The following is a 56213-nucleotide window of genomic DNA, read 5'->3' on the forward strand; positions in this document are numbered from 1 at the left end:
CTCCGACGCCGAGACCGCTCGCAGCATCGCCCAGCACATCTCGTTCGCGAACCCCTCGTACCTGTCCCGTGAGGACGTCCCGGCCGCCGAGGTCGAGAAGGAGCGCGAGATCGTCACCGAGATCTCCCGCAACGAGGGCAAGCCCGAGGCTGCTCTGCCGAAGATCGTCGAGGGTCGCGTCACCGCTTACTTCAAGCAGGTCGCGCTTCTCGAGCAGGACTACGCGAAGGACAACAAGCTGTCCGTGGCCCAGGTCGCGAAGGATGCCGGTATCACCGTCACCGACTTCGCCCGCTTCAAGGTCGGCGCGTAACAACCTCAAGGGGGTTCGGATCTGTGATCCGAACCCCCTTCTTCATGCCCAGAAGGCACTATCTTGAATCGGGACGAGAGGAACTCATCCATGACCGAAGGAAGCGGACGCCGGCGCGTCCTCCTGAAGCTCTCCGGCGAGGCGTTCGGCGGCGGCCAGCTCGGCGTCAATCCCGACATCGTCGGCCAGATCGCCCGTGACATCGCCGCGGCCGTCGATCGCGTCGAAGTGGCCATCGTCGTGGGTGGGGGCAATTTCTTCCGCGGTGCTGAGCTGAGCCAGCGGGGAATGGACCGCGGTCGCGCCGATTACATGGGCATGCTGGGCACGGTCATGAACGCCCTCGCCCTGCAGGACTTCCTCGAGCAGGCCGGCGCCGCCACCCGCGTGCAGTCGGCTATCTCGATGACCCAGGTCGCGGAGCCCTACATCCCGCTGCGCGCCGAGCGCCACATGGAGAAGGGGCGCGTCGTGATCTTCGGCGCCGGCGCAGGCCTGCCCTACTTCTCGACCGACACCGTCGCCGCGCAGCGCGCGCTCGAGATCGGCGCCGACGAGGTTCTCGTCGCCAAGAACGGTGTCGACGCCATCTACACCGCCGACCCGAACAAGGATGCCAGCGCCGAGCGCATCGAGCAGGTCACCTACCGCGACGCTCTGCAGCGGAACCTCAAGGTGGTGGACTCCACCGCGTTCAGCCTGTGCATGGACAACAACATGGACATGCGCGTCTTCGGCATGGAGCCCGCCGGCAACGTCACGAAGGCGCTGCTGGGCGAGCCGATCGGCACCCTCGTCACCCCCTGAGCGCGCTGTCGCTCACTGTCCGGCCAGCCACCGCCGGATAGACTCGTTCGAAACCCACGACTAAAGGAGTACCCGTGATCGCGGACGTCCTCGAAGACACCACCGCACGCATGAACCGTGCGGTCGACGCAGCCAAGGACGACTTCGCCACCGTCCGCACCGGACGCGCGAACCCCCAGCTGTTCCAGAAGCTCATGGTGGACTACTACGGCTCGCCCACACCCATCGCGCAGCTCGCCTCGATGGCGAATCCCGAGGCCCGCACGCTCATCGTCACCCCTTACGACAAGAGCGCGCTGAAGGCGATCGAGCAGGCCATCCGCGACATGCCGAACCTCGGCGCGAACCCGACGAACGACGGCAACATCGTGCGCGTGACCATGCCGGAGCTGACTGAGGAGCGCCGCAAGGAGTACGTCAAGCTCGTGCGCTCCAAGGGCGAGGACGCCAAGGTCCAGGTGCGTGGCATCCGTCGCAAGGCGAAGGACCAGCTCGACGCTCTCAAGAACGAGGTCGGCGAGGACGAGATCGCCCGCGGCGAGAAGGAGCTCGATGCTCTGACGCGTCAGTACGTCGACGCGATCGACGACGCGCTCAAGCGCAAAGAGGCAGAGCTGCTCGAGGTCTGACACGCATGGCCGGTGACCGCGATTCCGACGATCAGCCGCTGACGCGGCGCGAGGCCCAGCGGGGTGATCTGCCTTCCGCAGCAGACACCCCGTCGACCGCGCCCGCTGACGTGGAGGACGTCGACACACCTGTGCGAGGGCTGCCGCTGTCGGACGAGGCGTTCCCCTCGTTCGATGCGGAGCGCATCCCGCCCCGGCCTCCGATGCCTTCGCTCGGCACGGATTCGCACGCCATCCGCGAGCAGTGGCGTGCCGCACGCGGCGAATTCGAATCGCACGTCTCGCAGGCTCGTGAGCAGTTCGATCAGGCGAACGAGCGCATCAAGCAGCGCACCGGACGCGATCTGATCGTCGCGATCCTGATCGGCGTCGGCTTCGGCGCCGTGCTGATCGCGTCGCTGCTGTTCATCAAGTGGCTCTTCATCCCGATCGCCGTCGCCGCGGGTCTTCTCGGCACCTACGAGCTCTCTCGTGCTCTGCGCACGGCGGGACGTCGAGTCGACATCGTCCCTCAGCTGATCGCCGGAGCAGCTGTGCTGTTGACGGGGCCTTTCGCGGCGCTGTGGCTGAGTTGGGTCATGCTGATAGCGGCGGTCGCGTTCGTGAGCGTGTGGCGCATGATGGCCCAGATGATCGCAGCCGACGGCCGCACCTACGGCGATGTGCTCTCGGACGTCATCGTGGGCGCCTTCGTGCAGGTGTATGTGCCCTTCCTCACCTCCGTCGCTCTCATGCTGCTGAGCCGCGACGACGGCGAGTGGTGGGTCCTGGGCTTCGTGGCCGTCGCCGTCGCGGCTGACACCTGCGCCTATGCGTCCGGGCTGGCTTTCGGCAAGCACCCCATGGCCCCGCGCATCAGCCCCAAGAAGACCTGGGAGGGGTTCGCCGGTGCCGTCCTCGGCTCGCTTGCGGTCGGAGTCCTGCTCGCGCTCTTCCTGCTGCAGCTGCCGTGGTGGTGCGGTCTCGTCTTCGGCGCCGCGATCGTCGCCTGCGCGACGCTCGGCGACCTCGGGGAGTCGATGCTCAAGCGCGATCTCGGGATCAAGGACATGAGCTCGTGGCTGCCCGGTCACGGTGGTCTGCTCGACCGGCTCGACAGCATCCTGCCCTCGACGATCCCTGCGATCGCCCTCTACCACCTCTTCACCCCTCTGATCGGATCCTGATGACTGACGCAGACCTCGAGGCGATCACCACGCCACAGGACGACGTGGCGCCGGCCTTCCCGCTCACCAGTGGACGCCAACGCGGCTACCACCGCGCGGCTGTCGACAGCTTCCTCGATGCGGCACGTGCCGCATTCGAGCAGTCGAGGGCTGACTTCGGAGCCGACGACGTGCGTGCAGCCTCGTTCCCCCTGGTGAAAGAGGGATACGCGATCGCTGATGTGGACGCCGCGCTGTCGCGGGTGGAGGATGCCTTCGCTCAGCGGGAGCGCGAAGAGGCGATCCGCCGCGTCGGCGTGGATGCGTGGGTCGCACAGGCTCGCGATGACGCCCAGCAGGTGCTCGATCATCTCAGCAGGCCGCACAGGCAGCGCTTCGCGCGCACGGGCATCCTCACCTTCGGCTATCGCATAGACGAGGTCGATCACGTCGCCGATCGGATCTCGGCGTTCTTGCGCGACGGCGCCGCGCTCGACGTCGAGCAGGTGCGCGGCGCGGCTTTCCGCATGCAGCGGGGCGGCTATCGGGAAGAGCAGGTCGATGCCCTTCTCGACGTGACCGTCGAGGTCATCCTCGCCGTGCGTTGAGGCTTTCTCGGTGAGTTCTCATGGATGTATCGGCGACGTGTGCGTAGACTGAGGGCCATCGTGACTCCCGATAACGAATTGATCTCGAACCCGAAGCGCCCGAACGCTGCTGGTTCGATGAAGAAGAATCAGACGCGTCGCCGCGCCAGCGCCCTGCTGGCTGGCCTCGCGGTGGTCGGCATATCAGCGGCCATGATGGCGCCGACGGGCGTGGCAGTCGCCGATCCCGAGCCCACCGACGCTCCGCTGACCGCATACTCTCTCGCGACCGCTGAGACGCAGAGCATCACCGTCTCGTCCGTCGAAGGAGCCGATATCGCTCCTGCCGCACGCAGCGGCTTCGACGTGTACGTGAAGCCCAAGCCGAAGCCGAAGCCGAAGCCCGCGCCGAAGCCCGCTGCCGAGACCGCGTCGTCGAACCGCAGCAGCGGCCCCTCGATGCCTCGCTACAGCGGAGGCGGTTCGAAAGAGGACTGGATGACCGCGGCAGGCATCGCGCGGGGTGACTGGGCCTACGTCGACTACATCGTGTCTCGCGAGAGCGGGTGGAACCCGAACGCCACCAACGCGTCGTCGGGTGCGTGCGGCCTTGTTCAGGCCCTGCCCTGCAGCAAGGTCCCCGGCAACGGCTACGATCCGGTCGACAACCTCCGCTGGGGCAACGGCTACGCCGTCGGCCGCTACGGCAGCTGGGCCGCCGCCTACGGCTTCTGGTCGCGCAACCACTGGTGGTGAGTCGGCGACGTGCCACGCTCACATCGTCGACGACCTGAGCACAGCAGCTCGGACGACTCCTTCGAGCGCCTCCTCGCGGGCTGGAAGCGCACCGAGACGCGGCGCGGCCGGGAATGGATCGTGCAGCCCGTCTCAGCGAGCCAGGCCGTCAAGGACTATCGATGCCCTGGTTGCGCGGTGATGATCGCGCCAGGCACGGCCCATGTCGTGGTGTGGAGCGGCGACGGCGTGATGGGTGACAGTGCGGATCTTGCCGCCCGTCGCCACTGGCACAATCACTGCTGGAGAATCGCCTGAAGCTCGCCCGCCGCTGAACGCGGAAGCGTCAGCGTTCGTTCATGCGGGGGATCAGCACCTGCCGGTAGATGATCAGCACGCTCGCAGCCACCGGAATGGCGATCAGTGCGCCCAGCAGGCCCAGCAGCGAGCCTCCGGCGAGCGCCGCGATGACGACGACCGCGCCGGGGACCGACACGGCGCGGCTCATGATCCGCGGTGCGATGAAGTACGCCTCGACCTGCATGTAGATCAGGTAGTAGATCGCCGCGGCCAGCGCTGTCGCCGGAGAGCCGACGCCGGGGAGCAGGCAGGCGAGCACGATGATCGTCGAGCCGGTGAGGGTCCCGACCAGCGGGATGAGCGAGAAGAAGAACGCCACCACGGCCAGCACCGCGGTGAAGGGTGCGTTGATGATCGAGAGGTAGACCATGCTCAGGATGCCGTTGATCACACCGAGTGAGACCTGACCCATCACGTAGTGTCCGACGGAGTCTGTGATCTGGTCGGCGATGTCGATGAAGCGCTCGCGCTTGGAGGCGGGTACCAGCTGGTACACGGCGCGCTTCAGCGACGGAGTCGACGCGGTCATGTAGATCGTGAGGATCAGCACGATGAAAGCGCCGAAACCGCCGGCGAGAACAGCGCCGCCGACGACGAGGACGCCCTGCCCGATGGATTCGGTCCATCCGGCGACCGTGTTCTGCCACTCGTCTTTCGCCATCCATTCGTTGATGTAGGCGAAGACGTCATCGACGGCGAGGTTGGGGAACGTCTCGGTCATCCAGCCTCTGAAGCTGCTGATGGTTCCGGGGCCGTCCTGCACCAGCGGGCTGATCTGGTCGACCAGCTGCGAGACCTGATCGACCAGCACGGGCACGACGATGAGCACGACGGCGGCGAAGACGCTCAGCACGGCGAGGATCGTCACCAGCACAGCAGCCCAACGGGGGAGGCCGCGACGCTCGAGGAACGTGACGAGGGGATCGAGGCCCAGGCTCAGGAAGAGTGCGGTGCCGATGTACAGGATGATCGTCGACAGCGTCTGCACGCCGTTGATCAGCAGGATGCCGAGGCCCACGCCGAGCGTCGCCACCAGAGCGGTGCGGAAGGGACTGTGAATCTTCATGGCTCTCCAGGTCGACCTGCGAAAGATCCTAATCGCCCGGCGGTCGCTCGCCCCGGCGACTGGCCGCAGGGCATGCTCGGGCATCTCGAGCTGCTCGTTCGTGGGCAATGCCCAGGTGGTTTCGCTAGTCTGAAATGTCGAGCGGACCGGCGGCGAATGCCCGGTCACGTAAGGAGTTGATTCGTGCGTTTCGTATGGGCCGTCGTGGCCTTCGTGCTGGCCACGGTTCTCATCGGAGCCGGAATCGCCCAGCGCACCATCTTCATGGGGCCGTCTGAGCAGAGTATGGAGCTGTCGGTGGACGAGCCGCAGCCCTACGTCCTCGTCGATGCGGAGGTGCTGGGAGCCCACCCCGGACTGCAGACCCTCCTGGTGCGTGGTGAGGGCGAGATGTTCGTCGCCTATGGCCGCACCGATGATGTGAAGGCGTGGCTCTCCGACACCAGCTACACCGACGTTGCGCTCGGGAAGGGCGACAAGCCGAAGAGCAGCACGGTGGCTGCACAGCAGCCACCGGCTGCCGGCGGCGAGACGTCGGGTCGCAATCCGGCGGGGTCCGACCTGTGGCTCGATTCGTTCACCGATGAAGAGCTTCTCGTGACCAAGATGCAGCTCACCCCAGGGCACAGCGTGCTGATCGCCCGCGACGGCGTGGAGCCGGCGCCCGACGACATCCTGGTGAAGTGGGGCCTCGACACTCGCACGCCGCTCGCCGGCCCGCTGATGGTCGCCGGAGGCGCGCTGCTGCTCGCCGGCCTCGTGCTCTACATCCTCGCCATCCGGCATCAGCGTCGTGGTCGCGGTCCGCTTCGGAAGGGCCCCGCGCCGCTTCCGGAGACCGAGCCGATCGAGATGCCTGCCGCCCCGAAGCGCAAGGCGATCGAGGCGGGCCACGGCGCGAGCGACGCGCCCGGGCCCGACGCTCCTGACTCCGTCACCGGTGAGCAGCCCGCGACAGATCGGCAGGATCCGGAAGCGGGGCGCACGCAGCGCTCTGCGCTCCGCCGCCGTGCATGGCTGGGTCTTCCCGCACTGGCCCTAACCGCGGTGCTCGCGACCGGGTGCTCACCGGAATCGTGGCCCGACCTCGGCGCTGAGACCCCGACCCCGACGCCCACGCCGACCGTCGTGACTCCGGAGGATCAGAAGCCGCCTGTGGTCACAGAGAAGCAGGGGCATCGGATCATCGCCCAGATCGAGGAGACCGTGGCGAAGGCCGACACCGACCTCGACATCGACCTGGCCGAGACGCGCCTCGCCGGCGCAGCGCTCGAAGGCCGCCGCACAGAGTACGTGCTCCGCGGCAAGATCACGGATCGCGACACCAACCTCACCGCGCCCCGCGAGAAGGTCACGATCCTGCTGCCGGAGGCCGCCGACGGGTGGCCGCGCTCTGTTCTGGCGCTGACCGTCTCGGAGAAGGACGACACGGTGCCTCCGGTCCTGCTCACGATGACCCAGGACGATCCGTGGTCGAACTACCGCATCTCGGAGATGGCCGACATGCCGGCCTCTTCCGAATTCCCCGACGTCGCGCCCGAATGGCTCGGCACCACGCGCGTTCCTCAGGACTCGCCGTTCCTCGCGCTCCCTCCCGAGCAGGTCGCCACGGCATTCTCGGACTTCGTCGACAGCGGAGACAAGAGCGAGTACGCAGGACGCTTCGATGAGACCGCAGTGAAGCTCGCGCAGAGCATCCGCGACAGTCGTGCCGCCGTGGTCAAGGGGCTGAAGGACAAGAAGGCGGACAAGACCTCGAAGGTGGCGTTCGACATGAAGCCCACCGACGAGACGCCTCTGTCGCTCGCCACGCTCGGCAGCGGCGCGGTGGTGTCGGTGAGCGTCGACGACATCGAGACCATCACGCCGACCACCAAGGAAGCGGTGATCCGAGTCGGCGACAACCCCGAGGCCAGCGCTCTGACCGGCGTCAAGGAATCGGCGAAGGGCTTCACGACCACGTACTCGATCCAGCTGTTCTTCTCGGTCCCTGCGCAGGGGTCGAATGAGCAGATCCGTCTTCTGGCCTACCACCAGGACCTCCTCAGCGTGAAGGTGATCAAGTGACCGAAATCTCCGCGGCCGCTCTGCGCGGCGCCGTCGATCTCTCCTCCCTGCGCAATCGGCCGACCCCGCCGTCGCATTCTCAGAGCGCGCCGGCGGCGCAGGGCGAGGGTGCGCAGGAAGCGGCCGATGTGGTGGTCGACGTCACAGACCAGTCTTTCGGCGAGATCCTCGAACTCTCCCGTTCGGTGCCCGTCGTCGTCGACCTCTGGGCCGAATGGTGCGGGCCGTGCAAGCAGCTCAGCCCCATCATCGAGAAGGTGACTCGAGAGCAGCGCGGACGGGTGGTTCTCGCGAAGGTCGACGTCGATGCGAACCCCCAGATCGCTCAGGCGTTCCGCGCGCAATCGATTCCGATGGTCGTCGCGCTCATCGGGGGGCAGCCCGTTCCGATGTTCACGGGCGCGGTGCCGGAGGAGCAGGTGCGGGAGGTCTTCTCACGTCTGCTCGAGGTGGCGGCGCAGAACGGCGTGACCGGGTCTGTGCCGTTCGGGGACTCCGACGATGCCGCATCGGACGAGCCCGAGCAGGCGCCGCTCCCTCCCTTGCACGCCGAGGCGTTCGAGGCCATCGAGGTCGGCGACTACGCCCGCGCGATCACGGCATACGAGCGAGCTCTCGCGGAGAATCCGCGAGACGATGACGCGAAGGCCGGCCTCGGCCAGGTCAGGCTCCTGCACCGGGTCCAGGGTCTCGACCTGCAACAGGTCCGCGCGGCGGCTGCCGCGGCGCCAGGCGATGTCGATGCGCAGTTCCAGGTGGCTGATCTCGATCTCGCCGGAGGCCACGTCGACGACGCCTTCGGCCGTCTGCTCGACCTCTTCGCCACCGCTGATCCCGACGCGCGCACACGCATTCGCGAGCGCCTTGTCGAGCTGTTCGAGCTCATCGGCCCGGCGGATCCGCGCGTGGCGTCGGCTCGCACCCGGCTCACCTCACTGCTGTTCTGAGTCGCTTCGACCAACAGAGCGCCCGGCCCCACTGAGGGGTCGGGCGCTCTCGTTCACCAGCGACTGGGAGTCGGCAGGTGGGGGTCGGACTGATAGCGGAACCACAGCGTCGACAGCGCGGGAAGAGTGACCGTCGCGATCGCAGGCGCGTCGTCGGCGTCCCTGTGGGCGCTGATCATGCCGAGATTGCCGGTGTCGTGCCCGCCGAAGGCCGCGGCGTCCGTGTTCAGAATCTCCTGCCAGGTTCCCTCGACGGGAAGAGCCAGTCGGTAGCCGGTGCGGGTGACACCCGCGAAGTTGGAGATCACAACGAGGCGGCCGCCGTGGGCATCGCGTCGCTCGAACGCGATCACACTCGGGTCCCAGCTCGGCGCTCCCAGCCGAGAGAAGGATGTCCCGTCGTTGTCACGCTCCCATAGCGGAGCCTGCGACCGATACACGGCGTTCAGCGAGCCGACCAGGTCCTGCAGCTGGGCGTGCGAGGGCTGATCGAGCAGCCACCAGTCGAGCTCACGGTCGACCGACCACTCGCCGATCTGGCCGAACTCCTGACCCATGAACAGCAGCTTCTTGCCCGGGTGCCCCCACATGAAGCCGAGATAGGCCCTGAGGTTGGCGAGCTTGTGCGCGTGGTCACCCGGCATCCGCGAGATGAGGCTCCCCTTGCCGTGCACGACCTCGTCGTGGCTGATCGGCAGCAGGTAGTTCTCGCCGAACGCGTACACGAACGAGAACGTCATCTCGCCCTCGTGGTGCGAGCGGTGCAGCGGGTCTCGCTTCATGTACTCGAGCGAGTCGTTCATCCACCCCATGTTCCACTTGAATCCGAATCCGAGCCCGGCGTGGTCGGTCGGCGCGGTGACACCGGGGAAGGCGGTCGACTCCTCGGCGATCATGACGATGCCCTTGTGGTGCCGGTACGCCGTGGCGTTGACCTCCTGCAGGAACCTGATCGCCTCCAGATTCTCGCGCCCGCCATGGATGTTCGGCTCCCACTCGCCGGCCTTGCGCGAGTAGTCGAGGTACAGCATCGACGCGACGGCGTCGACGCGCAGACCGTCGACATGGAACTCGCTCAGCCAGAACAGCGCGTTCGCGACGAGGAAATTGCGAACCTCGCTGCGGCCGTAGTCGAACACGAGAGTGCCCCAGTCCTGGTGCTCGCCGCGTCGCGGATCTGCATGTTCGTACAGCGGGGTGCCGTCGAAGCGGGCCAGCGCGAATTCGTCCTTCGGGAAGTGGCCGGGCACCCAGTCCATGATCACGCCGATGCCGGCCTGGTGCAGTCGGTCGATGAGGTAGCGCAGATCATCGGGGGAGCCGAAGCGGCTGGTCGCGGCGTAATAGCCGGTGACCTGGTACCCCCACGACCCGCCGAACGGGTGCTCGGCGAGAGGCATGAACTCCACGTGCGTGAACCCCGTGGACTGCACGTGCTCGATCAGGGGGTCGGCGGCGTCGCGGTACGTCAAGCCGCCGCGCCACGAGCCGAGATGCACTTCGTACACCGACATGGGCTGGGCGACGGCATGGGTCGCGGCACGCCTGGTCAGCCAGGCCGCATCATTCCAGCGATAGGCGCTCAGAGTGACGACCGATGCGGTGGCGGGCGGCAGCTCGGCCTCCTGCGCCATCGGATCGGCCTTTAGGCGCCAGTGGCCGTCGGCTCCGCGGATCTCGTACTTGTACCGTGCGCCCACCTGCACGTCGGGGACGAACAGCTCCCACACGCCGCTTCCGCCCATCGAGCGCATGCTGTGGCCCTCGCCGTTCCACGCGTTGAAATCGCCTACGACGCGCACGGCCGACGCGTTCGGCGCCCATACCGCGAAATCGACTCCCTGCTCACCGTCGAGCGCACGGGGATGCGATCCGAGAACATCCCACAGTCGCTCGTGGCGCCCCTCGGCGATCAGATGGATGTCGAGTTCGCCGACGGCGCTCAGGTGGCGATAGGGGTCGCCCTCCAGACGCTCCTCACCGCCGTCGTAGGTCGTCGCGATGCGATAGACGACGGGCGGCCCGCTGTGACTGCCCTCCCAGATCCCATGAGCGACGTGTTCGAGGTCGAGTCTCGTGCCGTCATCGAAGACCGCCTGCACGGTCGACGCGAGGGGCCGGCGGGCACGAATCGTGGTGCTGGTGCGTCCGACCGAATCCGTGCGCGGATGCGCGCCGAGAACCGCATGCGGATCATGATGGGTGGACTCCGCCACCGCGACCCATTCGGCCGAAGCTGTGACGTCCTCGAGATAGCTCATGATCGCTCCTTCACCTTCAGGATGTGCACCGGCTCGGCGAACGCGTCGAGTCGTACGTAGTTGTGGTCGGACCAGGTCCAGACCGCTCCTGTGAGCAGATCCTCCACCTCGAACGTCTCACCGGGTTCGACGCCCCAGATCGTGGTGTCGAGGTGCACGGTCGTCTCCCGCACGGAATGCGGGTCGACGTTCGCGACGACGATGACGGTGTCGGGGCGTCCGGTGCCGGTGAAGGCTGCATCGAGATGCTTCGAGTACACGAGAATCGCGTCGTCATCGCTCCAGTGAGCGGAGAAGTTGCGCAGCTGGCCCAGCGCAGGATGCTCGCGCCGAATCTGATTCAGCCGCCGAAGCAGCGGCGCGAGCGATTCGCCGCGCTGCTCGGCGCCGTCCCAGTCCCGGAACTTGAACTCGTACTTCTCGTTGTCGATGTTCTCTTCCGAGCCCGGTCTGGCGACGTTCTCGATCAGCTCGTAACCGGCGTACACGCCCCAGATCGGCGCCGCAGTGGCTGCGATGCAGGCACGGATGCGGTAGGCGGCGCGCCCGCCGTACTGGAGATACTCCGTGAGGATGTCGTGCGTGTTCACGAACAGGTTCGGCCGCATGTAGTCGCTCGTCTCGTGCGAGATCGAGGTCAGGAACTCCTCGAGTTCGGCCTTCGTATTGCGCCACGTGAAGTACGAGTAGCTCTGCTGGAAGCCGACGGCCGCGAGCGCTCGCATGACGGCGGGGCGGGTGAAGGCCTCGGCGAGGAAGATGACATCGGGGTCCTGTCGGTTCACCTCCGCGATCAGCCACTCCCAGAACTGCAGCGGCTTGGTGTGCGGGTTGTCGACGCGGAAGATCTTCACCCCCAGCTTCACCCAGTGCGTGACGATCCGGAGCATCTCGGCGTAGCTGCCCGAGGGATCATTGTCGAAATTGATCGGGTAGATGTCCTGATACTTCTTCGGCGGATTCTCTGCGTAGGCGATCGTGCCGTCGGGGAGCGTGGTGAACCACTCGGGGTGCTCTGCGACCCAGGGGTGGTCGGGCGACGCCTGCAGCGCGAGGTCCAGGGCGACCTCGAGACCCTCTTTCGCCGCAGCGCGGGTGAAGGCGCGCAGGTCCTTCTCGGTGCCGAGCTCGGGGTGGATCGCGTCGTGTCCGCCGTCGGGGGAGCCGATCGCGTACGGTGAGCCGGGGTCACCAGGCTCGGTCGTCAGGGTGTTGTTGCGGCCCTTGCGGTTGGTGGCGCCGATCGGATGGATGGGCACCAGATAGATGACGTCGAAGCCCATCCCCGCGACGCCCGGCAGTCGCTTGGCCGCCGTGCGGAACGTGCCGCTCTTGACCGATCCGTCCTTGAGCCGCACCGCACCCTCGGAGCGGGGGAAGAACTCGTACCAGGCGCCGACGCCCGCGCGAGTGCGCTCGACGCGGAGGGGCAGCCAGTCGGTGACCGATCCCAGCGAAGCCTGCGGCCGGGCGCTGAAGGCGGCGCCGAGCGCTGCGTCGGTCGCGACCGACCGAAGGACCGCGGCGTCGGACGACTTCTGAGCCTTCCGCAGGCTCGTGGCGGCGGTCTTCAGCATCCGGATCTCTGCCGCAGGCCGATCCGCATCCTTCGACGCCGCTGCCAGCAGCTGCACTCCCAGTGCGCACATGACCGGAACATCGACGCCCGCCACGGCCTTCACATCGGCCGCGTGCGCCCAGGTGGCGAAGTCGTCGGAGAAGGCCTCGAAACGGTAGCGCCAGTCGCCCGCACCGTCGATGGCCACGGTGGTGCGCCACCTGTCCGTGCCGTCGGCGAGCGCGGTGAGCCGGTGCAGCGTCTCCTCACCGTCCGGGGAGACGAGACGCAGGTGCACGCCGATGAGGTCGTGGCCCTCTCGGAACGAGACGACGTCGAACGGCACCGCCTCTCCCACGAACGCCTTCGCGGGATAGCCCTGGGGCACGTGCGGAGTGGGCGAGAACAGCGGAATCCGCCCGGCCCTCAGGCTGACGCCCACGTTCGTCTCAGCGGCAGGGCGCAGAGGGATCTGTGCGGGGCTTCTCAGGCCCGCAGATTCATGTGCTGTCTGTGCTGCCACACCTTGAATGTACCGCTCTCGCGGGTGCGCGTCACTCCACCCGGAAGAGCTGCATCGAGGTGCCCGTGATCGGCAGAACCTCTCCGGGAGCGTACCGCCGCTGCTCTGCGCGGGGCGCGTCGTCAGCGCTCGACCACAGTGAGACGAACTCCGTCGCACCATCGAGCTCGTCGGGCAGACGGACATCGATCGGGGCTTCGGTGCCGTGCACGATCAGCAGGATGCGGTTGCTCTCTCCGTCATGCGGGTCGCTGGTCGCGACGTACTGCAAGGTGCGGTTGCGGGGGTCGTTCCACTGCTCGACCTCCATGGTCTCGCCGTTCTGGTCGAACCACTCCATCTCCGACGCCTCGGGCACGTGCTCGCCGAGCACCGCGTAGCGCGCGGGCCGCAGAGCGCGGTTCTCGGCACGCAGCCGGGTGAGCAGCGTCACGTGCGCCAGCAGGTCCTTCTGCCACGGCTCGTGGGACCAGTTCAGCCACGTCAGCGGAGAGTCGTGGCAATAGGCGTTGTTGTTGCCCTTCTGAGTGCGTCCGAACTCGTCACCGGCGGTGATCATCGGGATGCCGGCCGACAGCAGCAGCGTTCCCATCAGGTTGCGCATGGCCTTGCGGCGTGCGGCGACGATCGCGGCGTTGTCTGTCTCGCCTTCGACGCCATGGTTGAACGATCGATTCACATCGGCGCCGTCGCGGTTCTGCTCGCCGTTGGCCTCATTGTGCTTGACGTCGTAGGTGACCAGGTCGTGCAGCGTGAAGCCGTCGTGGGCGGTGACGAAGTTCACGCTCGCCAGAGGACCGCGCTCCGGCGAATACGTGTTGGCGGATCCCGCAAGACGGCTCGCGAATCCACCGACGCCCACGGGCGCCGAGGCTCGGCGGGCGTAGTCGATGTCGCTGAGCCAGAAGTTGCGCGCACGGTCGCGGTAGCGATCGTTCCACTCGCTCCATCCCGCAGGGAAGTTGCCTGTCTGCCAGCCGCCGAGACCCACGTCCCACGGCTCGGCGATGATCTTCACGTCCTTCAGGGCCGGGTCCTCGCCGATGGCGCGCAGCAGCGGGTGCTCGATGTCGTACTCGTGCCCGCCGTTGCGGGCCAGCGCGGTGGCGAGGTCGAACCGGAAGCCGTCGATCTGCATCTCGGTCGCCCAGTAGCGGAGCGAATCGAGCACGAGGCGGGCCGGCGCATCGGAGGAGGTGTTGAGCGTGTTGCCGCATCCGGTCGTGTCGACGTACGCGCCGTCTTCGAGCTGGCGGTAGTACAGCGCATTGTCTATTCCGCGGAAGCTCGAGCGAGGGCCGCCGATGCCCTCTTCGCTCGTGTGGTTGTACACCACGTCGAGGATCACCTCGATTCCCGCCTGGTGCAGCAGCTTGACCATGCCCTTGAACTCGGCGAGCACGGCTTCAGGACCGGCACGGCGCGCCGCCTCGGTCGCGTAGGCGGTGTGCGGGGTGAAGAAGTTCAGGGTGTTGTATCCCCAGTAGTTGGTGAGACCGCGCTCGAGCAGCCGCGGCTCGGGAACGAAGGCGTGCACGGGCAGCAGCTCGACCGTGGTGATGCCGAGTCGCTTCAGGTAGTCGGTCATCGCAGGGTGGGCGAGCCCGGCATAGGTGCCGTGCAGCGCCGCGGGAACATCGGGATGACGCTTGGTGAGCCCCTTGATGTGCCCTTCGTAGATGACCGTCTCGTCCATCGGCACGGCCGGCTTCCGCACGTCGCCCCAGTCGAACCCGTCGGCGATGACGACGGAGCGCCACTCCTCGTATCCGTCGCCCTGGGCGAGTCCTCGGGAGTAGGGGTCGAGGAGCAGCCTCTCGGGGTTGAAGATGTTCCCCGGACCGTGCGGGCCGTCGACCCGCAGGGCGTAGCGCGTGCCAGGCTGCAGCAGCTCGGTCGTCACCTGCCAGATGCCGCCGGTCTGCCGTTCCAGCGGGATGGTCGCCGTCTCCCAGTCGAGGTCGTCCTCGTCGAATACGACGAGCTCCATCGACGAGGCGTTCTGCGACCAGACGCGCAGGGTTCCCACGCCGTCGTGCAGGCGCACGCCGAGGTCGTTGAGGGTGTCGCCGCCGAGAGGCGGCGGGGGCAGAGCGGGCATGGGCAACAGCCTAAACGCGTCGGCGGATCGGCAGTGAATCCGCGTTCCACTGAGCCTGGTTCTCAGTCCCGCCACGCACCGCGGTGGGAGGATGGGATGCATGCGGCACTACCTCGACCACGCGGCCACGACGGCGCTGCGCACGTGCGCGCGCGATGCCTGGCTGTCGGCGACGGAGATCGTGGGCAACGCCTCGTCGACACATGGTGCAGGGCAGGACGCGCGCCGGATGCTCGAGGAGTCGCGCGAGAGGGTCGCCGCCGTGCTGGGCTGCGACCCGATCGAGGTGGTGTTCACCTCCGGCGGCACCGAGTCGATCAACATGGCCCTGCGCGGCATGTGGGCCGCGCGTCGAGAGGGTGCGCACGCGATCGTGCTGCCGGATGCCGAGCACCACGCCACGATCGACACCGTGGCAGCCCTGGCGGAAGAGGGCGCTGAGGTGCGCCCGGTTCCCGTCGACGGGCTCGGCCGCATCGACGTGACCGCTTTCGCGGCGGCTCTGCACGAGGCTGCACTGGCGACCGCCCTCGTCGCGAACAACGAGGTGGGGACGATCAACAGCGTCGGCGCGCTCACCGCCCACAGCGCGAGGGCCGGTGTGCCGCTGCACCTCGATGCCGTCGCGGCGTGCGGCCACCTGCCGTTGTCGTTCCGAGAACTGCGCGGCGACGCGCCGGCCGGTGCCGGACTGGTGGCGATGAGCATCGCCGGCCACAAGGTCGGCGCTCCCGTCGGCACAGGCGCCCTGGTCGCGGCACGCAGCGCTCGAATGGCGCCGCTGCTGCGCGGCGGGATGCAGCAGAGAGGACTTCGTGCCGGCACGCAGGACGTCGCGGGGGCTGCGGCCCTCGCCGCTGCGCTCGAGGAGGCGGAAGGGCAACGAGAGGGCGAGGGCATCCGCCTCGCAGCACTGCGGGATCGGCTCATCTCCGGCATCCGCGATGCCGTCCCGTCCGCTCAGCTGCTCGGCGATCCGATCGACCGGCTGCCCGGCAACGCGCATCTGCTCTTCCCCGGTGCGGTGGGGGAGAGCCTGCTCTTCCTGCTCGACATGGCAGGCGTTTCGGCCTCGACAGGGTCGGCGTGTCAGGCGGGCGTCGCCGAGCCGTCGCACGTCGTGATCGCGATGGGACGCAGCGAGCACGACGCCCGCAGCGTTCTGCGCTTGACGCTCGGCCCGTCGTCGAACCGTGCAGATGTCGACGCGGTGATCGCCGCGATCCCGGATGCCGTGCAGCGGGCTTCACGCTGACGGGGCCCGCTCAGGTGCTCGCTCGTAGACTGGAGACCATGCGAGTTCTGGCGGCGATGAGCGGTGGCGTCGATTCCGCGGTGGCGGCGGCGCGCGCCGTCGACGCGGGTCACGACGTCGTCGGCGTGCATCTCGCGCTGTCGAGGGCGGGCGGCACTCTGCGCACCGGCAGCAGGGGATGCTGCACGATCGAAGACGCGCTGGACGCGAGGCGCGTGGCAGACCTGCTCGGCATCCCCTTCTACGTCTGGGACTTCTCCGAGCGCTTCCGCGACGACGTCATCGACGACTTCATCTCGGAGTACAAGGCCGGGCGCACGCCCAACCCCTGCCTGCGCTGCAATGAGAAGATCAAGTTCGCCGCACTTCTCGAGCGTGCCATCGAGCTCGGCTTCGACGCCGTCTGCACCGGCCATTACGCCACGCTCGTCGACGGCTCCGGCGGTCTCGAGCTGCACAGGGCGTCGGACTCCGCCAAGGACCAGTCGTACGTGCTCGGCGTCCTGAACGCCGAGCAGCTCGCCCACACGTACTTCCCCCTCGGTGACACGCCCTCGAAGGCGCTCGTCCGCGCAGAGGCCGCTGAGCGGGGCATCACCGTCGCTCAGAAGCCCGACAGCCATGACATCTGCTTCATCCCCGACGGCGACACACGAGGCTGGCTGGCGGAGAAGGTCGGCACCGCGACCGGTGACATCGTCGACCGCAACGGCCAGGTCGTGGGATCGCACGAGGGGGCCCATGCGTTCACCGTCGGACAGCGACGAGGTCTGCGGCTCGGTGTGCCCGCGGCCGACGGAAAGCCGCGCTTCGTGCTCGAAGTCCGCCCGGTGTCGAACACGGTCGTCGTAGGCCCCAAGGAGGCGCTCGCGATAGCGGAGATCGCAGGGGAGCGGTTCTCGTGGGCGGGAGCGGCTCCCGAGGCACCCGAGTTCGCGTGCGAGGTGCAGATCCGCGCCCACGCCGAGCCCGTTCCCGCTCGCGCCTCCGTGACGGAGGACGGCGTGCGGGTCGTGCCCGAGGTGCCGCTGGACGGGGTCGCGCCGGGACAGAGCGCCGTGATCTACGTCGGCACGCGCGTGCTCGGTCAGTTCACCATCGACACCACCGTGTCGGCGGTGCCCGTCGACGTCTGATTCCTCCGGGAGCGCGGCCGTCAAGCCCCATGGGCTGTCGGTACCCACTCGTAGACTTGCGGGGTGCCTGAGAACATCTCGCTGACCGACGCCCGCATCGAAGCCGAAGAGCTCACCACTCGCATCCTCGAGGCGAAGGACGCGTACTACGGACGCGACACGTCTCTGGTCGACGACGCGACGTACGACGGCTGGATGCGCCGCCTGGAGGAGCTCGAGCGGCTTCATCCCGAGCTGCAGGGGCAGGACTCGCCCACGCAGATGGTCGGCGCGGCCGAGGCGACCGGGCTCGCGACCATCGAGCACGCGGAGCGCATGCTGAGTCTCGACAATGTGTTCTCGATCGACGAGCTCCGCGAGTGGGCGTCGAAGACGAGAGCGTCAGCCGGGCGCGACGTCGCGTGGCTCACCGAGCTCAAGATCGACGGCCTCGCGATCAATCTGCGGTACGAGAAGGGAGTGCTGACCTCCGCAGCGACCCGCGGCGACGGCCGGGTGGGCGAGATCGTCACCGAGAACGCCCTGCGGCTCGCCGACATCCCCGAGCGTCTCGTCGGCGAAGGGCATCCCGAGATCGTCGAGGTGCGCGGCGAGGTGTTCATCCCGGTCGCGGCGTTCGAGCGGCTCAACGCTGCACAGGCCGCGTTCCGAGACAGAGTGCTCGCTGAGGCTCGCGAGCGCTGGGAGACGCGCGCCGGTGCGAAGAAGCCTTTCGACGAAGAGAAGGCGCGCACCGCAGCGGCCCGACGATTCCCCGCATTCGCCAACCCGCGCAACGCTGCCAGCGGTGGCCTTCGCCAGCAGGTCGACAAGAAGAGCGGGCTCGAGCTCGAAGCCGGATTGCTGCGCATCGAATCGCTGTCGCTGTACGTGCACGGCATCGGCGCCTGGGCGAACCCCCCGGTGGCCGCCCAGAGCGAGGTGTACGAGCTGCTGTCGCAGTGGGGCCTTCCCACCAGCCCGCACACCAAGGTCTGCGGCAGCATCGACGAGGTCGAGAAGTTCGTCGCCTACTTCGGCGAGCATCGCCACTCGATCGAGCATGAGCTCGACGGCATCGTGGTCAAGGTCGACGAGCTGGCCCTGCACGACGAGCTCGGCACCACGAGCCGCGCCCCGCGGTGGGCCATCGCCTACAAGTACCCGCCCGAGGAGGTGCAGACGCGCCTGCTCGACATCGTCGTCTCGGTCGGGCGCACGGGGCGGGCGACGCCGTTCGCCGTGATGGAGCCCGCCCATGTCGCGGGCTCGGTCGTGCGCCAGGCGACCCTGCACAACAAGGACGTGGTGAAGGCCAAGGGCGTGCTGATCGGAGACACCGTCGTGCTGCGCAAGGCAGGCGACGTGATCCCCGAGGTGCTGGGCCCCGTGGTCGAGAAGCGCGATGGCACCGAGCGCGAGTTCGTGATGCCCGAGGCGTGCCCCGAGTGCGGCACGACGTTGCGGCCGATGAAAGAGGGCGACATCGATCTGCGCTGCCCCAACGCGCGCTCGTGCCCCGCACAGGTGCGCGGTCGTGTCGAGCACGTGGGCTCCCGTGGCGCGCTCGACATAGAGGCGCTCGGCGAGGTCACCGCCGCGGCGCTCACACAGCCGAGCAGCCCCGCCGTTCCGCCGCTCGAGACCGAGGCCGGGCTGTTCGATCTCACCCTCGAGCAGATCGTCCCCATCGAGGTAGTCGTCCGCGACTCCGAGACGGGACTGCCGAAGGAAGACGACGACGGCATCGTCAAGACCCGCGCACCGTTCCGCCGCAATCCCACCGCGGCCGAGAAGAAGCAGGGGCTCGAGGGACCGCAGCCGTCATCGCAGGCGATCAAGCTGCTGGCCGAGCTGGAGAAGGCGAAGACGAAAGAGCTCTGGCGACTGCTGGTCTCGCTGAACGTCCGTCATGTCGGGCCGGTCGCCGCCCGCGCGCTGGCGCAGTGGTTCGGCTCGCTCGACGCCATTCGCGCGGCGAGTCGCGACGAGCTCGCCGCAGTCGAGGGCGTCGGCGGCATCATCGCCGACTCGCTGCTCAGCTGGTTCGAGATCGACTGGCATCACGACATCGTGCAGCAGTGGACGGATGCCGGCGTGCAGTGGGCCACCCCAGGGCACCCCGGGCCCGGCGCCGCCGCAGCCGAAGGCGGTGTGCTCGATGGTCTCACCGTGGTCGCGACCGGAAGCCTCGACGGCTACACCCGCGAGGGGGCGCAGGAGGCGATCATCAAAGCCGGCGGCAAGGCCGCGTCATCGGTGTCGAAGAAGACCGACTTCGTCGCCGCGGGCCCTGGCGCCGGATCCAAGTTGGCGAAGGCCGAGGATCTCGGGATCCGGATCCTGGATGCCGAGCAGTTCCACATCCTCGTCACGCAGGGCCCCGGCGCGCTAGACGGGTGACTCGCCACACGAAGACGGCCTGCCTCATCGCTCGAGGCAGGCCGTCGTTCGTGAGAGCGCTCCGGCTACTCAGGCGTCCCCGCGGCTGGACGCGCGGGGATGAGCGGAGAAGTACTGCCTCAGCTCTTGTGACGAGGCTTGCGGTCGGGGCGGTCGTCGCGCGCATATCCGCGGTCACCGCGATCGTCGCGCGAGTATCCGCCGCTGCGGGCAGGACGTCCGCCGCGATCGTCGCGCGAGTAGCCACGGCCGCCGCGGTCGTCTCGACCGCCCCTGTCGTAGCCGGCGCGATCGTCGCGAGGTGCGCGACGGTTGGGCACACCGCGGTCGGGGCGGATCTCGATCAGCTTGCCCGAGATGCGGGTGTCGCGGAGCTTGTCGAGCACCGACGGATCCATGTTCACGGGCAGCTCGACGATCGAGAAGTCGGGCTTGATGGCGATCGCGCCGAAGTCGTCGCGACCGAGCCCGCCCTCGTTCGCCAGCGCGCCGACGATCTGGCGCGGCTCGACGCGATGACGACGGCCGACCTCGATGCGGTACGGCGCGTAGTCGCCGCGTCCGCGGCGCTCTCGCGGCGAGCGCTCGCCTCGCTCGCCAGACCGGTCGCCGCGCTCGCGCGGAGGACGGTTGTCGCGTTCGACAGCCCGGGACAGCTCGTCGTTCTCAGGGTCGAGCAGCAGGGGAGTGTCGCCCTGCGCCACGACGGCGAGCGCCGCAGCCACATCGGCCTCGGGCACGTCGTGGTTGCGCACGTAATGGGCGATGATGTCGCGGAACGCCTCGATGCGACGAGTCTCCTCCAGCGCAGATGTGATGGCGTCGTCGAAACGAGCGAGACGCGTGGTGTTGACGTCTTCGGTGGTTGGCAGCTGCATCTGGGCCGGTGCCTGACGCGTCGCCTTCTCGATGTGCTTGAGCAGGTAGCGCTCGCGCGGAGTGATGAAGCTGATCGCGTCGCCCGTGCGGCCGGCGCGACCCGTGCGGCCGATGCGGTGCACGTACGACTCGGTGTCGGTCGGGATGTCGAAGTTCACGACATGGCTGATGCGCTCGACGTCGAGACCGCGCGCGGCGACGTCGGTGGCGACGAGGATGTCGAGCTTGCCGTCCTTCAGCTGGTTCACCGAGCGCTCGCGCTGCACCTGCGGCACGTCGCCGTTGATCGCCGCGGCCGAGTATCCGCGAGCCCGCAGCTTCTCGGCGAGGGTCTCGGTCTCGTTCTTCGTGCGGACGAAGATGATCATCCCGTCGAAGTTCTCGATCTCGAGGATGCGCGTCAGGGCATCGACCTTCTGCGCGTACGAGACGACGAGGTAGCGCTGGGTGATGTTGGTGTTCGTGGCGGTCTTGGACTTGACCGTGATCTCCTCAGGGTTGCGCAGATACTGCTGCGCCAGTCTGCGGATGCTGGCGGGCATGGTCGCGGAGAACAGGGCGACCTGCTTCTCTTCCGGAGTCTGCGCGAGGATCTGCTCGACGTCTTCGGCGAAGCCCATCTTCAGCATCTCGTCGGCCTCGTCGAGCACGAGGTACTTGAGGTCGGAGAGGTCGAGCGTGCCCTTGGCCAGGTGGTCCATGATGCGCCCGGGTGTGCCGACCACCACGTCCACGCCGCGGCGCAGCGCCGACAGCTGCACTCCGTAGCCCTGGCCGCCGTAGACGGGCAGCACGTGCACGCCCTTCATCTTCGTCGAATAGGCCTCGAACGCCTCGCACACCTGCAGAGCCAGCTCGCGGGTGGGTGCGAGCACCAGCGCCTGGGGGGTCTTCTGGCCGGGCTCGAGGCGCTCGAGCACGGGCAGCGCGAACGCCGCGGTCTTGCCCGTGCCGGTCTGCGCCATGCCGACCACGTCCCGACCCTGCAGCAGCGTGGGGATCGTTGCGGCCTGGATCGGAGAAGGCGTCTCGTAGCCGAGGTCCTTGATCGCCTTGAGCAGTGAGCCCGTGATGCCCAGCTCCTCGAATCCGGGAGGCGTCACGCTCTCTTCGGCGGTCTCGGGTGCGTCGGTGGCAGGGGCGATGTCGTCGGCAGTCACCTGTCAACGATAGTGGGTGCGGATGTGAGAGTGCTGGCCGCTCAGCTGCCCGAGGTCAGCGCCAGCAGGCGCTCCTTCACCTGACGGCGCAGCACCTTGCCGATCAGCGACGTGGGCAGCTCATCGACGACGAACAGGCGACGGGGGACCTTGTAGGGCGTGAGGATGCCACGGGCGAACTCGCGGATGGCCTCGACGTCGACGTCCTTGCCGTCCTCCACGACGATCGCTGCGACGACCTCCTCGCCGGAGTGGTCGCTGGGCAGACCGACGACGGCCGCGTCCACGACATCCGGATGCTGGCGCAGAGCGCCCTCGACCTCGGTCGGCGCCACGTTGAACCCGCCGGTGATGATGAGCTCCTTGATGCGGTCCACGATGCGCACGAAGCCGCCCTCATCGATCGTCACGATGTCGCCGGTGCGGAACCATCCGTCGACGAAGACCGCCTCGGTCTCCTCGGGCTTGCCGTAGTAGCCCGTGAACACCTGGGGACCGCGGACGATCAGCTCGCCCGCAGAACCCGCCGGCACGTCGACGGTCGGGTTCTCGGGGTCGACGACGCGGCACTCCGTGCCGGGCAGCGGCAGGCCGACCGTCCCCGCGACGCGGTTGCCCGCAACCGGATTCGCCATCAGCACCGGGGAGCACTCGCTCAGACCGTATCCCTCGACGAGGAAGCCCCCCGACGCCTCTTCGAACGGCACGACCAGCTCGTGCGCGAGTGCCATTGCGCCCGAGATCGCGACCTCGGTGCCGGCGAGCGAGACACCCTTCTCGTTCGCGGCCGACAGCAGACGTTCGGCGATCGGCGGCACGAGGGGCAGGAAGGTGGCCGGATGCTTCTTGGTGACCTCGAGCACGAGATCCGGATCGAATTTCGGGAAGAGCACGAGACGCGCGCCCATCGACATGGCGAACGTGAGGCACAGGGTGAGGCCGTACGCGTGGAACATCGGCAGCACGGCGTAGACGACGCAGCCGTTTCCGCGGGTGATCGACGGCACCCATGCCTGCGCCTGCGCTGCGTTCGCGAGCAGATTGCGGTGCGTGAGGGACGCGCCCTTCGGAGTCCCCGTGGTTCCGGAGGTGTACTGGATGATCGCGAGATCGTCGGTGCCCGGCCGCGGGTGCGTGGCAGGAAGGGGACGGGACGCCAGCAGCGATTCCCAGCTGATCGCCCCGCGAACCTTCGCCGTGAGCGCTTCGCGGGACTCTCTCGCCTTGGCTATGGGCAGCTTCAGCATGAGCTGCGTCATGATCGGCATCGCCTTCGTCACGTCCACGGAGATGAGGCTCGTCAGCGCCAGGTCGGCGGGGAACGCCTGCACGGTCTCGACGACCTTGCTCCAGACGATCGCGTGCTTCGCCCCGTGATCCTCGAACTGCTTGCGCAGCTCGCGTGCGGTGTAGAGCGGGTTGTGCTCGACGACGACCGCGCCGAGCCGCAGCACGGCGTAGAACGCGATGATGTGCTGCGGGCAGTTCGGCAGCACGATCGCGACGGGATCGCCGGCGCCGACGCCGAGGTCTCGCAGTCCTGCGGCTGCGCGCTCGACGGCATCCTGCATCTCGCGGTAGGTCGTCTCGCGACCGAAGAACTGCAGCGCGGGGGCATCCGGGTAGTCGCGCACCGATGCCTCGACGATGTCGACCAGCGAACCCGTCACCTCGGGCAGATCCTCCGGAACCCCGTCGGCGTAGCTTGCGGTCCATGGGCGAGGGGGAACGAACTCGGTCACGCGCCCAGCTTACGTGGCCGTGCCCCGCGCTCTCGTAGACTGGAGCGGTGTCTGAAATCACCCCTGATCTTGTGCGCCATCTCGGCGTGCTCGCGCGCATCCAGCTGTCCGACGACGAGGTGACTCAGCTGACAGGTCAGCTCGATGCCATCGTCGACAACATCGCCAAGGTGTCGGAGGTCGCGACGCCCGACGTCGTGGCGACCAGCCACCCGATCGCGATGAGCAATGTCTTCCGACCCGACGAGGTCGGTCAGACGCTGACTCTCGAGCAGACCCTGCAGAACGCTCCGGACGCCGCCGACGGCCGCTTCCGCGTCACCGCGATCCTGGGAGAAGAGCAGTGAGCGACATCATCCGGCTGACCGCCGCCGACCTGGGCGAGAAGATCGCCGCCGGTGAGATCTCGAGTGTCGAGGCGACTCAGGCTCACCTCGATCGGATCGCCGCCGTTGACGGCGACGTGCACGCCTTCCTGCACGTGAGCGAGCACGCGCTCTCCGCAGCCGCCGACATCGATGCCCGGCGTGCGGCGGGGGAGCAGCTCGGCCCGATCGCGGGCGTTCCGCTCGCGGTCAAGGACGTGCTGGTGACCACCGACATGCCCTCCACGAGCGGATCGAAGATCCTCGAGGGCTACATGTCGCCCTTCGACGCCACGGTCGTCGCTCGCTCGCGAGCCGCAGGGCTGATCCCCCTCGGCAAGACCAACATGGACGAGTTCGCCATGGGCTCGTCGACCGAGCACTCCGCCTACGGGCCGACGCGCAACCCCTGGGATCTCGACCGCATCCCCGGTGGCTCGGGAGGAGGGTCCGCCGCGGCTGTGGCGGCGTTCGAGGCGCCTCTCGCGCTCGGCTCCGACACCGGCGGCTCGATCCGTCAGCCGGCGCACGTCACCGGCACCGTCGGCATCAAGCCCACCTACGGCGGCGTCAGCCGCTACGGCGCCATCGCGCTGGCATCCAGCCTCGACCAGGTCGGTCCCGTCACCCGCACCGTGCTCGACGCCGGTCTGCTGCACGACGTGATCGGCGGCCACGACCCGAAGGACTCGACGTCGCTCGCGAAGCAGTGGCCGTCGTTCGCCGAGGCCGCGCGCGAGGGCGCCAGCGGGCAGGTGCTCAAGGGGCTCAAGGTCGGCGTCATCAAGGAGCTGCCGGACTCCGGCTTCCAGGACGGCGTGGTCGCCTCGTTCCGCGAGTCGCTCGCGATGATGGAGGCGCAGGGGGCCGAGATCGTCGAGATCTCGGCGCCGCACTTCGAGTACGGAGTCGCCGCCTACTACCTGATCCTTCCCGCGGAGGCATCCAGCAACCTCGCGAAGTTCGACTCAGTGCGCTTCGGGCTGCGCGTCACTCCCGAAGGCGGCGCGACCGTCGAGGACGTCATGTCGGCGACCCGCCAGGCCGGGTTCGGGCCCGAGGTCAAGCGACGCATCATCCTCGGCACCTACGCCCTCTCGGCGGGGCATTACGACGCCTACTACGGCAGCGCGCAGAAGGTGCGCACGCTCATCCAGCGCGACTTCGACCAGGCGTTCGCCCAGGTCGACGTCATCGCGACGCCGTCGGCGCCGACCACGGCGTTCAAGATCGGCGAGAAGATCGACGACCCGCTGCAGATGTATCTCAACGACCTGACCACGATCCCGGCGAACCTCGCCGGAGTGCCCGGGATCTCGATCCCGTCCGGCCTCGCGGCGGAGGACGGGCTTCCGGTCGGCATCCAGTTCCTCGCGCCCGCGCACGAGGACGCCCGTCTGTACCGCGTCGGCGCGGCTCTCGAGGCCGCGCTCGTCGACTCGTGGGGCGCGCCTCTGCTCGCCCGTGCTCCGCAGCTGCTGGGAGGAACCCGCTGATGGCCACCGCCAAGCTCATGGACTTCGACAAGGCCCTCGAACTGTTCGAGCCCGTGCTCGGCTTCGAGGTGCACGTCGAGCTGAACACTCGCACGAAGATGTTCTCGGATGCCCCGAACCCGGCGAACGACGAGTTCCACGGCGCGGAGCCGAACACGCTCATCGCGCCGGTCGACCTGGGCCTGCCGGGCTCGCTCCCCGTGGTGAACGAGAAGGCCGTGCGCTCGTCGATCAGCCTCGGCCTCGCGCTCGGCTGCTCGATCGCCGAGTCGAGCCGCTTCGCGCGCAAGAACTACTTCTACCCCGACCTCGGCAAGAACTACCAGATCTCGCAGTACGACGAGCCGATCGCGTTCGAGGGATCGGTCGAGGTCGAGCTCGAGGACGGAACCCTCGTCACGATCCCGGTCGAGCGCGCGCACATGGAGGAGGATGCGGGCAAGCTCACGCACATGGGCGGGGCCACGGGCCGCATTCAGGGCGCCGAGTACTCGCTCGTCGACTACAACCGCGCGGGCGTGCCGCTCGTCGAGATCGTCACCAAGCCGATCTTCGGAGCCGAGCACCGTGCGCCTGAATATGCGAAGGCGTACATCGCCGCCATCCGCGACATCGTCCGCGGCCTGGGCATCTCCGAGGCGCGTCTCGAGCGAGGCAACCTGCGCTGCGACGCGAACGTCTCGCTCCGCCCGCGCGGTCAGGAGAAGCTCGGCACCCGCACCGAGACGAAGAACGTCAACTCGATGCGTTCCGTCGAGCGCGCGGTGCGCTACGAGATCCAGCGTCAAGCGGCGATCCTCGCCGACGGCGGCACGATCATCCAGGAGACGCGTCACTGGCACGAAGACACGGGCACGACATCTCCGGGGCGCCCGAAGTCGGATGCCGATGACTACCGCTACTTCCCCGAGCCCGATCTGCTGCCCGTGCAGCCGTCGCGCGAACTGGTCGAGGAGCTGCGTGCCGCGCTTCCCGAGCAGCCGGTCGCCCGCCGCCGTCGCCTGAAGGCGGAGTGGGGCTTCACCGATCTGGAGTTCCAGGACGTGCGCAACGGCGGGCTCATCGACGAGGTCGAGGCGACGATCGCCGCCGGCGCCGCACCCGCGACCGCCCGCAAGTGGTGGACCGGTGAGATCACGCGCATCGCCAACGCGCAGGACCGGGACGCCGCAGGTCTCGTCGCTCCGGCCGACGTCGCCGCTCTGCAGGGTCTGGTCGATGCAGGCACGCTGACCGACAAGCTCGCTCGCCAGGTTCTCGAGGGCGTCATCGCCGGCGAAGGCTCGCCGCAGGAGGTCGTCGACGCGCGCGGTCTCGCCGTCGTCTCCGACGATGGGGCGCTGATCGCCGCCATCGACGACGCCTTCGCCGCGCAGCCGGACGTGCTGGCGAAGATCAAGGACGGCAAGGTGCAGGCCGCCGGCGCCGTGATCGGCGCGGTGATGAAGGCGATGAAGGGTCAGGCCGACGCTGCGCGCGTGCGCGAGCTGATCCTCGAGCGCGCCGCGCAGTGACCTCTTCGGTGCCACCGGCGCTATGTCGGTGGCACCGGTCAGGATGGATGCATGGGACGTGGTGACGGGTCCGGTCGCATCGTCTCGCCGGAGGGCGCGGACGACAGCGGCACGGGCATCCTGCATGTCGACATGGACGCGTTCTACGCGGCAGTCGAGGTGCTGCATGATCCATCGCTGCGCGGCCTGCCGCTGATCATCGGCGGCCGCGACGGGCGCTCCGTCGTCTCCAGCGCGTCGTACGAGGCGCGCCGGTTCGGCGTGCGCAGCGCCATGCCCGTCGGTCAGGCGCTGCGCCTGTGCCCGACAGCTCGGGTGGTGCCGCCGGACTTCACGCGCTATCGAGCGGTGTCGGCGCAGGTGATGGAGATCTTCCAGAGCATCACACCGCTCGTCGAGCCTCTGTCGATCGACGAGGCGTTCCTCGACGTTCGCGGCGTGCGCCGGCTCTGGGGGAGCCCGGGCGAGATCGCCGCTCTCATCCGTCGACGGGTGCGCGACGAGGTCGGCATCACCTGCAGCGTCGGAGTCGCGGCCACGAAGCACGTCGCGAAGATGGCATCCACGGTGTCCAAACCAGACGGGATGCTGGTGGTGCCGGCCGCGAGAACGCAGGAGTTCCTCGATCCGCGCCCGGTCGGGGCGATGTGGGGCGTCGGACCGAAGGCGGCGGAGGCGCTGGGGCGTCGGGGCATCCGGCTGATCCGTGACGTCCGCGAGGCACCGGCGGAAGCGCTCGAACGCGCGGTCGGTCCTGCGCTGGGCCAGCGGATGCAGGACCTCGCCCGCGGACTCGATCCCCGGTCGGTCGAGACCGAGAGGGTGGAGAAGAGCATCGGTCACGAGGAGACGTTCGATCGCGACATCGCGGACCTCGATCTGCTGCGTTCCGAGCTTCTGCGCCTGTCCGACCGGGTCGGTGCCAGGCTGCGCTCCTCCGGATGGCATGCCGGTGCGGTGGCCATCAAGATCCGCTTCGCGGACTTCACCACCGTCAGCCGCACGGTCTCGCTGCCCGAGCCGACTGACGTGGGGCAGCGCATCGGGGAGACCGCGGTCGGCCTGTTCGGGCACATCGAGCGACGAGACCCTGTTCGCCTGGTCGGCGTTCGCGCCGAGAAGCTGCGGTCGGCTGGGGCGTCTGCGATGGCGCTCTGGGACGACGATGAGGATCAGCGACGGCTCGAGGGCACGCTCGACGACGCACGGGCGCGATTCGGCGTCGGCATGATCACCCGTGCACGGCATGTCGGCGGGGTCGATCGCCGTGGGCCAGACGCCGAGCAGCCGCGGCCCTTCGGCCGGGAATGATCGCCTCTGCGCTTCGGATAGCGTGGACTCATGCCGAGCACGACCGCCCCCGACCCCTTCGGCGAGCGTCTGACGGCTGCGACCGTGCGCATCTGCGATGCGATCACCGCGGTATCCGCGTCGAACCCGGTCGTGGTCATCGATGGCCGCAGCGGGGCAGGCAAGAGCAGCCTCGCCGCTCGCGTGGCGCGTGCGTGGCCGCTCAGCACTCCCGTGCAGCTGGTTGCGCTGGACTCGCTGTACCCGGGCTGGGGTGGCCTCGAGCGAGGCGCAGAGATCGCGCGCGAGAACGTGCTGCGTCCGCACGGCAGGGGCCTGATCGGCATCTGGCGTCGCTGGGACTGGGAGCTGGGGGAGCACGCCGAAGCTCATGCGGTCGATCCGGCGCTCGGCCTGATCGTCGAGGGATGCGGAGCACTCACTCCCGCATCGGCTGCGCTGGCCGACGTCACCGTATGGGTGGACGGTCCGAGCGCGTCACGGCGCCAGCGTGCGCTCGAGCGGGACGGCGACGGATTCCGCAGCCACTGGGACATGTGGGCCGCGCAGGAGGACGCGCATATCGGGCGGCACGAACCGCAGCGTCACGCTCACGTGAGCGTGCTCACCCCGTAGCGTGCTCCTCTGCGTCGGCCTGGTCGGCTCGCTGTATGAGGTCCTCGAGGCGGTAGCCGAGCCAGTCGTAGACGTGGAAGCGAGAATCGTCCGCGTCATGGCGGTCGTCGTTGACGATCCCGAGCCTGGATGCGACGACGAGCCTGATCGCCGTGAGGGTGCGCAGCCAGGGATCGATGTGCGCGGGCGGCACCCCGACCTCGTGAGGGGCCAGGATGTCGTGCGGGGCGTCGTCGGCAAGGAACTCGTGCAGATCGTCGCGCATCACCAGGGCGTCGCTGCGACGGCGGTCGAACAGCTCGCTCTCGGTGCCACGGCGGAATTCAGACGCCGCCGCATCGTCTCCGGGATAGGCGACGGGGGCCAGCCGCAGGAGCGCGGGGTCGGCGCCGTCGCGCGGCCCTTCGACGAGTCCGAGGAACTCATCGAGCAGATGCAGCAGATTGCGCCCTTCGATCCAGGCGATCGAGATCGTGACCGTCACTGCGGCGCCTGCCTGACCGTCGCCCACAGACCGAACTCGTGCATCGCGCGAGCGTGCACCTCCATCGTCTCCCTCGGGCCGGTCGCGACGACCGCGTGACCTTCGTTGTGCACCGCGAGCATGAGCGCGGTCGCCTGCTGCTCGGGATAGCCGAAGTAGCGACGGAAGACCCGCACGACATAGCTCATCAGGTTGACGGGATCGTCCCACACGACCAGCTGCCACGGCACCAGAGGGGCGGCGGAGAGCTGTTCATCGAGTTGCTCGTCGAGCAGGGGAGCGGATGCCGGGATGCTCATGCCCACCCCAGCTCGTGCAGCTGCTCGTCGTCGATGCCGTAGAAGTGGGCGATCTCGTGCACGAGCGTGGTGTGCACCTCGTCGCGCAGCTGGTCCTCGTCGGCGCACGCGTCGAGGTGTGCCCGGCGGTAGACGATGATGCGATCGGGCAGTTCACCCATGCCGTACTGTCCCCGTTCGGTGAGCGCGAAGCCCTCGTAGAGGCCGAACAGGTCGCTGCCGTCTTCGGGTTCGTCCTCGACGACGAAGATCACGTTGTCGAGACCCTCGACCATGTCGTCCGGGAGCCTGTCGAGCTCATCGACCACGAGGCTCTCGAAGGTCTCGGCATCCATCTCGACGCCGACGTCGGACGCCTCGGCGTCGGATGCGCTGGAGACCTGGGGCAGGTCGGCATCCGGTACGGGGCGATCGAGCGAAGACATACGTCGATGTTATCGAGAGCGTGCATTCAGCACCGGGCGACCACCGCGACCGAAAGAGGTGCCCCCTGCAGGATTCGAACCTGCGACCAACGGATTAGAAAGCCGATGCTCTTCCTCTGAGCTAAGGAGGCGTACCGTCTCAAGATTACCGTGTCGGGCGCCGTCGCTAGGATCGGATCATGGTTTCTGCGACAGAGAACGACAGGCTCGTCTGGATCGACTGCGAGATGACGGGCCTCGACCTCTCGGTCGACGAACTCGTCGAGATCGCCGTCGTCGTCACCGACTTCGAGCTGAACCCCATCGACCCCGGGTTCCAGATCGTCATCAAGCCGGGCGATGCGGCGCTCGCGAACATGAACGACTTCGTCACCAACATGCACCGCACCTCGGGATTGATCGATGAGATCCCCGCCGGCGTGAGCCTCGCAGAGGCGGAAGAGCAGACCCTCGCCTACATCAAGCGCTTCGTGCCGCAAGAGCGCAAGGCCCCACTCGCGGGCAACACGATCGGCACCGACCGGATGTTCCTCGCCAAGTACATGCAGGACGTCGATCAGTACCTGCACTATCGCAACGTCGATGTGTCGAGCGTCAAGGAGCTGGCACGGCGCTGGTACCCGCGCGTGTTCTTCCAGGCACCCGAGAAGAACGGCGGACACCGCGCCCTCGCCGACATCCTCGAGTCGATCCGCGAGCTGCGCTACTACCGTTCCGCGGTGTTCATCGATACCCCCGGACCCTCGTCCGAGCAGGCTCGCGACATCGCGGCGCGCACGGTGTCAGAGTTCACTCCGAACATGTAATAGACTTATCGAGTTGCCCGCTCCGGCAGGCGCATGGTGGGTATAGCTCAGCTGGTAGAGCACCGCGTTGTGGTCGCGGGGGTCGCGGGTTCAAGCCCCGTTACTCACCCCAGAGAAGGTCCCGGATCCTGAAGGTTCCGGGACCTTCGTCTTTCATGCCTCGTCGCGCAGACAGGTCGCTACGCGGGCGGTCGTCGAGCTCGCGCGTCAGTGGCGCAGCGATGCCACAGCGTCGTCTGGGTCCCAGAACTCGCCGACCAGGACGAACGAGCCGGACGCCAGGTGCAGCCGCTCGGCGCGGTAGCGGATGCCGAGGGGGTCGGCGATGACGCGCAGGTGACCGCGTATCGTTCCGCGGGCGTCGATGACGCGCCACAGGTGATCTCCGGCTCGGTCGAGGTGCTCCGCGCGGCTGCGCAGGGTGGGAGTCTCCCAGAGGAGCGCGGGGTGTGTCGTGGTGAGCGAGGTCATGATGTCTCCTTCCTGATTCGAACATATGAACGGCCACCGACATTCCTTCCCGTAGACTCGGCGGCATGCCCGCTCCCTCTCCGTACGCCGCTCGTCTCGCCGCGGTCCCGGTCGAGCGCCGAGAGGTCGAGGTGCTGGGATCGACGACGGCGTACTGGGTCTACGGCGATCCGGATGCGGCGACCGATGCGCCGACGATCATCGCCGTGCACGGTTTCCGCGGTGAGCACCACGGCCTGGAGCCCGTCGTGGCGTACCTGCCCGGCATCCGGATCATCTCGCCCGACCTTCCCGGGTTCGGCGAGACGCCACCCGTGCCCGGTCGCGAGCACGATCTCGGGCTCTACGCAGGCTGGCTGTGCGAGTTCGCCCGGGCGGTGGCGCCGGGAGCGATCATCCTCGGCCACTCGTTCGGCTCGATCGTCTCGTCAGCGGCTGTCGCCAGCGGACTCCAGACGCCGCGCCTGATCCTGATCAATCCGATCGGCGCGCCTGCCCTGGAGGGCCCCAAGGGGCTGCTCACCCGGATCGCGGTGCTGTACTACTCCCTGGGTGCACGCCTGCCGGAGCGTCTCGGGACGGCGCTGCTGAGGCATCCCCTCACTGTTCGCGTGATGAGCATCGCGATGGCGAAGACCCGCGACCCGCAGCTGCGCCGCTTCATCCACGATCAGCACGACGCCTACTTCTCGCGCTTCGCCGACCGCGATGTGCTGCACGATGCGTTCGTGACCAGCGTGTCGCATGACGTCCGCGCCTTCGCGGGCGTGATCGACGTGCCGACCCTGCTCATCGCCGCGCAGCGAGACGACATCACCCCGATCGAGGCCGAGCGCCGGCTGGCGATGATGTTCCCGAACGCCGAGCTCGTCGAGATCGCCGGCGTCGGCCACCTCATCCACTACGAGACGCCGGCTGAGGCAGCAGGAGCGATCCGCCGGTTCCTCAGGCTTCCCGTCGCGCGAGGCCGATGAGACCGGCGACGCGGAACGGGATCACCTCGCCCATGGCGAGGGAGGTCTCGGTTCGCTCGACCCCTTCGATGGAAAGGATGCGCGCGTCGGTGTCGAAGAGGTGGCGGGCATCGCGGCAGGCCACCCGTGCCAGCAGGTCGATCGATCCGCTGAGGCCGTGAGCCTGGACGATCTCGGGCACGCGTGAGAGCTCACTGATGATGCGCGGCAGCTCCGTCTGCCGCACGCCGATGCTGATGAAGGCCTGAAGCGGGAATCCGAGCACCTCGGTGGAGTACGAGCGCTCGTACGACTCGAAGACGCCGGTCTGCTCGAGCCGCGCCATGCGCGCCTGGATGGTGTTGCGCGAAAGGTTGAGCCGGTCGGCCAGCTTGACCACCGTCATGCGCGGGTCTTCGGCGAGTGCGGTGAGCAGTTCGAGATCGGTGCGATCCAACGTGGGCATAGTGCCACACGTTAGCAGGGGTTGATCGTCACTTATTGCGCAACATGCTCAGCGGCCGCAGACATGCTTGAGCGAGGTGTCAGCCAGACGTACCATTCGATCAAGCCCGACGCAGCTGTCGGGAAGCCGTGCACGCCCCACGAAGGCCGCCACGTCAGGAGGACGCCGATGTCACCGCACACCAGCCCGATCGTCGACACGCAGAACGATCTCGAACTCACGGAGCGCATCCTCGCTCCCGACGGCACGCGCGTGCCGAACCCCCAGCTCGACCGCTGGATCGCTGACATCGACTTCCAGACGATGCGCGATCTGCACCGCGACATGGTCGTGCTTCGCCGCATCGACTCGGAGGGCGTGGCGCTGCAACGTCAGGGCCAACTGGGTCTCTGGGCTCCGTGCAACGGCCAGGAGGCGGCTCAGATCGGCACCGGTCGCGCGCTCGCCCCGCACGACTTCGTCTTCCCGAGCTACCGCGAGACCGGTGTGATGTACACCCGCGGGGCCGAGCCGGGCGACTATGTGCGCATGTGGCGCGGAGAGGACGGCGCGGCGTACGACCCCTCGCGGCTGAACATCGCCCCTCTGCAGATCATCATCGGCGCGCAGACGCTGCACGCGGTCGGCTACGGCATGGGAATCCTGCATGACGGCGCCGACGAGGTCGCTGTCACCTACTTCGGTGACGGCGCCACCAGCCAGGGCGATGTCAACGAGGCGATGATCTTCGCCTCGTCGTATCGCGCGCCCGTCGTGTTCGTCTGCCAGAACAACCACTGGGCGATCTCCGAGCCTGTCGGCCTGCAGTCCCAGTACCCGCTCGCCGGCCGCGCTCCCGGGTTCGGCATCCCGAGCCTGCGGGTCGACGGCAACGACGTGCTCGCGTGCATGGCGGCGATGCGCTGGGCGCTCGACCACGCGCGCTCCGGCAAGGGACCCGCGTACCTCGAGGCCGTCACCTATCGCATGGGTCCGCACACCACCGCCGACGACCCGAAGCGCTACCGTGACGATGCCGAGCTCGCGCAGTGGCGCGAGCGCGATCCGATCGCCCGTCTCGAGGCGCATCTGCGCGCGGCCGACGAGCTGACCGACGAGCACCTCGAATCGGTTCAGAAGGCGGCCGACGACGTCGCACGCGAGATGCGTGCCGCGTGCATCGGCATGCAGACCCGCCCCGCTCTCGCCGTGTTCGATCGCGTGTACGCAGAGCCGCACTCCGGCCTGCAGCGCCAGCGCGACGACTACGCGGCCTACCTGGCATCGTTCGAGGAGGCCTGACATGACGACGATGACGATGGGCAAGGCCCTGAACGCCGGCCTTCGGCAGGCCATGCTCGACGACGAGAAGGTCGTGCTGATGGGGGAGGACATCGGAACGCTCGGCGGTGTCTTCCGCATCACCGACGGCCTGAAGGACGAGTTCGGCGCCAAGCGGGTGATCGACACGCCGCTCGCGGAGTCCGGCATCGTCGGCACCGCGGTGGGCCTCGCGTTCCGCGGCTACCGTCCGGTGGTCGAGATCCAGTTCGACGGGTTCATCTACCCGGCGTTCGACCAGATCGTCTCTCAGGTCGCCAAGCTGCACTACCGCACCCAGGGACGGGTGAAGATGCCGATCACCATCCGTGTGCCGTGGGCCGGGGGCATCGGGGCGGCCGAGCATCACTCCGAATCGCCTGAGGCCTACTTCGTGCACACCGCCGGGCTGCGTGTCATCGCGGTCTCAGATCCTCAGGATGCCTACCGCTGCCTGCGCCAGGCGATCGCCAGCGATGATCCTGTGCTGTTCTTCGAGCCCAAGCGTCTGTACCACCACAAGGGCGAGGTCGACCTCGAGGCACCGCTGGCAGATGCTCCGCCGATGGGCCTCGCTCGCGTCGTGCGCCAGGGCACCGACGCCACGATCATCACGTACGGGGCCATGGTGAGCACCGCCCTCGATGCGGCCGCGGCAGCCGAAGACGAGGGGATCTCCCTCGAGGTCATCGACCTTCGCTCCATCTCACCGGTGGACTACGAGACCGTCTCGGCTTCGGTGCGCCGCACTGGCCGGGTGGTGGTCGCGCACGAGGCATCCCGTGAGGCGGGCGTCGCAGCCGAGGTCATCGCGAGCATCACCGAGTACTGCTTCGAGTATCTGGAGGCGGCGCCCGTGCGGGTGACCGGGCATGACATTCCCTACCCGCCTGCGAAGCTCGAGAAGTTCCACCTGCCCGACCTCGACCGCATCCTCGATGCCGTCGACCGTGTGCTCGATCGTCCGCACAGCCTCAGCGGCGCGGACGCGAAGGGAGATCAGCGGTGATCGCCGAATTCCGCCTGCCGGACCTCGGCGAGGGGCTGACCGAAGCCGAGGTGGTCCAGTGGCTCGTGCAGCCCGGTGACCCGGTGGCGCTGAATCAGACTCTCGCGGAGGTCGAGACGGCGAAGGCGGTCGTCGAACTGCCCTCTCCCTACGAGGGAACGGTCGCGACGCTGCATGCGGACGCGGGGGAGACCGTCGCCGTGGGCGCACCGCTGATCGCCTTCGACGTCGTCGGCGAGGAGCCCGCGAGGTCCTCCTCTCCCGCTTCCGAGGCGGAGGAGAAGGCGCAGCCCAACCTCGTCGGATACGGCGCGGCACCGGCATCCTCCGGCCGTCCTGCGCGCCGAGCACGTCGCGGCGGAACTTCTGCGGCGGTGCCCGCAGATGCGGAGGTGCTCGTCGCCGCCCCGCATGATGTGCTTCCGCCCAGCGTCGCAGAGCCGACGGTGGGGGAGCGGCCGCGATCCACTCCGCCCGTCCGCGCGCACGCCAAGCGCCTCGGCGTCGACCTCGCGCTCATCGCCGCCGAGATCGGCGACCGGGTGATCACCCGCGAGGACGTGGATGCCTACGCCGAGCGCACCGGTGCACCCTCGACCACGGCCGCCCCGGCTCCCGCCGAGCCGGCGATGCCGAATGGCGTGCCGGCCGGCGAGCGCGCCCAGACCCGCATCCCGATCAAGGGCGTGCGCAAGCACACCGCCCAGGCGATGGTGCGCAGCGCTTTCACCGCGCCGCATGTCACGACCTTCCACACGGTCGACGTGACAGCCACGATGGAGCTCATCGACCAGCTCAAGGCCGACAGGTCGCTGTCGGAGCACCGGATCGGCCCGCTCGTGGTCGTTGCGAAGGCCGTCGCCCTCGCGCTCGGTCGCAACCCCTCGCTCAACGCGACCTGGGATGAGGCCGCCGGCGAGATCGTGCAGAACCACTTCGTCGACCTCGGGATCGCCGCGGCGACGGAGCGGGGGCTGATCGTGCCGATCATCCGGGATGCAGAGCGACTCTCGCTGACCGGCATGGCGGATGCGCTCACGCAGCTCACCCAGACGGCCCGTGCCGGCAAGACGAGCCCCGCGGAGCTCGCCGGCGGCACGTTCTCGATCACCAACATCGGCGTGTTCGGCATCGATGCGGGAACCCCGATCCTTCCACCAGGGCAGTCCGGCATCCTCGCGGTCGGCGCCGTGCGACGCCAGCCGTGGGAGCACCGGGGCGAGATCGCGCTGCGACAGATGATGACCCTGAGCCTGTCGTTCGATCACCGTCTCGTCGATGGTGCTGAAGGTGCCCGGTTCCTCAAGGATGTCGCCGACATCCTGGAGCAGCCGGGGCGGGCTCTGCTGTTCTGACGCGTCTTCGGCTGTTCACGCGTCGTGGTCGAGCGCTCACCGCGGGGGACTGATCTCAGTCCCCGGCGGTGAGCGCCGACATGGCCATGGCCGCCAGTACACGAGCAGTGTCAGCGCGCGTGCGCAGCGCTGCCGAGGTGCTGTGCGGTGTCGAGTTGAGAAGACCGAAGCAGGCCTGCACGCGCAGGCGCAGCTCTTCCCGATCCGCGGTGACCAGCATGCCGAGGGCATCGATCCACAGCTCGATGTAGGCGCGCTGCAGCCGTCGCACGTCTGCCTGCGAGTCGTCCGACAGGTGCGACAGATCGCGATCCTGCACGCGGATGACGTCGGCGTTGCGCAGCGCGAAGTCGACGTGGAAATCCACGAGCAGCGCCATGCGCGCCCGCTCGTCTCTCTCATCGCGCACGACCGCCGCGCCTCCCGTGACGAGCTCCTCGCTCACACCGATGAGCAGCGCACCCAGCAGGGCCCGCTTTCCCGCGAAGTGCCGGTACACCGCGGGACCGGAGACGCCCACGGCCGCGCCGATGTCCTCGAGACTGACCCCGGAGTAGCCCCGCGCAGCGAAGAGCTCGGCGGCCGCGACGAGGATCGCGTCTGTGCGCTCGGCTTTGGCGCGGTCGCGCGGGGTGAGAGGCGTTGTCATTTCGGTTAATCCTCGCTAACCTGAATTATCGGGTTAGTGCACACTAACCCTTCTGATGCGAATTCTCAGCAACGGTCAAGGAGGACCCGCGATGCCGGTGACCCAGCAGGCACTCGCCGAAGAGCTGCGCGAGCGACTCGCCGTCGCCGCGCTGGGCGGACCGGAGCGCTCGCGCGAGCGTCACGTGTCGCGCGGCAAGATGCTGCCTCGCGATCGTGTCACGAGGCTGCTCGACGAGGGAAGCCCGTTCATCGAGATCGCGCCGCTGGCAGCGCACGGGCTGTACGGCGGCGAGGCTCCGGGAGCCGGAGTCATCGCGGGCATCGGGCTCGTGCACGGCCGGCATGTCATGGTCGTGTGCAACGATCCCACGGTGAAGGGGGGCACCTACTTCCCGCTCACCGTCAAGAAGCATCTCCGAGCGCAGGAGATCGCCCTCGAGAATCGTCTGCCGTGCCTCTACCTCGTCGACTCGGGCGGCGCCTTCCTCCCGAAGCAGGACGAGGTGTTCCCCGATCGTGACCACTTCGGGCGCATCTTCTTCAACCAGGCGCGGATGTCGGCAGAGGGCATCCCTCAACTGGCGGCGGTCCTCGGGTCGTGCACGGCCGGCGGCGCCTACGTGCCGGCCATGAGCGACCAGACCGTGATCGTCCGCAATCAGGGCACGATCTTCCTCGGCGGTCCGCCGCTCGTGAAGGCCGCCATCGGCGAGGTCGTCACAGCGGAGGAGCTCGGCGGAGGCGAGCTGCACGCCCGCCGCTCGGGCGTGGTCGATCATCTGGCCGACGATGACGAACACGCCCTCGAGATCCTCCGCGACATCGTCGCGACGCTTCCGCAGCCTCCTCAGCCCGCATGGCAGGTGGCGTCCGGTGTCGCTCCGGCCGAGACCGGAAGCATGTACGACGTCGTGCCGGTCGATGTGAACGCCGCGTACGACGTGCACGAGGTCGTCGCCCGGCTCGTCGATGCCGACACCTTCAGCGAATTCAAGCCCGAGTACGGCACAACCCTCGTCACGGGGTTCGCTCGCCTGCATGGTCATCCCATCGGCATCGTCGCGAACAACGGGGTGCTCTTCAGCGAGTCGGCGCAGAAGGGCGCGCACTTCATCGAGCTGTGCGATCAGCGAGGCATCCCTCTGCTGTTCCTGCAGAACATCACCGGATTCATGGTCGGCCGTGACGCCGAGGCCGGCGGAATAGCCAAGGACGGCGCGAAGATGGTCACCGCTGTCGCCACCACCCGCGTGCCCAAGCTCACGGTCATCATCGGCGGCTCGTTCGGCGCCGGCAACTACTCCATGTGCGGGCGCGCCTACTCGCCGCGCTTCCTGTGGAGCTGGCCGGCCAGTCGTATCTCGGTGATGGGCGGACCGCAGGCGGCGTCGGTCCTCGCCACCGTCAAGGAGGATCAGCTGACGGCATCCGGAGAGAGCTGGTCTCCTGAGCAGCGCGGCGAGTTCGAGGCGCCGATCCGCACTCAGTACGAGGCCCAGGGCGAGCCCTACTACGCCACCGCCCGGCTCTGGGACGACGGCATCGTCGACCCGGATCAGACGCGCGACCTGCTGGGGCTGGCCCTCGACGTCGTCTCCCGCACGCCCCTTCCCGAGCCGCGCTTCGGCCTCTTCCGGATGTGATCGCCATGACCACTGACACAACCACGACCGCTGGAGCCACGACCACCGAGGCCATGACCCTCGACACCGTTCTCGTCGCCAATCGGGGCGAGATCGCCCGCCGCATCATCCGCACCCTGCGCGAGCTCGGCGTGCGCAGCGTCGCCGTGTACAGCGACGCCGACGCGCAGGCCCCGCACGTGCGCGAGGCAGACCAGGCGATGCACATCGGCGGGTCCGCAGCCGCCGACTCGTACCTCAACGTCGATGCCATCATGGCCGCGGCACGGGCATCCGGAGCTCAGGCCGTCCATCCCGGCTACGGCTTCCTCTCCGAGAGCGTGCAGCTGGCACGGGCGTGCGCGGACGCGGATGTGATCTTCATCGGGCCCGACGAACGCGCGCTCGACATCATGGGCGACAAGGCCACGGCGCGCGACCACGTCGCTCGGCACGGTGTGCCGGTGGTGCCCGGCTTCAACGCAGCTGGGCTCGACGACGCCGAGATCCGCGCCCGTGCCGACGAGGTCGGCTACCCGCTGCTGGTCAAGCCCAGCGCCGGCGGGGGCGGAAAGGGCATGGAGATCGTACGCGCGGGCGACGAGCTCGCCGGGGCACTGGCCACGGCGCGACGGGTCGCGACCGCTGCGTTCGGCGACGACTCGATGGTGCTCGAACGGCTGGTGCAGCGTCCGCGGCACATCGAGGTGCAGGTGTTCGGCGACGCGCACGGCAACGTCATCGCGCTCGGCGAGCGGGAGTGCACCCTGCAGCGCCGGCACCAGAAGGTGATCGAAGAGGCACCGGCCGCCGCGCTGCCCGACGCCGTCCGACAGCGGCTGCTCGATGCGGCCGTGGCTGCGGCCAAGAGCGTCGACTACGTCGGAGCCGGCACGGTCGAGTTCCTCGTCGAGGCAGACGCTGTCGACGACATCTTCTTCATCGAGATGAACACCCGGCTGCAGGTCGAGCACCCCGTGACCGAGGAGGTCACAGGTCTCGACCTGGTCGCGCTGCAGCTGCACATCGCCGCAGGCGGAGCGATCGACCCGGCCCCGGCCGTGCGCGGCCACGCCGTCGAGGCGCGCGTGTACGCGGAGTCTCCCGAGCGCGGATTCCTGCCTTCTACGGGCCGTGTGCTGCTGTTCGACCCGCCTCGTGACGTCAGGGTCGATGCGGCGATCGAGACCGGCTCCGAGATCAGCGGCCACTACGACCCGATGATCGCGAAGGTGATCGCATACGGTGCCGACCGCGCGACTGCGCTTCGCCGCCTCGACGCTGCGCTCGCTCGCACGGTGGTGCTCGGCGTCGAGACCAACATCGCCTTCCTCCGGGCCCTCATCCGGAACCAGCGCGTGATGTCGGGGGATCTCGACACCGGTCTCATCGAGACGATGCTGCCGTTCCCCGCAGCCGCTCCGACGCCGGCCATGCTGGCCGCGGCCGCGCACGCTGTCGAGATGCGGCGTCCTGTCGGCGCCGCGGACATCTGGCACGAGCTGCCCGGCTGGCGGATCGGGAGCCCGGCTCGGATCGATCGTCCCGTGTTCCTCACCGACGACGACGAGGTCGTCGAGGCGCCGATGGCGTACGCGCACGGCATCCCGACGGCGACGGACGCGGAAGGAGCGGTCTGGACCTTCGCCGATGGCGTCACAGCGCGTCTGCGGCCTCTCTCGCGCCGCTCGCGCATGCAGCGTCGTCTCGCCGCGCAGGAGCAGGCATCGGGCCCGCGTGAGCCGGAGGGCCGCGCGCCCATGCCCGGCAGCATCGTCGCCGTGCACGTTGCTGACGGCGACCACGTCCGCGCGGGCGACCCCATCGTCTCGATCGAGGCGATGAAGATGGAGCATCCGGTGCTCGCGCCTCACGACGGCACGGTGCACCTGCTGGTCGCGCTCGGCGATCAGGTGAGACGGGACCAGCCCGTCGCACGAGTCAGCGAAGAGGAGAAAGCATGAGCGCCCAGGCAGAACTGACCGGTGTCGACCTGAACGAGGAGCAGCGCGAGCTCGCCTCGATGGTGCGCGAGTTCGCAGAGGAGGTCGTCGCACCGCAGGCGTACGAGGCCGACCGGACCCACACCCTGAACCTCGATGTGGTCCGCCAGATGGGGGAGATGGGCCTGTTCGGTCTGCCCTTCTCAGAGGAGTACGGCGGGCAGGGCGGCGACTACCTGGCCCTGGGGCTCGCGATCGAGGGCCTGGCACGTGTCGACCAGTCGCTGGCGATCACTCTCGAGGCGGGCGTGAGCCTCGGAGCCATGCCCATCTACCGGTTCGGCACCGAGGAGCAGAAGCAGGAGCACCTGCCGTCGCTGCTCGCCGGCGAGGGCCTGGCAGGCTTCGGTCTCACCGAACCAGAGGCCGGCAGCGACGCGGGCGCGACACGCACCACGGCGCGCCTCGACGGCGGCGAATGGGTGCTCAACGGCAGCAAGCAGTTCATCACCAACTCCGGCACCGGCATCACCCGCTTCGTGACGATGACCGCGGTCACCGGCGAGAGCGACGGGCGCAAGGAGATCTCGACGATCATCGTCCCGAACGGCACCCCCGGCTTCACCGTCGAGCCCGCATACGACAAGGTCGGCTGGAACGCCTCGGACACCCACCCGCTGACCCTCCAGGACGCGCGCGTGCCCGAGGCCAACCTGCTCGGGGAGCGCGGCCGCGGCTTCAGGAACTTCCTCAGCATCCTCGACGAGGGCCGCATCGCGATCGCCGCCCTCGCGACGGGTGCCGCCGAGGGATGCCTGGAGGCAGCGGTCGACTACGCCAACAAGCGCACGGTGTTCGGCTCGGCCCTGAGCACCAGGCAGAACGCGCAGTTCACGCTCGCCCGCATGCGCGCACGCGTCCACACCGCGCGTCTGGCATGGCATCACGCCGCTCGGCTGCGCGACGCCGGCCGCCCGTTCGCAGAAGAGGCCGCGATCGCCAAGCTCGTCTCGGGTGAAGCCGCGATGGACAACGCCCGCGACGCGACGCAGATCTTCGGCGGCAACGGGTTCATGAACGAGTACCCCGTGGCTCGCCACTACCGCGACTCCAAGATCCTCGAGATCGGAGAGGGCACGACCGAGGTGCAGCTGCTCGTCATCGCCCGGTCTCTGGGCCTGGTGGGATAGGGGAGAGCATGACGGATATCGTCCAGCGCGGGCTCTACTTCGAGGAGTTGGAGGTCGGCGCGCGCTATCTGCACAGGCCCGGGCGCACAGCGACCGAGGCCGACAACGTGCTGTTCACCACCCTCACGATGAACACGCAGGCGCTGCATCTGGACGCCGCGTTCGCCGGCGATCAGCAGCCGTTCGGACAGCGCCTGATGAACTCGATGTGGACCCTGTCGACGATGGTCGGAGCGTCGGTCGCGCAGCTCACCCAGGGCACGCTGGTCGCGCAGCTCGGACTCGGTGACATCTCGTTCCCGCATCCGCTGTTCCATGGCGACACGCTGTACACCGAGAGCGTGATCGTCGATAAGAGGCTCTCGGCGTCTCGGCCCGGCCAGGGAATCTGCACGATCGAGCACACGGGGCGCAATCAGCACGGCGTGGTCGTGGCCAAGGCGACCCGTACCGCGCTGATGCGCTGCCTTCCGGAGGGCGAGCGATGATTCTCGGCATGGGGCCGGCGCTGCTGTTCTGTCCGGCCGATCGCCCTGAGCGCTTCGCCGGCGCACTGCAGAAGGCCGATGCCGTGATCCTGGATCTCGAGGATGCGGTGCTTCCGGATGCCAAAGCCGAGGCTCGCGAGAACGTCATCGCTGCAGATCTCGACCCCTCCCGGGTCATCGTGCGGGTGAATGCACCCGAGACCGCGGAGTTCGCACTCGACGTCGAGGCCCTGCAGCGCACTCCGTTCCGCACCGTGATGGTCGCGAAGAGCGAGGACCCGTCGGCGTTCGACGCCTTCGGGGCGGACTTCGGTGTGATCGCGCTGTGCGAGACCGCGCGAGGCGTGCACCGGGCCGGCGAGATCGCCTCTCACGGGCGGACGGTGGGGATGATGTGGGGTGCCGAAGACCTGGTGGCCTCGCTCGGAGGCTTGTCGAGCCGCTTTCCCGACGGACGCTACCGGGACGTCGCGCGCGCGGCCCGCGCGCAGGTCCTGCTGGCTGCCGGGGCATACGGCCGCACGGCCGTCGACGCCGTGCACCTCGACATCGATGACGTGGACGGGCTGGCCGCAGAGGCCGCCGACGCCGTGGCGTCCGGATTCGGCGCGACCGCGTGCATCCATCCGAAGCAGGTGGCCGTCATCCGCGACGCGTACCGGCCGGACGGGGCCACGCTCTCGTGGGCCCGCGCCGTGCTCGCCGCAGCCGAGGGGGAGCGGGGTGTGTTCCGGCACGACGGGCGCATGATCGACGAGCCGGTGCTGCGGCACGCCAGGGCTGTTCTCAGCCGGGGCTGATCCGGCCGGCGGTCAGAGGACGACGGCCTCTTCGAGCAGGCGCAGCGTATCCGGCGACGCTTCGAAGCGGTGCAGGGATCCGTTGCCGAGCACGCTGCCGAGTGCGGGCAGCGTGCCGCCTGAGGCGTGGTCGATGAGCGAGCGGATCACTCCGCCGTGGGTCACGACGATCACCGACTCGGCGGTCGGAGCGGAACGGCGGCGGGCATCTCGTGCGATGCGGTGCAGTGCGGCCATGGCGCGCACGCACACATCCTCGAGCGACTCCGCCCCCGGCACCTCGCCGTGCCAGTCGCCGTAGGCCTCGATGTAGTCCTTGACGAGCATCCCCTCGCCGACGCCGAACTCCCGTTCCCGCATGTCCGGAACGAGCGTGGGAGCCGCGAGACCCAGCTCGTCCGCGATGATCTCGGCGGTCTCCCTCGCTCGCTTCAGCGGGCTCGCGTAGATGGCGTGGTGCTGAGCGCGGCCGAGCTTGTGCGCCGCGTATCGAGCGTCGTCCCTGCCGGTCTCGTTCAGGGGGATGTCGGTGGTGCCCTGGATGCGGCGGGCGAGGTTCCAGTCGGTCTGGCCGTGGCGTACGAGTGTCAGCAGGGTCACCCCTCGAGCCTAGGGGAGGCGGCTCAGAGGACGCCGAGTCGGGAGGCCAGCGCCGTGAGCACCTCGGTCGTCCCTCCCATGATCACCTCGTCCGCCCACACATCGGCTCTGGTGGGCTCGTGGTTGACGATGACGATGGGCATGTCGCGGCGTCGTGCGCGCTCGATCACGCGGATGCCGGAGTTGACGGTCAGCGACGTGCCGGCGACGACGAGCGCGTTCGATGCGTGCACGAGCGATTCGGCCAGGGCGAACCGCGCGACGGGCACGAACTCGCCGAAGTACACGACGTCAGGCTTGAGCATCCCGCCGCAGATCTCGCACGCCGGGATGACGAAGCCCTCGGTGCTCTCCGGCGACACATCGCCATCGGGGTTGAGCACGATGTTCTCGGGGACGAGGATCCACGGGTTGAGCGTCTCGATGCGCTCGGCGATGGCCCGCCGGTCGTACACCTGACCGCAGTGCAGGCACAGCGTGCGGTGCATCGTGCCGTGCAGCTCGATGACCCGCCGGCTGCCTGCGCGCAGATGGAGCCCGTCGACGTTCTGCGTGACGATGCCCGTCGATGCGCCCGATCGTTCGAGGGCCGCGAGGGCGAGATGCCCGCCGTTCGGGTCCGGCGCGGTGAACGCGCGGTATCCGAGATGCCCGCCGAGCCAGTACCGGCGCCGAGCCGCCTCGTCCGAGAGGTAGGTCTGGATGGTCATGGGCTTCGAGCGCGGCGGTGCGCCCGCGCCGCGGTACGCCGGAATGCCCGAGTCGGTCGATATGCCGGCGCCGGTGAGCACAGCGAATCGTCGGGACAGCAGAAGATCGGCGGCACGGTCGACCGCGTCGGAGATCGTGTCCGAGGGCTCGAGCGACTGCACCCCGGAAGTCTAAGCGCCTCTGAGGGGCTTCGGGGCCGTCACGGCCTGACAGCATGGAGGGATGCAGCTGCACCACCTCACCGATCCGCACGATCCCGTGCTCGACGACTACCGTTCTCTCACCGACACGGCGCTGCGTCGGGTGCGAGAGCCGGCGGGCGGGCTGTACATCGCCGAATCGGCGAAGGTGATCGAGCGGGCGCTGCAGGCCGGGCACCGGCCGCGATCGGTCCTGACGCAGCAGAAGTGGACGGATGCCGTCTCCGACCTCGTCGGCGACCGCGATGTGCCGGTGTACGTCGTCGCCGACGACGTCGCCGAGCGGCTCACGGGGTTCGCGGTGCACCGCGGCGTGATGGCGGCCATGCACCGGCCCGCTGCGGCATCCGTGGGAGAGGTCCTCTCGGCGATCGACCGTGCCCGTCCGCGGATCGCGATCCTGGAGGGACTCACCGACCACACCAACGTCGGTGCGATCTTCCGGTCGGCGGCTGCTCTGGGCGTCGATGCCGTGCTGGTCACCCCCACCTGCGCGGACCCCCTCTACCGGCGGTCGGTGCGCGTGTCGATGGGCGCGGTGTTCCAGGTGCCGTGGACGCGGATCGACAGCTGGCCGGCAGAGATCGGCACGCTCCGGGCGGCGGGCTATGTGACCGCCGGGATGACGCTGGGGGAGGGCGCCGTCACCCTGGATGATCTCGTGGCCGAGTCGCCCGAGCGGCTCGCGCTCGTGTTCGGCACGGAGGGAGACGGCATCCTGCCCGACACCGACCGGATGCTGGATCGCCGAGTGACCATCCCGATGAGGGGCGGCGTCGACTCGCTCAACGTCGCGGCGGCGTCAGCGGTCGCGTTCTACGCGACACGCTGACCTGCGCCGCTGGGGGCCGCTCAGCCGATGTCGCCGCGCAGGAAGGGGCCCGCATCCGGGCGCTTCGCAGCGACGTGATCGCCCGACGACTGGTGCCGAAGGCGCCGCAGCACCCAGGGCACGAGGTGCTCGCGCGCCCAGCCGATGTCCTCGGTGCGCGCTTCACGCCAGGTGCGCACGGGAATGGGGTCGGGCTGCATCGCCTGCAGCGAGTTCGGCACGTTCAGCGCACGCAGCACCATGCGGGCCACCTCGTGGTGGCCCAGAGCGTTCAGGTGCAGCCGGTCGTCGGCGAAGAACCGGGTGTCCTGGATGACCTTGAGCGCCCACTGGTCGGCGACGATGCAGTCGTGGCGGTCGGCGATGGCCCGCACGTTCTCGTTGTAGATGGCGACCTTGCCGCGGAAGGCACGGAACACGGGCGTGAAGTTCGTGTCGATGCCGGTGAACAGCACGACCGCGGCTCCCGTGGACGCGAGCCGCGCCACGGCGTCCTCGAGCTGCGAGGCGATGTCGTCAGGGTCGGTACGCGGGCGGATCACGTCGTTGCCGCCTGCGCAGATCGAGACGAGGTCAGGCTTGAGCGCCACGGCCGGTTCGATCTGCTCGACGACGATCTGGCGGATGAGCTTGCCTCGCACGGCCAGGTTCGCGTAGGCGAAGTCGTCGACGTCCTTCGACAGCACCTCGGCCACCCGATCGGCCCAGCCGCGGTGGCCGCCGGGGGCGGCGTCATCGGGGTCGCCGATGCCCTCGGTGAACGAGTCGCCGACGGCGACGAACCGACGCCACGGGTGCGGCCCCTCGTTCGCGATGTACGGGGTGCGCGACGAATCCTGGTCGACCATCGTCTCTCCTTCGGCAGGCGCGCCTCGGGGTGCCCGGGCACAGCATCCGAGCCTACCCCGGGCCTCGAAGCGAACTGTCGGCGGGCTGGATTATCGTAGACGGGATGCTCTCTCCGTCCTTCCCTCAGCGCGCCCCATGGGGTACCGCCGACAAGCTGAGGGCCTGGCAGAGAGAGGCCCTCGAGCAGTACTTCCAGGCCGACCAGCGCGACTTTCTCGTCGCGGCGACGCCCGGGGCAGGAAAGACGACCTTCGCCCTGACGCTCGCCGTGGAGCTCCTGCGGATGGGCGAGGTCAACCGGGTCATCGTCGTGGCCCCCACCGAGCACCTCAAGACCCAGTGGGCCGATGCCGCCGCACGCGTGCACATCCGCCTCGACCCGCACTTCAAGAACAGCCACTGGGCACCTGCGCGGCACTATCACGGTGTGGTCGTGACCTACGCGCAGGTCGCGGCGAAGTCGTCGCTGCACCGTCACCTCACCGAGGACGCGAAGACGCTGGTCATCCTCGACGAGGTGCATCACGGCGGTGATGCCCTCAGCTGGGGCGACGCGATCCGCGACGCATACGGACCGGCGAAGCGGCGCCTGCTGCTGTCGGGAACACCGTTCCGCAGCGATACCGCGCCCATTCCCTTCGTGGAATACCTGCCAGACGAGTCGGGCGCTCGCATCTCGAGCACCGACTACGCCTACGGATACGGGCGCGCGCTCGAAGACGGCGTCGTCAGGCCCGTGCTCTTCCACATGTACTCCGGCAAGATGCGCTGGCGCACCAGCGCGGGCGATGAGCTGGAAGCGCACCTCGGGCAGGACAACACGAAGGACGTCACCTCGCAGGCGTGGCGCACGGCGCTCGATCCTGAGGGGGAGTGGATGCCGGCTGTGCTGCGCGCAGCCGATCGCCGGCTCTCCGAGATCCGCCATCACGTGCCCGATGCCGGCGGCCTGGTGCTGGCCACCGATCAGACGGTGGCGCGCGCGTACGCGAAGATCCTGCACAGCATCACCGGTCAGCAGCCGACCGTCGTGCTCAGCGACGACGCCTCGGCCTCGGAGCGGATCGAGAAGTTCAGCGCCGACGACCGGCGATGGATGGTGGCCGTCCGCATGGTGTCCGAGGGCGTCGACGTGCCGCGCCTCGCGGTCGGCGTGTACGCCACCTCGTCGTCGACTCCGCTGTTCTTCGCCCAGGCGATCGGCCGCTTCGTGCGCGCCCGGCGTCGCGGCGAGGCCGCGAGCGTGTTCCTGCCCAACGTGCCGGTGCTGATGACTCTCGCGAACGAGATGGAGAAGCAGCGCGACCACGCGCTGGATCGCCAGACGAAAGACGAAGACGGTCTCGAGGACTCGCTGCTGGAGAGCGCGAACCGGGAGGACGACGCGTCGGATGCCCTGACGCAGGAGTTCAGCTATCAGGCGATCTCGTCGCTCGCGCACTTCGACCGCGTCGTGTTCGACGGCAAGGACTTCGGGCAGCTCGCCGAGCCGGGCACCCCCGAAGAGGAGGAGTTCATCGGCTTCCCCGGCCTGCTCGAGCCAGAGCACGTGCACGACCTGCTGATGCAGCGCCAGGCCCGGCAGAGCAAGCTGCGCCAGGCGCGCGAGGCGACCGCGCCTCCCGAGCAGGAGTCGACGCTTCCCGCTCCGCTGCACCGCACGCTCCGCGAGCAGCGGCAGCTGCTGAACAGTCTGGTCGGACTCTATGCCCGGCAGAGCGGCGAGCCGCACGGTGCTGTGCATGCCGAGCTTCGCCGCGTCTGCGGCGGTCCTGCCGTCGCACAGGCGACGGTCACGCAGCTGCAGTCGCGCATCGACGTGCTGCGCAAGCGCGTGCGCTCCTGAGCGCGTGTCGTGCACGTCGGACCCGGGCAGTTCGGGAATCCGAAATCCTGTCAATCGCTGATCTGACGCGGTTCCGGCGGTGCGTCGTCGATACCGTTGACTGGTCACCCACAGCACGGAGGATGCATGAACGCGCCCGCACAGCCCACAGCCGCCGATCGCCGGCAGTGGACGCGGTACCTGGTCGAAGAACGCGCTGAGGGCGCCGTGTACGCGAACCTCGCTGCTCGCCGCGAGGGCGAGGAACGCGAGATCCTGCTGTCTCTGGCCGAGGCCGAGCGACGCCACGAGCAGCACTGGCTCGATCTGCTCGGCGAAGAGCCCAAGCGCCTGCCGAAGGCCGGCCTCCGATCACGGATGCTGGGCTGGATGGCGTCTCGCTTCGGATCGATCTTCGTGCTCGCTCTCGCCCAGAGCGCCGAGGCGCGTTCGCCCTACGACACCGAGAAGTTCGCCACCCCTGCGATGCGCGCCGATGAGAAGGTGCACCATGAGGTGGTCCGCGGGCTCGCGGCACGCGGTCGACGACGCCTGTCGGGCTCGTTCCGCGCCGCGGTCTTCGGTGCCAACGACGGGCTCGTGTCGAATCTCGCGCTCGTGCTCGGCATCGGGGCCACCGGGGTGAGCGGCGGGTTCGTGCTCTTCAGCGGCATCGCCGGCCTGCTGGCCGGTGCTCTCTCGATGGGGGCCGGCGAGTTCGTGTCGGTGAGGTCGCAGCGGGAACTGCTGGCGTCGACCGAGGAGAACAACGACGCGGATGCCACTGCCGCCGATCTCGACATCGACGCCAACGAGCTCGCGCTCGTCTACCGCGCGCGCGGTATGACCGAGGACGAGTCGCTCGCACGCGCGCAACGCGTGGTCGAGGCGGCGCGGGCAGGCATCCGGCGCGACGCCACCGGCCCGATCGGCATCCACGCCGACCACGACGTCGTCGGCAGCGACTGGTCGGCGGCGATCTCGAGCTTCCTGCTCTTCTCGTCAGGAGCGATCGTGCCCGTGCTGCCGTGGATCTTCGGTCTGAGCGGCTTCACGGCGATCGTGGTCGCACTCGTGCTCGTCGGCATCGCGTTGCTCACCACGGGGGCCATGGTCGGCATCCTGTCCGGAGGGCCGCCGCTCAAGCGCGCCCTTCGCCAGCTCGCGATCGGAGTGGGGGCTGCAGCCGTCACTTACGTCCTCGGTCTCGTCTTCGGAGTCGGAGTGGTCTGAGTCGACTCTCGCGATCGGCCGCGTCAACCCCCTCCCGCGAACGGATGCCATGCGGCTGACTGGGATCTCCATCCCAGAAGCGAGGAGTTGAAGATGCCCCAGATCATCGAGACCGTCGACGTGAACGTCCCCGTGAGCGTCGCGTACAACCAGTGGACGCAGTTCGAGAGCTTCCCGCACTTCCTCGACGAGGTCGTCTCGATCACGCAGATCGACGACACCCACAATCACTGGGTCGTCAACGTCGGCGGCGCGGAGCGCGAGTTCGACGCCGAGATCACCGAGCAGCACCCCGACGAGCGCGTCGCGTGGCGCAGCATCGGCGGCGAGACCGAGCACGCAGGTGTGGTCACCTTCCACAAGCTCGACGAGAACACCACTCGCGTCACCGCACAGATCGACTGGGAGCCCCAGGGCCTGCTCGAGAAGGTCGGCGCTCTCGTCGGCGCTGGTTCGCACGCCGTGAAGAAGGACCTCGACAACTTCAAGGAGTTCATCGAGGGCCGGGGCAGTGCGACCGGCTCGTGGCGCGGCGACGTCGAAGCCTGAGCATCATTGCGCATCTCGGTCGTCATCCCGGTGAGGGATGACGCGGCACCGCTCGAGCGCTGCCTGACGGCTCTGCGTGACCAGACGCGCGCACCCGACGAGGTGATCGTCGTCGACAACGCATCTTCGGATGGGTCGGCGGCGATCGCCATGTCCGGGGGAGCGCGGGTCGTGCGGTGCACCGAGGTCGGCATCCCCCCGGCTGCGGCGGCCGGTTATGACGCCGCAGCCGGTGACCTGATCCTCCGCCTCGATGCCGACTGCGTGCCACCGCCGACATGGGTGCATGACGCCGAGTCGCAGTTCCTGCAGTGTCCCGATCTGCTCGCCGCCACGGGTTCGGCCCGCTTCACCGACGGGCCCCGCGCCCTGCGGTGGACATCTGCCGTGTATCTGGGCGGATATGGGCTCGCCGCAGGAGCAGCCCTCGGGCACAGGCCGCTGTTCGGCTCCAACCTCGCGATGCGCGCCGACGCGTGGCGCTCGGTGCGCGCCGAGGTGCACCGTCATCACACCGAGACGCACGACGATCTCGACCTGTCGTATCACCTCGGTCGCCTGGGATCACCCGGTCGGCTGCGCGGTGCGCCGATGGGCATCTCGATGCGACCGCTCTGGCCCGGACGAGGATTCCGACGTCGCGTGCGCCGGGGGTTCGACACCGTCGTGCTGCATTGGCCGGATGACTTCCCACCGTGGCGCTGGCGCCGGCTGCGCGCGCGACGATTCGCCGACTGAGACAAGAAGGCCCCGGATCCGAGGACCCGGGGCCTGTCTGTGCGCGAGGGGGGACTTGAACCCCCACGCCCTATTCGGGCACTAGCACCTCAAGCTAGCGCGTCTACCTATTCCGCCACCCGCGCAGGTGATGAAATGTTCGTTGCCGAACGAAGAATGACTCTAGCACGCCGCGGGGAGGTGTTCGAACCAGCGCGACGCCCGGGCGTGGCATGGCCGTTGGGTAGCCTGGGGTCATGCCCGACACTGAGCTGCCTGAGGTCGTCCGCATCGCCCGCGACCTGATCCGCATCGACACGTCGAACTACGGTGGGGGCCGAGCGAACGGCGAGCGGGAGGCGGCCGAGTACGTCGGCACCTTCCTCCAGCGCCTCGGCCTCGAGCCGGAGTACTACGAGCCGATCGATCGGCGCACCAACGTCATGGCGCGCGTCCCCGGTCGCGATCCCCAACGACCGGCTCTGGTCGTTCACGGGCACCTCGACGTCGTGCCTGCAGTCGCCGACGACTGGAGCGTCGATCCGTTCGAGGGCCTCGTGCGCGACGGGATGCTGTGGGGCCGCGGCGCCGTGGACATGAAGAACATGAACGCCATGATCCTCACCGCCGTCGCCGACATCCTGCGCGCGGGGGAGCAGCCTGAGCGGGATCTGATCCTCGCGTTCTTCGCCGACGAGGAGAACGGCGGTGTGGAGGGCTCTGCGCTCGTCGTGCAGCACAAGCCGGAGTGGTTCGCGGGCGCGACCGAAGCGATCAGCGAGGTGGGCGGCTATTCGATCACGGTCGATGATCGCCGCGCGTACCTGCTGCAGGTCGGAGAGAAGGCGATGCTGTGGCTGCGCCTGGTCGCGAAGGGACGCGCGGGACATGGCAGCCGGTACCACGACGAGAACGCGGTGACACGGCTGGCCGAGGCGGTCGCGGCGATCGGCCGAACGCGCTGGCCGATCCGGCTCACGCCGACCACCGAGTCCCTGCTGCAGGGGCTGAGCGACCTCACCGGTCGTCCGGTCGAAGACCCGGATGCCCTGGCCGCCGCTGCAGGGCCCGCTGAGGCGTTCCTGCGTTCGACGTTCCGCACGACGGCGAATCCGACCGTCCTCACCGCCGGATACAAGCACAACGTGATCCCCGAGACCGCGGAGGCGCTGATCGACGTCCGCGTGATCCCCGGTACGGAGGACGACGTCCTCGCCGAGCTGCAGCGCATCGTCGGTGACGACATCGAGATCCAGACCGTCGTGCGCGACATCGGCATGGAGACCCCGTTCGAGGGCGACCTGGTCGACGCGATGGTCGCCGCGCTCGGTCGTCACGATCCGGGCACCCCGGTGATCCCCTACCTTCTCGGGGCTGGTACCGACAACAAGGCTCTGGCCTCGATCGGCATCACGGGATATGGATTCGCTCCGCTGCGTCTACCCGCCGACCTCGACTTCACAGGGATGTTCCACGGAGTCGACGAGCGCGTGCCCGTAGACTCGCTTGTCTTCGGCCAGCGCGTGCTGGCCGATCTGCTGCGCAGCTGCTGATCAGCATCCCCCTGCGCGCCTCGCCTACGAAGCCTCTGTCAGAAAGCGACGCATGAACCTGCTCGAAGCGCTCATCCTCGGCATCGTGCAGGGACTCACCGAGTTCCTGCCGATCTCCTCCAGTGCGCACCTGCGCATCCTCGGCACCTTCCTGCCATCTGGGGAGGATCCTGGCGCTGCGTTCACCGCCATCACGCAGATCGGCACCGAGGCGGCCGTGGTCGTGTTCTTCTGGCGCGACATCGTGCGCATCATCGCGCAATGGTTCCGCTCGCTGACCGGCAAGGCGCCCCGCAACGACCCCGACGCCCGAATGGGCTGGCTGATCATCCTCGGAAGCATCCCGATCGTGCTGCTGGGACTGCTGTTCCAGGATCAGATCGAGACGGTGTTCCGCTCGCTGTGGGTCGTCGCGGTCATGCTGATCGTGTTCGGCGTCCTGCTCGGCATCGCCGACTACGTCGGCGCCAAGCGCCGCAAGCTCGATCAGCTCACCTACGGCCACGGCGCGGCGTTCGGAGTGGCCCAGGCGCTCGCGCTCGTGCCCGGCGTGTCCCGCTCGGGCGGGACGATCACCATGGGTCTCTTCCTCGGCTACGAGCGCGCGGCAGCCGCTCGGTACGCGTTCCTGCTCGCGATCCCCGCCGTATTCGGCAGCGGGTTCTATCAGCTGATCAAGCACGGCGGAGACGCGGATCAGCACTTCGGGCTGGGTGAGACGCTCGCCGCCACCGGCATCGCGTTCGTCGTGGCGCTCGGCGTGATCGCGTTCTTCATGAACTGGATCTCGAAGCGCAGCTTCCTGCCGTTCGTGGTCTACCGCGTTCTGCTCGGAGTCGCGATCATCGTCCTGCTGGCGACAGGCGTCATCCCCGCCGTCTGATCGGACAGGGGCCAGTCAGCGCTTGTCGGGGCCGTCGCCGCGCCGGCGCAGGTAGCGCTCGAAGGCCTGAGCGATGGCGTCGCCGGAGGCGTCGGGCGAGTCCCACGTGTCGCGGGTGCGCTCGAGCTGGCGGATGTACTCGGCCATGTCCTCGTCTTCCGCCGCTGCCGCATCGATGGATGCCTCCCACGCGGCGGCCTCGGTGCGCAAGTGCTCGCGCGCCGGCCCCACGCCGGTGAGCTCTTCGAGGCGGTCCAGCAGCGCGAGTGTCGCCTTGGGTGACGGTGACGCGGTGGCCACGTAGTGCGGCACGCTGGCCCACAGGCTGGCGGAAGGGATCCCCGCCTGGCTGAAGAACTGATCGAACACGCTGAGGATCCCGACGGGACCCTCGTACGTCGACTTCTCGAGACCGTGCGCCTCTCGCACACGCTCGTCCTGGCTCGTCGCGAACACCGAGATGGGCCGGGTGTGCGGCACGTCCGAGAGCATCGCGCCGATCGTCACCAGACCGGTGACATCGTCACGCAGTGCCACATCGACGAACTCGTTCACGAACGCCTGCCAGGCGCGGGCCGGCTCCGACCCCGTCAGAAGCCAGAGCTCCGGTCCGGCAGTGACCGGACGAACCGGACGCCACAGTGCGGCCTGCGGCCAGCGCAGCTCACGCCCGCCCTCCGCGTTCAGCCTGCTCGACGGCCGGGTGTACTGGTAGTCGAAGTACAGCTCGGGGTCGGCAGCGTGCACCTGCTCGTACTCACCCGAAGCACGAAGAGCCGCGATAGCGCCGCTCGCCGCTTCGCCGGCATCGTTCCAGCCGTCGAACGCGGCGACGATGATGCGAGAGCCGAGGACGTCCATCCCTCTCCTTCCGGGAGCCGAGCCGATCCCTCCAGGCTAGACCTCAGGGCCGGGTCAGGGGCGGCGACCCGGCTAGCATGGGTGCAATGAGCAGAAAGCCCCGCGCAGTCCTGTGGGACATGGACGGAACCCTCGTCAACACCGAGCCGTACTGGATGGCGGTCGAGACGGAGCTGGTGGAGTCCTACGGCGGCACCTGGACTCACGATGATGCCCTCAAGCTCATCGGCAGCAACCTGCTCGAGAGCGGCAGGGTGCTGCAGCAGGCCGGCGTCGACCGGGAGCCGGCCGAGATCGTCGACCTGCTCACCGATCGCGTCGCGGAGCTCCTGCGCACGCAGGGTGTTCCGTTCCGCCCAGGTGCGCGAGAGCTGCTCGCCGACCTGCGCGCCGAGGGCATCCCGACTGCCCTGGTGACCATGTCTCTGCGCCGGATGGCGCTCGATGTCGTGGCGCAGATCGACTTCACCGCGTTCGACCTCGTGGTCGCGGGCGACGACGTCGAGCGCGGCAAGCCGTTCCCCGATCCCTACCTCACCGCCGCCGCCAGCCTCGGAATCGACATCGCCGACGCCGTCGTGATCGAGGACTCGCCGACCGGCGTCACCTCGGGAGTGGCATCCGGCGCGGTCACGCTGGGCGTGCCTCACATCGTCTCGCTCGACGGCTTCGGGGCCGACGAGCTCTGGCCCACGCTCGAAGGCCGCACTGCGGCCGACGTCATCGACCTGCACACCCGTCTCGCGAAGGAGGGCGCCCGATGAGCGCCGTACGCCCCAGCGGTCCCTTCCGCGAAGGAGACCGCGTTCAGCTCACCGGCCCGAAGGGCCGCCTGCACACCATCACGCTGCGCGCCGACGGCGAGCTTCACACGCACCACGGCGTGCTGCGGCACGCCGACCTGATCGGGCAGCCCGACGGGTCCGTCGCCACGAACAGCTCGGGCCACGACTATCTTGCGCTGCGCCCGCTGCTGCGCGACTTCGCGATGTCGATGCCGCGTGGCGCCGCCATCGTCTACCCGAAGGACGCCGCGCAGATCGTGATGCAGGCCGACATCTTCCCCGGCGCCGTGGTCGTCGAGGCGGGCGTCGGGTCGGGCGCGCTCTCGCTCGCGCTGCTGCGCGCGATCGGCCACGACGGCAGCCTCACCTCGTTCGAGCGGCGGGAGGACTTCGCCGAGGTCGCGAAGGCGAACGTCGAGACCTTCTTCGGCGAGACGCCGCAGACATGGGAGGTCGTCGTCGGCGACCTGGCGCAAGAGCTGGGCACCGTGCATCAGCCGGGCACCGTAGACCGCGTCGTGCTCGACATGCTCGCGCCGTGGGAGTGCATGGACGCCGTGGCCGAGGCGCTCACACCAGGCGGCGTGGTGATCTGCTACATCGCGACCGCGACCCAGCTGTCGCGCGTCGCCGAGTACATCCGCAACACCGGGCTGTTCACCGACCCCGACGCCTCCGAGACCATGGTGCGAGGCTGGCACGTCGAGGGACTGGCGGTGCGTCCCGACCACCGCATGGTCGCCCACACCGGATTCCTGCTCACCGCGCGCCGGCTGGCACCGGGCGCGGTTCCGCCCGAGGTGCGCCGACGCGCATCGAAATCGAGCTACGGCGACGAAGACGTCGAGCTCTGGACTCCCGGAGCAGTCGGCGACCGGCAGATCACCGACAAGAACCTGCGCAAGAGGGTGCGCGAAGCGCAGAAGGCGGCGGGCGGCGCGCGGGTCGCCGCCGCGTCGCGCGAGGGTGAGCAGGCATCCGAATAGACTGGGGCCCGTGCGTAAAACGACCGCTGCCCTCTCGGCCCTCGCCCTCTCCGCAATCGCTCTGACCGGCTGCTCGGCCGCGACGCCCACCTACGAGGGCTCCGCGTGCGAGCGCGACAGCTCGGCGGCGCTGGAGACCTCGGTGAAGGTGACCGGCGAGTTCGGCTCACCAGAGGTGAGCGTCGGGACTCCCGTGCGAACGGGAGACCTCTCTTACGCTGACCTCATCACCGGCGACGGCCGAGCCATCACCGACGGCAGCCAGGAGGCGATCCTCGCGCGTGTGCTGGTGAACGGCACGACCGGCGAGCCGATCGACGCGCAGCTGCGGCTGTGGAGCCCCGAGTCCGCGGGCGCCGAGCTGCCCGGCGTCGACAGGGCACTCGAGTGCGCGACCGCGGGGAGCCGCATCGT

At 68.6% G+C, this 56213-nt stretch carries 53 protein-coding genes and 3 tRNA genes (2 of these 56 cut by a window edge); 38 read left to right on the forward strand and 18 right to left on the reverse strand.

Going from position 1 to position 56213, the window contains the following annotated elements; translation table 11 throughout:
• The 7 genes from tsf to AB0N59_RS11040 form a co-directional block, all read left to right on the forward strand.
• A protein-coding gene (tsf, locus tag AB0N59_RS11010; RefSeq protein WP_363482848.1) for a translation elongation factor Ts crosses the window boundary here: on the forward strand, window positions 1–313 show its final stretch. The gene continues 515 nt to the left of window position 1, outside the view; the window shows 313 of its 828 coding nt (coding positions 516–828); its start codon lies off the left edge, out of view; its stop codon occupies window positions 311–313.
• A gap of 90 nt (window positions 314–403) precedes the next feature.
• Complete coding sequence (pyrH, locus tag AB0N59_RS11015; protein WP_363482851.1) at window positions 404–1120, forward strand: UMP kinase; 717 nt, start codon at window positions 404–406, stop codon at window positions 1118–1120.
• 74 nt (window positions 1121–1194) lie between these two features.
• Complete coding sequence (gene frr / locus AB0N59_RS11020) at window positions 1195–1749, forward strand: ribosome recycling factor (RefSeq protein ID WP_363482854.1); 555 nt, start codon at window positions 1195–1197, stop codon at window positions 1747–1749.
• Between the two features lie 5 nt (window positions 1750–1754).
• A complete protein-coding gene (locus AB0N59_RS11025) occupies window positions 1755–2915 on the forward strand; it encodes a phosphatidate cytidylyltransferase (RefSeq protein ID WP_363482857.1) in 1161 nt (386 codons plus the stop codon).
• Complete coding sequence (locus AB0N59_RS11030) at window positions 2915–3502, forward strand: DivIVA domain-containing protein (protein ID WP_363482860.1); 588 nt, start codon at window positions 2915–2917, stop codon at window positions 3500–3502. The genes AB0N59_RS11025 and AB0N59_RS11030 overlap by 1 nt, the downstream gene beginning before the upstream one ends.
• 117 nt (window positions 3503–3619) lie before the next feature.
• Complete coding sequence (locus tag AB0N59_RS11035) at window positions 3620–4237, forward strand: transglycosylase SLT domain-containing protein (protein WP_363482863.1); 618 nt, start codon at window positions 3620–3622, stop codon at window positions 4235–4237.
• 9 nt (window positions 4238–4246) lie between these two features.
• Complete coding sequence (locus AB0N59_RS11040; protein ID WP_363482866.1) at window positions 4247–4534, forward strand: hypothetical protein; 288 nt, start codon at window positions 4247–4249, stop codon at window positions 4532–4534.
• 28 nt (window positions 4535–4562) lie between these two features.
• Here the strand turns inward: AB0N59_RS11040 and AB0N59_RS11045 are convergent, their stop codons facing one another.
• Window positions 4563–5642 carry an AI-2E family transporter gene (locus AB0N59_RS11045; RefSeq protein ID WP_363482869.1) on the reverse strand — a complete coding sequence of 360 codons (1080 nt, stop codon included), beginning with the start codon at window positions 5640–5642 and terminating at the stop codon, window positions 4563–4565.
• A 183-nt stretch (window positions 5643–5825) separates the two neighbouring features.
• Here AB0N59_RS11045 and AB0N59_RS11050 point away from each other — a divergent pair, with 183 nt between their 5' ends.
• Both AB0N59_RS11050 and AB0N59_RS11055 read left to right on the forward strand, forming a co-directional pair.
• Entirely contained in the window at window positions 5826–7709 is a 1884-nt protein-coding gene (locus tag AB0N59_RS11050; RefSeq protein ID WP_363482872.1) for a glycosyl transferase, read from the forward strand.
• On the forward strand, window positions 7706–8656 hold the full coding sequence (locus AB0N59_RS11055) for a tetratricopeptide repeat protein (RefSeq protein ID WP_363482875.1): 951 nt from the start codon (window positions 7706–7708) through the stop codon (window positions 8654–8656). Before AB0N59_RS11050 ends, AB0N59_RS11055 begins: the two co-directional genes overlap by 4 nt.
• Window positions 8657–8709: 53 nt before the next feature.
• Here AB0N59_RS11055 and glgB read toward each other — a convergent pair whose 3' ends face one another.
• The 3 genes from glgB to glgX all read right to left on the reverse strand — a co-directional run bounded on the left by glgB (window position 8710) and on the right by glgX (window position 15099).
• Window positions 8710–10917 carry a 1,4-alpha-glucan branching protein GlgB gene (glgB, locus tag AB0N59_RS11060; protein WP_363482878.1) on the reverse strand — a complete coding sequence of 736 codons (2208 nt, stop codon included), beginning with the start codon at window positions 10915–10917 and terminating at the stop codon, window positions 8710–8712.
• On the reverse strand, window positions 10914–12917 hold the full coding sequence (locus AB0N59_RS11065; protein WP_363482881.1) for a maltotransferase domain-containing protein: 2004 nt from the start codon (window positions 12915–12917) through the stop codon (window positions 10914–10916). The genes glgB and AB0N59_RS11065 overlap by 4 nt, the downstream gene beginning before the upstream one ends.
• Window positions 12918–13029: 112 nt before the next feature.
• Window positions 13030–15099: a glycogen debranching protein GlgX gene (glgX, locus tag AB0N59_RS11070; RefSeq protein ID WP_363482884.1), complete on the reverse strand. Its 2070-nt coding sequence runs from the start codon at window positions 15097–15099 to the stop codon at window positions 13030–13032.
• A gap of 100 nt (window positions 15100–15199) precedes the next feature.
• On the opposite strand from glgX, the gene AB0N59_RS11075 reads away from it, so the two are divergent.
• The 3 genes from AB0N59_RS11075 to ligA all read left to right on the forward strand — a co-directional run bounded on the left by AB0N59_RS11075 (window position 15200) and on the right by ligA (window position 19872).
• Complete coding sequence (locus tag AB0N59_RS11075) at window positions 15200–16354, forward strand: cysteine desulfurase family protein (protein ID WP_363482887.1); 1155 nt, start codon at window positions 15200–15202, stop codon at window positions 16352–16354.
• Window positions 16355–16392: 38 nt separating this feature from the next.
• Entirely contained in the window at window positions 16393–17490 is a 1098-nt protein-coding gene (gene mnmA / locus AB0N59_RS11080) for a tRNA 2-thiouridine(34) synthase MnmA (protein WP_363482890.1), read from the forward strand.
• 63 nt (window positions 17491–17553) lie between these two features.
• Entirely contained in the window at window positions 17554–19872 is a 2319-nt protein-coding gene (gene ligA / locus AB0N59_RS11085; protein WP_363482893.1) for an NAD-dependent DNA ligase LigA, read from the forward strand.
• Between the two features lie 119 nt (window positions 19873–19991).
• On the opposite strand, the gene AB0N59_RS11090 is transcribed toward ligA, so the two are convergent.
• Together AB0N59_RS11090 and AB0N59_RS11095 are read right to left on the reverse strand one after the other, a co-directional pair.
• Entirely contained in the window at window positions 19992–21911 is a 1920-nt protein-coding gene (locus AB0N59_RS11090; RefSeq protein ID WP_363482896.1) for a DEAD/DEAH box helicase, read from the reverse strand.
• A 41-nt stretch (window positions 21912–21952) separates the two neighbouring features.
• Window positions 21953–23653 (reverse strand): long-chain-fatty-acid--CoA ligase, encoded by a 1701-nt coding sequence (locus AB0N59_RS11095; protein ID WP_363482899.1) that lies wholly within the window; start codon window positions 23651–23653, stop codon window positions 21953–21955.
• A gap of 47 nt (window positions 23654–23700) precedes the next feature.
• On the opposite strand from AB0N59_RS11095, the gene gatC reads away from it, so the two are divergent.
• The 5 genes from gatC to AB0N59_RS11120 are packed head-to-tail and all read left to right on the forward strand — an operon-like array spanning window position 23701 to window position 28954.
• Window positions 23701–24000, forward strand: coding sequence for an Asp-tRNA(Asn)/Glu-tRNA(Gln) amidotransferase subunit GatC (gatC, locus tag AB0N59_RS11100; RefSeq protein WP_099195633.1), 300 nt, complete (start codon window positions 23701–23703; stop codon window positions 23998–24000).
• Complete coding sequence (gene gatA / locus AB0N59_RS11105; RefSeq protein ID WP_363482902.1) at window positions 23997–25514, forward strand: Asp-tRNA(Asn)/Glu-tRNA(Gln) amidotransferase subunit GatA; 1518 nt, start codon at window positions 23997–23999, stop codon at window positions 25512–25514. Before gatC ends, gatA begins: the two co-directional genes overlap by 4 nt.
• Window positions 25514–27028 carry an Asp-tRNA(Asn)/Glu-tRNA(Gln) amidotransferase subunit GatB gene (gatB, locus tag AB0N59_RS11110; RefSeq protein ID WP_363482905.1) on the forward strand — a complete coding sequence of 505 codons (1515 nt, stop codon included), beginning with the start codon at window positions 25514–25516 and terminating at the stop codon, window positions 27026–27028. Before gatA ends, gatB begins: the two co-directional genes overlap by 1 nt.
• A gap of 51 nt (window positions 27029–27079) precedes the next feature.
• Window positions 27080–28339, forward strand: coding sequence for a DNA polymerase IV (dinB, locus tag AB0N59_RS11115; RefSeq protein ID WP_363482908.1), 1260 nt, complete (start codon window positions 27080–27082; stop codon window positions 28337–28339).
• Between the two features lie 30 nt (window positions 28340–28369).
• On the forward strand, window positions 28370–28954 hold the full coding sequence (locus AB0N59_RS11120) for a hypothetical protein (RefSeq protein ID WP_363482911.1): 585 nt from the start codon (window positions 28370–28372) through the stop codon (window positions 28952–28954).
• Here the strand turns inward: AB0N59_RS11120 and AB0N59_RS11125 are convergent.
• The 4 genes from AB0N59_RS11125 to AB0N59_RS11140 all read right to left on the reverse strand — a co-directional run bounded on the left by AB0N59_RS11125 (window position 28944) and on the right by AB0N59_RS11140 (window position 30293).
• Window positions 28944–29438: a DUF2017 family protein gene (locus AB0N59_RS11125; RefSeq protein ID WP_363482914.1), complete on the reverse strand. Its 495-nt coding sequence runs from the start codon at window positions 29436–29438 to the stop codon at window positions 28944–28946. The two genes, AB0N59_RS11120 and AB0N59_RS11125, sit on opposite strands and share 11 nt — an antisense overlap.
• Window positions 29435–29737, reverse strand: a complete 303-nt coding sequence (gene clpS, locus AB0N59_RS11130) for an ATP-dependent Clp protease adapter ClpS (protein ID WP_363482917.1) — start codon at window positions 29735–29737, stop codon at window positions 29435–29437. The genes AB0N59_RS11125 and clpS overlap by 4 nt, the downstream gene beginning before the upstream one ends.
• Window positions 29734–30072, reverse strand: a complete 339-nt coding sequence (locus AB0N59_RS11135) for a metallopeptidase family protein (RefSeq protein WP_363484202.1) — start codon at window positions 30070–30072, stop codon at window positions 29734–29736. The genes clpS and AB0N59_RS11135 overlap by 4 nt, the downstream gene beginning before the upstream one ends.
• 149 nt (window positions 30073–30221) lie before the next feature.
• Window positions 30222–30293: transfer RNA gene (locus tag AB0N59_RS11140), tRNA-Arg, on the reverse strand.
• 48 nt (window positions 30294–30341) lie between these two features.
• On the opposite strand from AB0N59_RS11140, the gene orn reads away from it, so the two are divergent.
• Both orn and AB0N59_RS11150 read left to right on the forward strand, forming a co-directional pair.
• Window positions 30342–30968 carry an oligoribonuclease gene (gene orn, locus AB0N59_RS11145; protein WP_363482920.1) on the forward strand — a complete coding sequence of 209 codons (627 nt, stop codon included), beginning with the start codon at window positions 30342–30344 and terminating at the stop codon, window positions 30966–30968.
• A gap of 36 nt (window positions 30969–31004) precedes the next feature.
• Window positions 31005–31080 (forward strand) — tRNA-His (locus AB0N59_RS11150).
• Window positions 31081–31175: 95 nt separating this feature from the next.
• Here the strand turns inward: AB0N59_RS11150 and AB0N59_RS11155 are convergent.
• Entirely contained in the window at window positions 31176–31439 is a 264-nt protein-coding gene (locus AB0N59_RS11155; RefSeq protein ID WP_363482923.1) for a hypothetical protein, read from the reverse strand.
• Window positions 31440–31504: 65 nt separating this feature from the next.
• Here AB0N59_RS11155 and AB0N59_RS11160 point away from each other — a divergent pair, with 65 nt between their 5' ends.
• A complete protein-coding gene (locus AB0N59_RS11160; RefSeq protein ID WP_363482926.1) occupies window positions 31505–32413 on the forward strand; it encodes an alpha/beta hydrolase in 909 nt (302 codons plus the stop codon).
• On the opposite strand, the gene AB0N59_RS11165 is transcribed toward AB0N59_RS11160, so the two are convergent.
• A complete protein-coding gene (locus tag AB0N59_RS11165; RefSeq protein ID WP_204973586.1) occupies window positions 32385–32858 on the reverse strand; it encodes an Lrp/AsnC family transcriptional regulator in 474 nt (157 codons plus the stop codon). The two genes, AB0N59_RS11160 and AB0N59_RS11165, sit on opposite strands and share 29 nt — an antisense overlap.
• Window positions 32859–33026: 168 nt before the next feature.
• Here AB0N59_RS11165 and AB0N59_RS11170 point away from each other — a divergent pair, with 168 nt between their 5' ends.
• From AB0N59_RS11170 to AB0N59_RS11180, 3 genes are read left to right on the forward strand one after another with little or no spacing between them, the layout of a single operon-like run.
• Window positions 33027–34139, forward strand: a complete 1113-nt coding sequence (locus AB0N59_RS11170; RefSeq protein ID WP_363482930.1) for a thiamine pyrophosphate-dependent dehydrogenase E1 component subunit alpha — start codon at window positions 33027–33029, stop codon at window positions 34137–34139.
• A 1-nt stretch (window position 34140) separates the two neighbouring features.
• Window positions 34141–35166, forward strand: a complete 1026-nt coding sequence (locus AB0N59_RS11175) for an alpha-ketoacid dehydrogenase subunit beta (RefSeq protein WP_363482933.1) — start codon at window positions 34141–34143, stop codon at window positions 35164–35166.
• On the forward strand, window positions 35163–36521 hold the full coding sequence (locus AB0N59_RS11180; protein WP_363482936.1) for a dihydrolipoamide acetyltransferase family protein: 1359 nt from the start codon (window positions 35163–35165) through the stop codon (window positions 36519–36521). Before AB0N59_RS11175 ends, AB0N59_RS11180 begins: the two co-directional genes overlap by 4 nt.
• Before the next feature lie 55 nt (window positions 36522–36576).
• Here AB0N59_RS11180 and AB0N59_RS11185 read toward each other — a convergent pair whose 3' ends face one another.
• Window positions 36577–37170, reverse strand: a complete 594-nt coding sequence (locus tag AB0N59_RS11185; protein ID WP_363482939.1) for a TetR/AcrR family transcriptional regulator — start codon at window positions 37168–37170, stop codon at window positions 36577–36579.
• Between the two features lie 91 nt (window positions 37171–37261).
• Here AB0N59_RS11185 and AB0N59_RS11190 point away from each other — a divergent pair, with 91 nt between their 5' ends.
• The 5 genes from AB0N59_RS11190 to AB0N59_RS11210 are packed head-to-tail and all read left to right on the forward strand — an operon-like array spanning window position 37262 to window position 43215.
• Complete coding sequence (locus AB0N59_RS11190) at window positions 37262–38815, forward strand: carboxyl transferase domain-containing protein (protein ID WP_363482942.1); 1554 nt, start codon at window positions 37262–37264, stop codon at window positions 38813–38815.
• Window positions 38816–38820: 5 nt separating this feature from the next.
• Complete coding sequence (locus tag AB0N59_RS11195) at window positions 38821–40758, forward strand: biotin carboxylase N-terminal domain-containing protein (RefSeq protein ID WP_363482945.1); 1938 nt, start codon at window positions 38821–38823, stop codon at window positions 40756–40758.
• Complete coding sequence (locus AB0N59_RS11200) at window positions 40755–41927, forward strand: acyl-CoA dehydrogenase family protein (RefSeq protein WP_363482948.1); 1173 nt, start codon at window positions 40755–40757, stop codon at window positions 41925–41927. The genes AB0N59_RS11195 and AB0N59_RS11200 overlap by 4 nt, the downstream gene beginning before the upstream one ends.
• A gap of 8 nt (window positions 41928–41935) precedes the next feature.
• Window positions 41936–42415, forward strand: a complete 480-nt coding sequence (locus AB0N59_RS11205; protein ID WP_363482951.1) for a MaoC family dehydratase — start codon at window positions 41936–41938, stop codon at window positions 42413–42415.
• A complete protein-coding gene (locus tag AB0N59_RS11210) occupies window positions 42412–43215 on the forward strand; it encodes a CoA ester lyase (protein ID WP_363482954.1) in 804 nt (267 codons plus the stop codon). Before AB0N59_RS11205 ends, AB0N59_RS11210 begins: the two co-directional genes overlap by 4 nt.
• Before the next feature lie 12 nt (window positions 43216–43227).
• Here the strand turns inward: AB0N59_RS11210 and AB0N59_RS11215 are convergent, their stop codons facing one another.
• Window positions 43228–43815 (reverse strand): histidine phosphatase family protein, encoded by a 588-nt coding sequence (locus tag AB0N59_RS11215; protein WP_363482957.1) that lies wholly within the window; start codon window positions 43813–43815, stop codon window positions 43228–43230.
• Window positions 43816–43838: 23 nt separating this feature from the next.
• Complete coding sequence (locus AB0N59_RS11220; RefSeq protein WP_363482959.1) at window positions 43839–44687, reverse strand: Sir2 family NAD-dependent protein deacetylase; 849 nt, start codon at window positions 44685–44687, stop codon at window positions 43839–43841.
• 61 nt (window positions 44688–44748) lie between these two features.
• Between AB0N59_RS11220 and AB0N59_RS11225 the strand changes: the two genes are divergently transcribed.
• Window positions 44749–45558: an RNA methyltransferase gene (locus tag AB0N59_RS11225; RefSeq protein WP_363482963.1), complete on the forward strand. Its 810-nt coding sequence runs from the start codon at window positions 44749–44751 to the stop codon at window positions 45556–45558.
• A gap of 20 nt (window positions 45559–45578) precedes the next feature.
• Here AB0N59_RS11225 and AB0N59_RS11230 read toward each other — a convergent pair whose 3' ends face one another.
• The gene (locus tag AB0N59_RS11230; RefSeq protein WP_363482965.1) at window positions 45579–46406 is read right to left on the reverse strand and encodes an SGNH/GDSL hydrolase family protein; all 828 of its coding nucleotides are present in this window, start codon (window positions 46404–46406) and stop codon (window positions 45579–45581) included.
• A 104-nt stretch (window positions 46407–46510) separates the two neighbouring features.
• On the opposite strand from AB0N59_RS11230, the gene AB0N59_RS11235 reads away from it, so the two are divergent.
• From AB0N59_RS11235 to AB0N59_RS11250, 4 genes are all read left to right on the forward strand, one after another.
• A complete protein-coding gene (locus AB0N59_RS11235) occupies window positions 46511–48253 on the forward strand; it encodes a DEAD/DEAH box helicase (RefSeq protein WP_363482968.1) in 1743 nt (580 codons plus the stop codon).
• Between the two features lie 126 nt (window positions 48254–48379).
• Entirely contained in the window at window positions 48380–49465 is a 1086-nt protein-coding gene (locus tag AB0N59_RS11240; RefSeq protein WP_363482971.1) for a VIT1/CCC1 family protein, read from the forward strand.
• 93 nt (window positions 49466–49558) lie between these two features.
• Complete coding sequence (locus AB0N59_RS11245) at window positions 49559–50014, forward strand: SRPBCC family protein (protein WP_363482974.1); 456 nt, start codon at window positions 49559–49561, stop codon at window positions 50012–50014.
• A gap of 6 nt (window positions 50015–50020) precedes the next feature.
• A complete protein-coding gene (locus AB0N59_RS11250; protein WP_363482977.1) occupies window positions 50021–50752 on the forward strand; it encodes a glycosyltransferase family A protein in 732 nt (243 codons plus the stop codon).
• Window positions 50753–50792: 40 nt separating this feature from the next.
• Here the strand turns inward: AB0N59_RS11250 and AB0N59_RS11255 are convergent.
• A tRNA-Leu gene (locus AB0N59_RS11255) sits at window positions 50793–50877 on the reverse strand.
• 111 nt (window positions 50878–50988) lie between these two features.
• Here AB0N59_RS11255 and AB0N59_RS11260 point away from each other — a divergent pair.
• Together AB0N59_RS11260 and AB0N59_RS11265 are read left to right on the forward strand one after the other, a co-directional pair.
• Window positions 50989–52284: a M20/M25/M40 family metallo-hydrolase gene (locus tag AB0N59_RS11260; RefSeq protein WP_363482980.1), complete on the forward strand. Its 1296-nt coding sequence runs from the start codon at window positions 50989–50991 to the stop codon at window positions 52282–52284.
• 52 nt (window positions 52285–52336) lie between these two features.
• Window positions 52337–53167, forward strand: coding sequence for an undecaprenyl-diphosphate phosphatase (locus AB0N59_RS11265; protein ID WP_363482983.1), 831 nt, complete (start codon window positions 52337–52339; stop codon window positions 53165–53167).
• 15 nt (window positions 53168–53182) lie between these two features.
• On the opposite strand, the gene AB0N59_RS11270 is transcribed toward AB0N59_RS11265, so the two are convergent.
• Complete coding sequence (locus AB0N59_RS11270; protein ID WP_363482986.1) at window positions 53183–54028, reverse strand: PAC2 family protein; 846 nt, start codon at window positions 54026–54028, stop codon at window positions 53183–53185.
• Between the two features lie 86 nt (window positions 54029–54114).
• Here AB0N59_RS11270 and AB0N59_RS11275 point away from each other — a divergent pair, with 86 nt between their 5' ends.
• The 3 genes in view from AB0N59_RS11275 to AB0N59_RS11285 are tightly spaced (at most 10 nt apart) and all read left to right on the forward strand, a layout consistent with a single transcriptional unit that may run on beyond the window.
• Complete coding sequence (locus tag AB0N59_RS11275) at window positions 54115–54792, forward strand: HAD family phosphatase (RefSeq protein WP_363482989.1); 678 nt, start codon at window positions 54115–54117, stop codon at window positions 54790–54792.
• A complete protein-coding gene (locus AB0N59_RS11280) occupies window positions 54789–55799 on the forward strand; it encodes a tRNA (adenine-N1)-methyltransferase (protein ID WP_363482992.1) in 1011 nt (336 codons plus the stop codon). Before AB0N59_RS11275 ends, AB0N59_RS11280 begins: the two co-directional genes overlap by 4 nt.
• Before the next feature lie 10 nt (window positions 55800–55809).
• Window positions 55810–56213, forward strand: the start of a protein-coding gene (locus AB0N59_RS11285) for a hypothetical protein (protein ID WP_363482995.1). It continues 505 nt past the right edge of the window; the window shows 404 of its 909 coding nt (coding positions 1–404); it begins with the start codon at window positions 55810–55812; its stop codon lies off the right edge, out of view.

This window comes from Microbacterium sp. NPDC089321 (assembly GCF_040684935.1).
Taxonomy (GTDB): domain Bacteria; phylum Actinomycetota; class Actinomycetes; order Actinomycetales; family Microbacteriaceae; genus Microbacterium.

What these genes read in the sequence shown, in the direction of transcription:
- AB0N59_RS11225 (WP_363482963.1), top strand. Translation starts at nt 44,749, where the DNA reads ATGCAGCTGCACCACCTCACCGATCCGCACGATCCCGTGCTCGACGAC.
- dinB (WP_363482908.1), top strand. Translation starts at nt 27,080, where the DNA reads ATGGGACGTGGTGACGGGTCCGGTCGCATCGTCTCGCCGGAGGGCGCG.
- clpS (WP_363482917.1), bottom strand. Translation starts at nt 29,737, where the DNA reads ATGAGCATCCCGGCATCCGCTCCCCTGCTCGACGAGCAACTCGATGAA.
- AB0N59_RS11205 (WP_363482951.1), top strand. Translation starts at nt 41,936, where the DNA reads ATGACGGATATCGTCCAGCGCGGGCTCTACTTCGAGGAGTTGGAGGTC.
- AB0N59_RS11185 (WP_363482939.1), bottom strand. Translation starts at nt 37,170, where the DNA reads ATGACAACGCCTCTCACCCCGCGCGACCGCGCCAAAGCCGAGCGCACA.
- AB0N59_RS11240 (WP_363482971.1), top strand. Translation starts at nt 48,380, where the DNA reads ATGAACGCGCCCGCACAGCCCACAGCCGCCGATCGCCGGCAGTGGACG.
- AB0N59_RS11245 (WP_363482974.1), top strand. Translation starts at nt 49,559, where the DNA reads ATGCCCCAGATCATCGAGACCGTCGACGTGAACGTCCCCGTGAGCGTC.
- AB0N59_RS11270 (WP_363482986.1), bottom strand. Translation starts at nt 54,028, where the DNA reads ATGGACGTCCTCGGCTCTCGCATCATCGTCGCCGCGTTCGACGGCTGG.
- AB0N59_RS11155 (WP_363482923.1), bottom strand. Translation starts at nt 31,439, where the DNA reads ATGACCTCGCTCACCACGACACACCCCGCGCTCCTCTGGGAGACTCCC.
- AB0N59_RS11210 (WP_363482954.1), top strand. Translation starts at nt 42,412, where the DNA reads ATGATTCTCGGCATGGGGCCGGCGCTGCTGTTCTGTCCGGCCGATCGC.
- AB0N59_RS11175 (WP_363482933.1), top strand. Translation starts at nt 34,141, where the DNA reads ATGACGACGATGACGATGGGCAAGGCCCTGAACGCCGGCCTTCGGCAG.
- AB0N59_RS11030 (WP_363482860.1), top strand. Translation starts at nt 2,915, where the DNA reads ATGACTGACGCAGACCTCGAGGCGATCACCACGCCACAGGACGACGTG.
- AB0N59_RS11280 (WP_363482992.1), top strand. Translation starts at nt 54,789, where the DNA reads ATGAGCGCCGTACGCCCCAGCGGTCCCTTCCGCGAAGGAGACCGCGTT.
- AB0N59_RS11160 (WP_363482926.1), top strand. Translation starts at nt 31,505, where the DNA reads ATGCCCGCTCCCTCTCCGTACGCCGCTCGTCTCGCCGCGGTCCCGGTC.
- AB0N59_RS11235 (WP_363482968.1), top strand. Translation starts at nt 46,511, where the DNA reads ATGCTCTCTCCGTCCTTCCCTCAGCGCGCCCCATGGGGTACCGCCGAC.
- orn (WP_363482920.1), top strand. Translation starts at nt 30,342, where the DNA reads ATGGTTTCTGCGACAGAGAACGACAGGCTCGTCTGGATCGACTGCGAG.
- AB0N59_RS11260 (WP_363482980.1), top strand. Translation starts at nt 50,989, where the DNA reads ATGCCCGACACTGAGCTGCCTGAGGTCGTCCGCATCGCCCGCGACCTG.
- AB0N59_RS11075 (WP_363482887.1), top strand. Translation starts at nt 15,200, where the DNA reads ATGCGGCACTACCTCGACCACGCGGCCACGACGGCGCTGCGCACGTGC.
- AB0N59_RS11195 (WP_363482945.1), top strand. Translation starts at nt 38,821, where the DNA reads ATGACCACTGACACAACCACGACCGCTGGAGCCACGACCACCGAGGCC.
- mnmA (WP_363482890.1), top strand. Translation starts at nt 16,393, where the DNA reads ATGCGAGTTCTGGCGGCGATGAGCGGTGGCGTCGATTCCGCGGTGGCG.
- pyrH (WP_363482851.1), top strand. Translation starts at nt 404, where the DNA reads ATGACCGAAGGAAGCGGACGCCGGCGCGTCCTCCTGAAGCTCTCCGGC.
- AB0N59_RS11265 (WP_363482983.1), top strand. Translation starts at nt 52,337, where the DNA reads ATGAACCTGCTCGAAGCGCTCATCCTCGGCATCGTGCAGGGACTCACC.
- AB0N59_RS11190 (WP_363482942.1), top strand. Translation starts at nt 37,262, where the DNA reads ATGCCGGTGACCCAGCAGGCACTCGCCGAAGAGCTGCGCGAGCGACTC.
- glgX (WP_363482884.1), bottom strand. Translation starts at nt 15,099, where the DNA reads ATGCCCGCTCTGCCCCCGCCGCCTCTCGGCGGCGACACCCTCAACGAC.
- AB0N59_RS11165 (WP_204973586.1), bottom strand. Translation starts at nt 32,858, where the DNA reads ATGCCCACGTTGGATCGCACCGATCTCGAACTGCTCACCGCACTCGCC.
- glgB (WP_363482878.1), bottom strand. Translation starts at nt 10,917, where the DNA reads ATGAGCTATCTCGAGGACGTCACAGCTTCGGCCGAATGGGTCGCGGTG.
- AB0N59_RS11275 (WP_363482989.1), top strand. Translation starts at nt 54,115, where the DNA reads ATGAGCAGAAAGCCCCGCGCAGTCCTGTGGGACATGGACGGAACCCTC.
- gatB (WP_363482905.1), top strand. Translation starts at nt 25,514, where the DNA reads ATGGCCACCGCCAAGCTCATGGACTTCGACAAGGCCCTCGAACTGTTC.
- AB0N59_RS11120 (WP_363482911.1), top strand. Translation starts at nt 28,370, where the DNA reads ATGCCGAGCACGACCGCCCCCGACCCCTTCGGCGAGCGTCTGACGGCT.
- AB0N59_RS11200 (WP_363482948.1), top strand. Translation starts at nt 40,755, where the DNA reads ATGAGCGCCCAGGCAGAACTGACCGGTGTCGACCTGAACGAGGAGCAG.
- AB0N59_RS11025 (WP_363482857.1), top strand. Translation starts at nt 1,755, where the DNA reads ATGGCCGGTGACCGCGATTCCGACGATCAGCCGCTGACGCGGCGCGAG.
- AB0N59_RS11035 (WP_363482863.1), top strand. Translation starts at nt 3,620, where the DNA reads ATGAAGAAGAATCAGACGCGTCGCCGCGCCAGCGCCCTGCTGGCTGGC.
- AB0N59_RS11135 (WP_363484202.1), bottom strand. Translation starts at nt 30,072, where the DNA reads ATGGATGCCGAGACCTTCGAGAGCCTCGTGGTCGATGAGCTCGACAGG.
- AB0N59_RS11170 (WP_363482930.1), top strand. Translation starts at nt 33,027, where the DNA reads ATGTCACCGCACACCAGCCCGATCGTCGACACGCAGAACGATCTCGAA.
- AB0N59_RS11230 (WP_363482965.1), bottom strand. Translation starts at nt 46,406, where the DNA reads ATGGTCGACCAGGATTCGTCGCGCACCCCGTACATCGCGAACGAGGGG.
- AB0N59_RS11045 (WP_363482869.1), bottom strand. Translation starts at nt 5,642, where the DNA reads ATGAAGATTCACAGTCCCTTCCGCACCGCTCTGGTGGCGACGCTCGGC.